Annotated in this window: 45 protein-coding genes and 1 pseudogene (1 of these 46 only partly in view); 20 read left to right on the top strand and 26 right to left on the bottom strand. The window is 65.5% G+C overall.

Going from position 1 to position 45,014, the window contains the following annotated elements; all coding sequences use genetic code 11:
* Positions 1 to 1,496, top strand: partial view of an APC family permease gene (locus tag BME24068_RS15565; protein ID WP_096504377.1) — the 3' portion only. Its footprint begins 103 nt before the window's first position; only the last 1,496 of its 1,599 coding nucleotides appear in the window; the start codon falls outside the window, past its left edge; it ends in the stop codon at positions 1,494 to 1,496.
* Between the two features lie 119 nt (positions 1,497 to 1,615).
* Here BME24068_RS15565 and BME24068_RS15570 read toward each other — a convergent pair whose 3' ends face one another.
* The 7 genes from BME24068_RS15570 to BME24068_RS15600 all read right to left on the bottom strand — a co-directional run bounded on the left by BME24068_RS15570 (position 1,616) and on the right by BME24068_RS15600 (position 7,731).
* The gene (locus tag BME24068_RS15570) at positions 1,616 to 2,407 is read right to left on the bottom strand and encodes a DODA-type extradiol aromatic ring-opening family dioxygenase (RefSeq protein ID WP_174926572.1); all 792 of its coding nucleotides are present in this window, start codon (positions 2,405 to 2,407) and stop codon (positions 1,616 to 1,618) included.
* A 221-nt stretch (positions 2,408 to 2,628) separates the two neighbouring features.
* On the bottom strand, positions 2,629 to 3,225 hold the full coding sequence (locus BME24068_RS15575; RefSeq protein ID WP_096504381.1) for a UbiX family flavin prenyltransferase: 597 nt from the start codon (positions 3,223 to 3,225) through the stop codon (positions 2,629 to 2,631).
* 14 nt (positions 3,226 to 3,239) lie between these two features.
* On the bottom strand, positions 3,240 to 3,551 hold the full coding sequence (gene grxD / locus BME24068_RS15580) for a Grx4 family monothiol glutaredoxin (protein WP_027783412.1): 312 nt from the start codon (positions 3,549 to 3,551) through the stop codon (positions 3,240 to 3,242).
* Between the two features lie 67 nt (positions 3,552 to 3,618).
* Complete coding sequence (gene prmC, locus BME24068_RS15585; RefSeq protein ID WP_096504383.1) at positions 3,619 to 4,461, bottom strand: peptide chain release factor N(5)-glutamine methyltransferase; 843 nt, start codon at positions 4,459 to 4,461, stop codon at positions 3,619 to 3,621.
* Positions 4,462 to 4,468: 7 nt separating this feature from the next.
* Positions 4,469 to 5,551: a peptide chain release factor 1 gene (gene prfA / locus BME24068_RS15590; RefSeq protein ID WP_096504385.1), complete on the bottom strand. Its 1,083-nt coding sequence runs from the start codon at positions 5,549 to 5,551 to the stop codon at positions 4,469 to 4,471.
* Between the two features lie 93 nt (positions 5,552 to 5,644).
* Positions 5,645 to 6,943, bottom strand: a complete 1,299-nt coding sequence (gene hemA, locus BME24068_RS15595; RefSeq protein WP_174926573.1) for a glutamyl-tRNA reductase — start codon at positions 6,941 to 6,943, stop codon at positions 5,645 to 5,647.
* A 26-nt stretch (positions 6,944 to 6,969) separates the two neighbouring features.
* On the bottom strand, positions 6,970 to 7,731 hold the full coding sequence (locus BME24068_RS15600; protein ID WP_096504389.1) for a response regulator transcription factor: 762 nt from the start codon (positions 7,729 to 7,731) through the stop codon (positions 6,970 to 6,972).
* A 171-nt stretch (positions 7,732 to 7,902) separates the two neighbouring features.
* Here BME24068_RS15600 and BME24068_RS15605 point away from each other — a divergent pair, with 171 nt between their 5' ends.
* Genes BME24068_RS15605 through BME24068_RS15620 form a run of 4 tightly spaced genes read left to right on the top strand, consistent with a single transcriptional unit; the run spans position 7,903 to position 11,215 of the window.
* A complete protein-coding gene (locus BME24068_RS15605) occupies positions 7,903 to 8,157 on the top strand; it encodes a hypothetical protein (protein ID WP_096504391.1) in 255 nt (84 codons plus the stop codon).
* 18 nt (positions 8,158 to 8,175) lie between these two features.
* The gene (locus BME24068_RS15610; protein WP_174926574.1) at positions 8,176 to 9,990 is read left to right on the top strand and encodes an aminopeptidase P family protein; all 1,815 of its coding nucleotides are present in this window, start codon (positions 8,176 to 8,178) and stop codon (positions 9,988 to 9,990) included.
* Between the two features lie 53 nt (positions 9,991 to 10,043).
* On the top strand, positions 10,044 to 10,595 hold the full coding sequence (locus BME24068_RS15615) for an isochorismatase family protein (protein ID WP_174926575.1): 552 nt from the start codon (positions 10,044 to 10,046) through the stop codon (positions 10,593 to 10,595).
* The gene (locus BME24068_RS15620) at positions 10,592 to 11,215 is read left to right on the top strand and encodes an HAD family hydrolase (protein WP_174926576.1); all 624 of its coding nucleotides are present in this window, start codon (positions 10,592 to 10,594) and stop codon (positions 11,213 to 11,215) included. Before BME24068_RS15615 ends, BME24068_RS15620 begins: the two co-directional genes overlap by 4 nt.
* Positions 11,216 to 11,348: 133 nt before the next feature.
* On the opposite strand, the gene ettA is transcribed toward BME24068_RS15620, so the two are convergent.
* The 3 genes from ettA to gcvA all read right to left on the bottom strand — a co-directional run bounded on the left by ettA (position 11,349) and on the right by gcvA (position 14,484).
* Positions 11,349 to 13,016, bottom strand: coding sequence for an energy-dependent translational throttle protein EttA (gene ettA, locus BME24068_RS15625; RefSeq protein WP_059236395.1), 1,668 nt, complete (start codon positions 13,014 to 13,016; stop codon positions 11,349 to 11,351).
* 189 nt (positions 13,017 to 13,205) lie between these two features.
* Complete coding sequence (locus BME24068_RS15630) at positions 13,206 to 13,460, bottom strand: DUF3761 domain-containing protein (protein ID WP_420887544.1); 255 nt, start codon at positions 13,458 to 13,460, stop codon at positions 13,206 to 13,208.
* A gap of 106 nt (positions 13,461 to 13,566) precedes the next feature.
* A complete protein-coding gene (gene gcvA / locus BME24068_RS15635) occupies positions 13,567 to 14,484 on the bottom strand; it encodes a transcriptional regulator GcvA (protein WP_174926577.1) in 918 nt (305 codons plus the stop codon).
* 193 nt (positions 14,485 to 14,677) lie between these two features.
* Here gcvA and BME24068_RS15640 point away from each other — a divergent pair, with 193 nt between their 5' ends.
* The 5 genes from BME24068_RS15640 (at position 14,678) to BME24068_RS15660 (ending at position 19,456) form a co-directional block, all read left to right on the top strand.
* Entirely contained in the window at positions 14,678 to 15,940 is a 1,263-nt protein-coding gene (locus BME24068_RS15640; RefSeq protein WP_174926595.1) for an MFS transporter, read from the top strand.
* A gap of 89 nt (positions 15,941 to 16,029) precedes the next feature.
* Entirely contained in the window at positions 16,030 to 16,374 is a 345-nt protein-coding gene (locus BME24068_RS15645; protein ID WP_096504459.1) for an MmcQ/YjbR family DNA-binding protein, read from the top strand.
* Positions 16,375 to 16,834: 460 nt separating this feature from the next.
* Positions 16,835 to 18,226 carry a GABA permease gene (gene gabP, locus BME24068_RS15650; RefSeq protein WP_174926578.1) on the top strand — a complete coding sequence of 464 codons (1,392 nt, stop codon included), beginning with the start codon at positions 16,835 to 16,837 and terminating at the stop codon, positions 18,224 to 18,226.
* 307 nt (positions 18,227 to 18,533) lie between these two features.
* Positions 18,534 to 19,034: a glycoside hydrolase family protein gene (locus tag BME24068_RS15655; RefSeq protein ID WP_057924694.1), complete on the top strand. Its 501-nt coding sequence runs from the start codon at positions 18,534 to 18,536 to the stop codon at positions 19,032 to 19,034.
* Between the two features lie 8 nt (positions 19,035 to 19,042).
* Positions 19,043 to 19,456: a lysozyme inhibitor LprI family protein gene (locus tag BME24068_RS15660; protein WP_096504405.1), complete on the top strand. Its 414-nt coding sequence runs from the start codon at positions 19,043 to 19,045 to the stop codon at positions 19,454 to 19,456.
* A gap of 118 nt (positions 19,457 to 19,574) precedes the next feature.
* On the opposite strand, the pseudogene BME24068_RS35015 reads toward BME24068_RS15660, so the two are convergent.
* Positions 19,575 to 19,744 (bottom strand): annotated as a pseudogene (locus BME24068_RS35015) (IS3 family transposase); the annotation flags it as partial.
* Between the two features lie 283 nt (positions 19,745 to 20,027).
* On the opposite strand from BME24068_RS35015, the gene BME24068_RS15665 reads away from it, so the two are divergent.
* The 3 genes from BME24068_RS15665 (at position 20,028) to BME24068_RS15675 (ending at position 22,515) form a co-directional block, all read left to right on the top strand.
* On the top strand, positions 20,028 to 20,948 hold the full coding sequence (locus BME24068_RS15665; protein ID WP_244110709.1) for an alpha/beta hydrolase family protein: 921 nt from the start codon (positions 20,028 to 20,030) through the stop codon (positions 20,946 to 20,948).
* Positions 20,949 to 20,987: 39 nt separating this feature from the next.
* Complete coding sequence (locus tag BME24068_RS15670; protein WP_096504409.1) at positions 20,988 to 22,049, top strand: radical SAM protein; 1,062 nt, start codon at positions 20,988 to 20,990, stop codon at positions 22,047 to 22,049.
* A gap of 145 nt (positions 22,050 to 22,194) precedes the next feature.
* Positions 22,195 to 22,515, top strand: coding sequence for a lysozyme inhibitor LprI family protein (locus tag BME24068_RS15675; RefSeq protein WP_239007830.1), 321 nt, complete (start codon positions 22,195 to 22,197; stop codon positions 22,513 to 22,515).
* Between the two features lie 87 nt (positions 22,516 to 22,602).
* On the opposite strand, the gene ychF is transcribed toward BME24068_RS15675, so the two are convergent.
* Entirely contained in the window at positions 22,603 to 23,697 is a 1,095-nt protein-coding gene (gene ychF, locus BME24068_RS15680) for a redox-regulated ATPase YchF (protein ID WP_096504411.1), read from the bottom strand.
* A 247-nt stretch (positions 23,698 to 23,944) separates the two neighbouring features.
* On the opposite strand from ychF, the gene BME24068_RS15685 reads away from it, so the two are divergent.
* The 4 genes from BME24068_RS15685 to BME24068_RS15700 all read left to right on the top strand — a co-directional run bounded on the left by BME24068_RS15685 (position 23,945) and on the right by BME24068_RS15700 (position 28,599).
* Positions 23,945 to 25,123 carry a UbiH/UbiF family hydroxylase gene (locus BME24068_RS15685; protein ID WP_096504413.1) on the top strand — a complete coding sequence of 393 codons (1,179 nt, stop codon included), beginning with the start codon at positions 23,945 to 23,947 and terminating at the stop codon, positions 25,121 to 25,123.
* 90 nt (positions 25,124 to 25,213) lie between these two features.
* Positions 25,214 to 25,942, top strand: coding sequence for a DsbC family protein (locus BME24068_RS15690; RefSeq protein ID WP_096504415.1), 729 nt, complete (start codon positions 25,214 to 25,216; stop codon positions 25,940 to 25,942).
* A gap of 114 nt (positions 25,943 to 26,056) precedes the next feature.
* Positions 26,057 to 27,856, top strand: a complete 1,800-nt coding sequence (locus BME24068_RS15695) for a M61 family metallopeptidase (RefSeq protein WP_174926579.1) — start codon at positions 26,057 to 26,059, stop codon at positions 27,854 to 27,856.
* Positions 27,857 to 28,002: 146 nt separating this feature from the next.
* Positions 28,003 to 28,599 (top strand): FMN-dependent NADH-azoreductase, encoded by a 597-nt coding sequence (locus tag BME24068_RS15700; RefSeq protein WP_096504419.1) that lies wholly within the window; start codon positions 28,003 to 28,005, stop codon positions 28,597 to 28,599.
* A 129-nt stretch (positions 28,600 to 28,728) separates the two neighbouring features.
* Here BME24068_RS15700 and BME24068_RS15705 read toward each other — a convergent pair whose 3' ends face one another.
* The 8 genes from BME24068_RS15705 to rpe all read right to left on the bottom strand — a co-directional run bounded on the left by BME24068_RS15705 (position 28,729) and on the right by rpe (position 36,041).
* Complete coding sequence (locus tag BME24068_RS15705) at positions 28,729 to 29,631, bottom strand: uracil-DNA glycosylase (RefSeq protein WP_174926580.1); 903 nt, start codon at positions 29,629 to 29,631, stop codon at positions 28,729 to 28,731.
* A gap of 13 nt (positions 29,632 to 29,644) precedes the next feature.
* Positions 29,645 to 30,271, bottom strand: a complete 627-nt coding sequence (locus tag BME24068_RS15710; protein ID WP_174926581.1) for a CYTH domain-containing protein — start codon at positions 30,269 to 30,271, stop codon at positions 29,645 to 29,647.
* The gene (gene trpC / locus BME24068_RS15715) at positions 30,271 to 31,056 is read right to left on the bottom strand and encodes an indole-3-glycerol phosphate synthase TrpC (protein WP_096504425.1); all 786 of its coding nucleotides are present in this window, start codon (positions 31,054 to 31,056) and stop codon (positions 30,271 to 30,273) included. Before trpC ends, BME24068_RS15710 begins: the two co-directional genes overlap by 1 nt.
* 29 nt (positions 31,057 to 31,085) lie before the next feature.
* Complete coding sequence (gene trpD / locus BME24068_RS15720; RefSeq protein WP_174926582.1) at positions 31,086 to 32,117, bottom strand: anthranilate phosphoribosyltransferase; 1,032 nt, start codon at positions 32,115 to 32,117, stop codon at positions 31,086 to 31,088.
* 13 nt (positions 32,118 to 32,130) lie between these two features.
* Complete coding sequence (locus BME24068_RS15725) at positions 32,131 to 32,730, bottom strand: aminodeoxychorismate/anthranilate synthase component II (protein WP_096504427.1); 600 nt, start codon at positions 32,728 to 32,730, stop codon at positions 32,131 to 32,133.
* A 12-nt stretch (positions 32,731 to 32,742) separates the two neighbouring features.
* Positions 32,743 to 34,236: an anthranilate synthase component I gene (gene trpE / locus BME24068_RS15730; protein ID WP_174926583.1), complete on the bottom strand. Its 1,494-nt coding sequence runs from the start codon at positions 34,234 to 34,236 to the stop codon at positions 32,743 to 32,745.
* A gap of 358 nt (positions 34,237 to 34,594) precedes the next feature.
* The gene (locus tag BME24068_RS15735; protein WP_174926584.1) at positions 34,595 to 35,350 is read right to left on the bottom strand and encodes a phosphoglycolate phosphatase; all 756 of its coding nucleotides are present in this window, start codon (positions 35,348 to 35,350) and stop codon (positions 34,595 to 34,597) included.
* Positions 35,351 to 35,354: 4 nt separating this feature from the next.
* Positions 35,355 to 36,041 carry a ribulose-phosphate 3-epimerase gene (gene rpe / locus BME24068_RS15740; RefSeq protein WP_011883156.1) on the bottom strand — a complete coding sequence of 229 codons (687 nt, stop codon included), beginning with the start codon at positions 36,039 to 36,041 and terminating at the stop codon, positions 35,355 to 35,357.
* Between the two features lie 177 nt (positions 36,042 to 36,218).
* Between rpe and apaG the strand changes: the two genes are divergently transcribed.
* Positions 36,219 to 36,593 (top strand): Co2+/Mg2+ efflux protein ApaG, encoded by a 375-nt coding sequence (gene apaG / locus BME24068_RS15745; RefSeq protein ID WP_014898204.1) that lies wholly within the window; start codon positions 36,219 to 36,221, stop codon positions 36,591 to 36,593.
* A 15-nt stretch (positions 36,594 to 36,608) separates the two neighbouring features.
* Here the strand turns inward: apaG and BME24068_RS35020 are convergent, their stop codons facing one another.
* Positions 36,609 to 36,752, bottom strand: a complete 144-nt coding sequence (locus BME24068_RS35020) for a hypothetical protein (RefSeq protein ID WP_239007829.1) — start codon at positions 36,750 to 36,752, stop codon at positions 36,609 to 36,611.
* 28 nt (positions 36,753 to 36,780) lie between these two features.
* Between BME24068_RS35020 and mltA the strand changes: the two genes are divergently transcribed.
* Positions 36,781 to 37,905 carry a murein transglycosylase A gene (mltA, locus tag BME24068_RS15750; protein WP_239007828.1) on the top strand — a complete coding sequence of 375 codons (1,125 nt, stop codon included), beginning with the start codon at positions 36,781 to 36,783 and terminating at the stop codon, positions 37,903 to 37,905.
* 134 nt (positions 37,906 to 38,039) lie between these two features.
* Here the strand turns inward: mltA and paaK are convergent, their stop codons facing one another.
* The 5 genes from paaK to paaN form a co-directional block, all read right to left on the bottom strand.
* Positions 38,040 to 39,338, bottom strand: a complete 1,299-nt coding sequence (gene paaK / locus BME24068_RS15755; protein WP_174926586.1) for a phenylacetate--CoA ligase PaaK — start codon at positions 39,336 to 39,338, stop codon at positions 38,040 to 38,042.
* Positions 39,339 to 39,376: 38 nt separating this feature from the next.
* Complete coding sequence (gene paaI, locus BME24068_RS15760; RefSeq protein WP_096504435.1) at positions 39,377 to 39,829, bottom strand: hydroxyphenylacetyl-CoA thioesterase PaaI; 453 nt, start codon at positions 39,827 to 39,829, stop codon at positions 39,377 to 39,379.
* 1 nt (position 39,830) lies between these two features.
* Positions 39,831 to 40,622, bottom strand: coding sequence for a 2-(1,2-epoxy-1,2-dihydrophenyl)acetyl-CoA isomerase PaaG (gene paaG, locus BME24068_RS15765; protein ID WP_174926587.1), 792 nt, complete (start codon positions 40,620 to 40,622; stop codon positions 39,831 to 39,833).
* A gap of 45 nt (positions 40,623 to 40,667) precedes the next feature.
* A complete protein-coding gene (pcaF, locus tag BME24068_RS15770) occupies positions 40,668 to 41,870 on the bottom strand; it encodes a 3-oxoadipyl-CoA thiolase (RefSeq protein WP_174926588.1) in 1,203 nt (400 codons plus the stop codon).
* A gap of 87 nt (positions 41,871 to 41,957) precedes the next feature.
* A complete protein-coding gene (gene paaN, locus BME24068_RS15775) occupies positions 41,958 to 43,664 on the bottom strand; it encodes a phenylacetic acid degradation protein PaaN (protein WP_174926589.1) in 1,707 nt (568 codons plus the stop codon).
* A gap of 129 nt (positions 43,665 to 43,793) precedes the next feature.
* Here paaN and BME24068_RS15780 point away from each other — a divergent pair, with 129 nt between their 5' ends.
* Complete coding sequence (locus tag BME24068_RS15780) at positions 43,794 to 44,570, top strand: enoyl-CoA hydratase (protein WP_096504443.1); 777 nt, start codon at positions 43,794 to 43,796, stop codon at positions 44,568 to 44,570.
* Positions 44,571 to 45,014: the final 444 nt, after the last annotated feature.

Raw genomic sequence — 45,014 nt, forward strand, 5'->3', positions numbered from 1 at the left:
CGAAGATTGCCGGTCCGGCGGCGATCTGCGCATGGATCATCGGCGCGGTCGTGATTCTCGCGATTGCACTGACGTACGCCGAACTGGGCGCGATGTTCCCCGAGTCGGGCGGCATGGTGCGCTACGCGCGCTATTCGCACGGCTCGCTGGTGGGGTTCATCAGCGCGTGGGCAAACTGGATTGCGATCGTATCCGTGATCCCGATCGAGGCCGAGGCGTCGATCCAGTACATGAGCACGTGGCCGTATCCATGGGCGCATGCGCTGTTCGTGAACGGCGAATTGACGACACCGGGGCTGCTGCTGTCGGCCGTGCTCGTGGTCATCTACTTCCTGCTCAACTACTGGGGCGTGAAGGCCTTCGCGCGTGCGAACACGACGATCACGATCTTCAAGTTCCTGATCCCCGGCCTCACGATCCTCGGCCTGATGCTGACGAGCTTCCATTCGGAGAACCTCGGCACCGCATCGAATGCGACCTTTGCGCCGTACGGCTGGTCGGCCGTGCTGACCGCGGTCGCGACGAGCGGCATCGTGTTCGCGTTCAACGGCTTCCAGAGCCCGGTGAACCTGGCCGGTGAAGCGCGCAATCCGTCGCGCAGCGTGCCGTTCGCGGTGATCTCGTCGATCCTGATCGCACTCGTGATCTACGTGCTGCTGCAGATGGCGTACATCGGCTCGGTGAATCCTCTCGACGTCGCACAGGGCTGGTCGCACTTCAACTTCAAGTCGCCGTTCGCCGAGCTGGCGATCGCGCTGAACCTGAACTGGCTCGCGATCCTGCTGTACGTCGACGCGTTCGTCAGCCCGAGCGGCACCGGCACGACCTACATGGCGACGACCACCCGGATGATCTACGCAATGGAGCGCAACAACACGATGCCGAAGATGTTCGGCAACGTGCACCCGCTCTACGGCGTGCCGCGTCAGGCGATGTGGTTCAACCTGCTCGTGTCGTTCGTCTTCCTGTTCTTCTTCCGCGGCTGGAGCTCGCTCGCGGCGGTGATCTCGGTTGCAACGGTCATCTCGTACCTGACCGGCCCGATCAGCCTGATGGCGCTGCGCCGTTCGGCAACCGACATCGAGCGTCCGCTGTCGATTCCGCTGATGACGCTGATCGCGCCGTTCGCATTCGTCTGCGCGTCGCTGATCCTGTACTGGGCGAAGTGGCCGCTGACGGGCGAAATCATCCTGCTGATGGTCGTCGCGCTGCCGGTGTATTTCTTCTTCCAGGCGCGGTCGGGCTGGACCGGCTGGGGTGCCGACCTGAAGGCCGCATGGTGGCTGGTCGCCTACCTGCCGACGATGGCCGTGCTGTCGGTGATCGGCAGCAAGGAATTCGGCGGCCTCGGCTATCTGCCGTACGGCTGGGACATGCTGGTCGTCGCGGCGATCGCACTGGTGTTCTACTTCTGGGGCGTGAACACGGGCTACCGGACCAAGTATCTCGACGAGCGCGAGTCGCACGACGAGATCCTCGAAGGGGTCGGTGCCTGACGACGCCTGACCTGCCGCTGGAATCGGCGGCGGCAGGAAGCGCAAAAAAGCCCGCCCGAGCATTGCTCGGGCGGGCTTTTTGTTTGGACGCGCCGGCGGTGCGGCGGGTGCGGCGGGGTTCAGGCGGCCGCGCTGGCGAACACGTAGTTCGTCATCGCGAGCACGCGCTGGTACGTGCCGAGCGACTGGATTCCGAGCTGGTAATCGTCATCGGCCGCGCCGAGTGCGGTGAACACCGGCAGCAGATGCTCGTCGGTCGGGTGCATCAGTGCCGCGTGCGGCGCCTGCCGGCGATAGTCGAGCAGCGCGTCGACATCGCGCGCGGCAAGCTTCGCCTCGAACCAGTCGGTGAATTCGGCGACACGCGGATCCGCATCTTCCGGCGCCGCGCCGAAATCGGCCGCGCGCAGGTTGTGCGTGATCTGGCCGGAGCCGATCACCATCACGCCTTCGTCGCGCAGCGGCCGCAGCGCACGGCCGAGCGCGAAGTGATGGGCCGCGTTCGCACGCGGCTGGATCGACAACTGCGCGACGGGCACGTTGGCTTCCGGGAACATCAGCAGCATCGGCACCCATGCGCCGTGGTCGAGGCCATGCTCGGTCGTCGCCGTCGCGATGCCCGCCGTGTTAAGCAGTGCGGCTGCCCGCTCGGCCACATCGGGTGCGCCCGGCGCCGGATAGCGGATCTCGTACAGCGCCCGCGGAAAGCCGTAGAAGTCGTGGATCGTTTCCGGGTGCGCGGTGACGCTCGCGACCGGCTGCTGCGTGCCCCAGTGCGCGGACAGCATCAGCACCGCGCGCGGGCGCGGCAGCTCGGCGCCGAGGTGCGTGAATGCGCCGGACGGCAGCGTCGGGTCGATCGGCAGCGTGGGGGCGCCGTGAGACAGGTAGAGCGAGGGCAAGCGGTTCATGATGGAAGCCTGCAAAAAGGAGTTGCCAGTGACTATAGGCGCGCACCGGACATTGATAAACGAGTCCGGAAGAATTTGATTGGATCGTATTTGTCGGTAATCGGGGTGATTCCGGGCGTGCGGCACGCCTGCATCGTCTCGCGGTCGCGGGTTCGCGCCGGTAGGCGGTCGAATCGACGAAGATGCGCGCGCGATGGCGCCTGTACGTTGCGTGCGGCGGCTTACTGCGCGGGGCGGATGCCAGCCCACGGCGTCGTCATCGGCGCGTTGAGCGCGAACAGGTCGAGCACGCGCGTGGCGGTCTGGTCGACGAGTTCCTCGATCGTCTTCGGCATTGCGTAGAACGCCGGCAGCGGCGGAAACACGATGCCGCCCATTTCGGTCACGGCCGTCATGTTGCGCAGATGCGCGAGGTTGAACGGCGTTTCGCGCACCATCAGGACGAGACGGCGACGTTCCTTCAGCGTGACGTCGGCCGCGCGCGTGATCAGGTTGTCCGACAGCCCGTGCGCGACGCTCGCGAGCGTCTTCATCGAGCAGGGCGCGATCACCATTCCGTCGGTTGCGAACGAACCGGACGCAATCGTCGCGCCGACATCGCGCACGGAATGCACGACATCCGCACGGCTTTCGACGTCGGACTTCGACAACTTCAGTTCATGCTGGATGTTGAGCCAGCCGGCGTTCGAAACCAGCAGATGCGTTTCGACGCCGCCGGCGGCGCGCAGCAGTTCGAGCAGCCGCACGCCGTAGACCGCGCCGGTGGCGCCGGTGATCGCGACGATCAGCCGACGTGGCGGCGCGCTGGGAGATGCCATCGGAAAGATGGGTGTTACGCGGCGGCGAACAGTTGCTGCAGTTCGCCCGACTGGTACATCTCCATCATGATGTCCGAGCCGCCGACGAATTCACCCTTCACGTACAGCTGCGGGATGGTCGGCCAGTTCGAGAATGCCTTGATGCCCTGGCGGATTTCGTCGTCCTCGAGCACGTTGACCGTCTTGAACTGGTCGACGCCGCAGGCTTTCAGCACCTGCACGGCGCGGCCCGAAAAGCCGCACATCGGGAATTGCGCGTTGCCCTTCATGAAGAGCACGACCTGGTTTTCGTCGACGATTTGCTTGATACGTTGTTGGGTGTCCATGACTGACCTTGCGTTTGCGGGGCGTTAGATCGAAATGATAGCGGATTTCAACCGCTCGGGCCGGCCATCAGCCGGGCAGGCGGCCGCCTGTCGTGCGTTCGATCGCGGCCAGGTCGGCGAGCGATTCGACCGCGACGAAGCCGCGCGACTCGAGCAGCGCGCGGACGGCTTCGGCCTGGTCGTAGCCGTGCTCGATCCAGAGCGTGCCGCCCGGTTTCAGGTAGGCGCCGGCGCCTGCGACGATCGTGCGGATCGCGCTGAGGCCGTCGGCGTCGTCGGTGAGCGCGCCGCGCGGCTCGAAACGCAGGTCGCCCTGCGCGAGATGCGGGTCGTGCCGTGCAATGTAAGGCGGGTTGCTGACGATCGTGTCGAACGCGAGCACCGGGTCGAGCGCTGCGTACCAGTCGCTCTGCAGCCAGTGTAGCGGGCCGCCGGGGCGGTGCGCGTCGAGCAGCTTGTCCGCATTGCGCTGTGCGACGTCGAGCGCGGCCGGCGAACGATCGAGCGCCCACACGCGCGCGTCGGGGCGTTCGGCTGCGATCGACACGGCGATCGCGCCGCTGCCGGTGCCGAGATCGAGTACGGCCGGATGCGGCCGCCCGTCGATCGCATCGAGCGCGGCTTCGACGAGCAGTTCGGTTTCGGGGCGCGGGATCAGCACGTCGGGCGTCACGTCGAACGGCCGGCCGAAGAATTCGCGCATGCCGACGAGTTGTGCGACCGGCTCACCGGCCATGCGGCGTGCTTCGAGCGTGCGATAGCGTTCGATCGCGGCGGGCTCGAGCGGGGCGTCGCCGCGCGTGATCAGCTGCGTGCGCGTCCAGCCGAGCGCGTACGCGAGCAGCACGCGCGCATCGACCGCGTCGAGCGGCGAAGCGCGCAGCAGTTGGTCGGCGGTGAGGTCGGGCATCGCGGCCTCAGTCGGCGTCGCCGAGCGACGCGAGCAGTTCGGCCTGGTGTTCGGTGACGAGCGCGCCGATCAGTTCGTCGAGATCGCCATCCATGAGCGCCTCGAGGCGATACAGCGTCAGGTTGATCCGGTGATCGGTCATCCGGCCCTGCGGGAAGTTGTACGTGCGGATCCGTTCCGAGCGGTCGCCGGAGCCGATCAGGCTCTTGCGCGTCGCGGCTTCCTTCGCGTGCTGCTCGTGATACTGCTTGTCCTTGATCCGCGCGGCGAGCACCTTCAGCGCGCGATCCTTGTTCTTGTGCTGCGAGCGGTCGTCCTGGCATTCGACGACGATGCCGGTCGGGATGTGCGTGACGCGCACCGCCGAATCGGTCTTGTTGATGTGCTGGCCGCCCGCGCCCGACGCGCGGAACGTATCGATGCGCAAGTCGGCCGGATTGATTTCGATCTCGCCGATCTCGTCGGCTTCCGGCATCACCGCGACCGTACATGCGGACGTGTGGATGCGCCCCTGCGTCTCGGTCGCCGGCACACGCTGCACGCGATGGCCGCCCGATTCGAACTTCAGGCGCGAATACGCGCCCTGGCCGGCGATCCGCACGATTACTTCCTTGTAGCCGCCCAGGTCCGATGCGCTTTCCGACATCATCTCGACCTGCCAGCGCTGGCGTTCCGCGAAGCGCAGGTACATGCGCAACAGGTCGCCCGCGAACAGCGCCGATTCGTCGCCGCCGGTGCCCGCGCGGATTTCCAGGAAGATGTTGCGGTCGTCGTTCGGGTCCTTCGGCAGCAGCATCTTCTGCAACTCGCCTTCGAGGTGGACCATGCGCTCGCGCGCGCCGCGAATCTCGTCTTCGGCGAAATCGCGCATCGACGCATCGGTGAGCAGCTCCTGCGCGGCCGCCTCGTCGCTGCGCGACTGGCGCCACAGCGCGTACTGCTCGACGACCGGGCCGAGTTCCGCGTGTTCGCGCGTCAGCTTGCGATACTGGTCGAGGTCGGCCGTGACGTTTTCGCGGCTCAGCAGGTCGTTCAGTTCGGCCAGCCGGGTGGACAGCTGGTCGAGCTTGCGTTGCATGCTCGTCTTCATGGTGTGGAGCGGCGCTCCCGGGCAAAAGGGTATTCGGAAAGGATAGGCCGGAGGCAGGCAACAACTGGCCGGCGGCAGGGCAACCGGGCGGCGCTAGTGGCCGGACTGGTCGTTCGAGCGCGGCGCGTGCTGGTAGAAGCCGCGCATCAGGTCGATCAGCGAATCGCGATCGGCGCCGTTCACGCGATTGAGCGCGCTCGTCGGGCCGTGGATCAGCTTGTTGGTCAGCGCCTGCGACAGCGCTTCGAGGACGGCGGCCGGATCGTCGCCGCGCGCGAGCAGCTTCTGCGCCTTCTCGACTTCCGCGCGGCGCAGCGCGTCGGCCTGCGTATGCATGTGACGGATCACCGGCACGACGCTGCGCGTGTCGAGCCATTGCATGAAATTCTGGACGCGCGTCTCGATGATCGTCTCGGCCTGCGCGACCGCGGCCTGGCGCGATGCGTTGCCTTCACGCACGATCGCGCCGAGATCGTCGACGGTATAGAGGAATACGTCCTTCAACTCGCCGACTTCCGGCTCGATGTCGCGCGGCACCGCGAGGTCGACCATGAAGATCGGCCGGTGGCGGCGCGCCTTCACCGCGCGCTCGACCGCGCCCAGGCCGATGATCGGCAGCGTCGACGCGGTACACGACACGATGATGTCGAATTCGTGCATGCGGGTCGGCAAGTCCGACAGCGGCATCGCACGGCCGTTGAAGCGTTCGGCAAGCCGCTGCCCGCGTTCGGCGGTGCGGTTCGCGACCACGAGTTCGCGCGGGCTTTGCGCGGCGAAGTGCGTGGCGCATAGCTCAATCATCTCGCCGGCGCCGATGAACAGCACGCGCTGATCCGACACCTTTTCGAAAATGCGCTGCGCGAGACGGACCGCGGCGGCGGCCATCGACACCGACTGCGCGCCGATCTCGGTCGTGCCGCGCACTTCCTTCGCGACCGCGAACGTGCGCTGGAACAGCTGGTTCAGATAGGTGCCGAGCGCGCCGGCTTCCGTCGCGGTGCGCACCGCGTCCTTCATCTGGCCCAGAATCTGCGTTTCGCCGAGCACCATCGAATCGAGGCCCGATGCGACGCGGAACGCGTGCCGGACTGCTTCCGACTGCGGCAGCGCATACACGTGCGGCGCGAGCTCGTCGACGGAAATCTGGTGATACTCGGACAACCAGCGAATCGCGCCTTCGCGCGCGGCCCGGTCGCCGGTCGCGCAATAGAGCTCGGTGCGGTTGCAGGTCGACAGGATCGCCGCTTCAGGCGCGTTGGGCGCCTGGGGGCCGAGGAACACGTTCTTGAACGTGACGAGAGCCGGCTTGATTTGCTCGAGCGGAAACGCCACGCGTTCGCGCAGGGCGACAGGCGCAGTGTGGTGATTGATTCCGATCGTGAGGAGTTGCATATCGAGGGCTATCGTTTAGCCCCATATTATAGCGTTTCAGCGATTTCCTCACTCGCGGCATACCGGGCATCAGCGTGGTGTGGCCTCGAATTTGGGGGCTCGATCGGTACGCGGTCGAGCTGATAGCCATAGCCGTAGAGCGGCAGGAGCCGGTAGCCGTGCTCGGGAAGCAGCTGTAGTTTGCTGCGCAACCGGGACGCATGGGTGTCGAGCGTACGCGACTTCATGTCGCGGCGGCGGCCCCAGACCGTCTCGAGGATATGGGCGCGCGACACGGGCCGCGACAGGTTCGCGAACAGCAACTGCGCGAAGCGGAATTCCTTCGGCGTGAGCGCGACGGCTGCGTCGCCGAAGCGCACGATGCCGTGGGTCGCATCGAATGCGTATTCTCCATACATTTCGCGCGAACGGTTCGGCGGCCGCCGGACGCCGGCGCGGCGGCTCAGCGCATTGACCCGCGCGAGCAGCTCGGGCCCGCTCACCGGGCGCACCAGGCAATCGTCGGCACCCGCGTGCAGGCACGACACGATTTCGCTTTCGCGCGGCAGTTGCATCACGGCGATGGCCGGCAGCCCGGGCAGGACCGTCTGCGCCCGCGGAATGACTTCCTCGGCCGGCTGATCGCCGGCCCAACTGCCGGTGATCAGCATGTCGCAGGTATCGTTAGCGAGCCACGCGAAAAACGCCGCGCTGGACGAAAACGCATGACACACGTGACCGCCGGCGAAGAGCAGGCGGTTCAGGAGCGCAGCATGACGTGCCTCGGGATCGATCAGGGCGATTCGCATGTGGATTTCTTCAGTACGGCTGCCGGTGCGTGCTTGCCATAACGTCGGCTCGGCCCCTACACTCGAATGTTCGCGGCGCCCGGCTGGTCCAGGGTTCGATGGATGAATCGATGCTAGCCGCTGGCAACGTTCACGCCTATGGGACGAATCTGAATTTATAGAAGGCGTCGAATGAACTGGTTTGGAATCCTTGTCCTGGGGGCGGCCGTCGGGCTGTTCGGCCGGTGGCTGCATCCGATGCGGCGCACGGGGCGGCCGGCATGGTGGATCGCGGTGCTGGTCGGCATCGCGGGCGCGGTCATCGCGCGCATCGCCGGCAATCTCTCGGGGCTGTTTTACGATGGCGAGACGCTCGAATGGCCGGTCTGCACCGGCGTCGCGTTCCTTGCCGTAGCCGTGACGGTCGCACTGTCGGCCCGTCGCTGAATGCTTTCAGGTGAAATCATGAATGCCCGTCTCCCCGAAGTCTCGTCGGTGCCGGCCCGCATCGCGCTGCTGCGCGGCGCGATGGTCCGCGAGGACCTGGCCGCCTATCTCGTGCCGTCCGCCGATCCTCACCTGTCCGAGTACCTGCCCGAGCGCTGGCAGGCGCGCCGCTGGCTGTCCGGTTTCACGGGCTCGGTCGGCACGCTGGTCGTGACCGCGGATTTCGCGGGCCTGTGGGTCGACAGCCGTTACTGGGTGCAGGCCGACGCGCAACTCGCGGGCACCGGCGTCCAGCTGATGAAGATGATGGGCGGCCAGCAGAGCGCGCCGCACGTCGACTGGCTCGCGCAGAACGTGCCGGCCGGTACGACGGTCGGCGTCGACGGCGCCGTGCTCGGCGTCGCCGCGGCCCGCGCGCTGACGGCCGCGCTGAGCGCGCGCGGCATCGCGTTGCGTACCGATTGCGACCTCCTCGACGCGATCTGGCCCGAGCGGCCGGGGCTGCCCGGCGACGCCGTGTTCGAGCACGTGGCGCCGCAGGCCGATGCGACGCGCGCGAGCAAGCTCGCCGAAGTGCGCCGCGCGATGCACGCGCAGGGGGCGCAATGGCATTTCGTGTCGACGCTCGACGATCTCGCATGGCTGTTCAACCTGCGCGGCGCCGACGTCAACTTCAACCCGGTGTTCGTCGCGCACGCGATGATCGGCCCCGATCGCGCGACGCTGTTCGTCGCCGACGGCAAGGTGTCGCCGGCGCTCGCCGCGTCGCTCGCGCAGGACGGCGTCGAGGTTCGTGCCTACGGCGCGGCTCGCGCGTCGCTCGCGGCGCTGCCCGACGGTGCAACGCTGCTGATCGATCCGCGCCGCGTGACGTTCGGCACGCTCGAGGCGGTGCCGGCCGGCGTGAAGCTGGTCGAGGCCGTGAATCCGTCGACGTTCGCGAAGTCGCGCAAGACATCTGCCGAGATCGAGCACGTGCGCGTGACGATGGAGCACGACGGCGCTGCGCTCGCCGAATTCTTCGCGTGGTTCGAGCAGGCCGTGAACCGCGAGACGATCACCGAGCTGACGATCGACGAGCAACTCACGGCCGCGCGCGCCCGCCGCCCCGGCTACGTGTCGCCGAGCTTTGCGACGATCGCCGGCTTCAATGCGAACGGCGCGATGCCGCACTACCGCGCAACGGCCGAATCGCACGCGACGATCGCCGGCGACGGCCTGCTGCTCGTCGATTCCGGCGGCCAGTACACGAGCGGCACGACCGACATCACGCGCGTGGTGCCGGTCGGCACGGTCAGCGACCTGCAGCGCCGCGATTTCACGATCGTGCTGAAATCGATGATGGCGCTGTCGCGTGCACGGTTCCCGCGCGGCATCCGCTCGCCGATGCTCGACGCGATCGCGCGCGCGCCGATGTGGGCGGCCGGGCTCGACTACGGTCACGGCACCGGGCACGGCGTCGGCTATTTCCTGAACGTGCACGAAGGTCCGCAGGTCATCTCGCATTACGCGCCGGCCGAACCGTACACGGCCATGGAAGAGGGGATGATCACGTCGATCGAGCCGGGCGTGTACCGGCCCGGCAAGTGGGGCATCCGGATCGAGAATCTGGTCGTGAACCGCGCGGGCGGGCAGACCGAGTTCGGCGACTTCCTCGCGTTCGAGACGCTGACGCTGTGCCCGATCGACACGCGCTGCGTGCTGGTCGAGATGCTGCACGAAGAAGAGCGCGCGTGGCTGAACGCGTATCACGCGACGGTGCGCGAGCGTGTCGGCCGGCATGTGAGCGGCGACGCGAAGGCGTGGCTCGACGCACGCACGCAACCGATCTGACGCGACGCGCAACGCCGGCCGGACGACGGCCGGCATGGCAGAGAGGGCAACCGATGGCGGACACCGCGGTGATCGTGGTCGACATGCAGCGCGGGCTGGTGCAGCGGGCGCGGCCCGCGTACCGGCTCGACGACGTCGTGTCGGGTATCAACCGGCTGACGGCGGCGGCGCGTGCGGCGAACGCACCCGTGTGCTTCGTTCAGCACGACGGCGACGCGGACGACGACATCGTGCCCGGCACGCGCGGCTGGGACCTGCACGACGGGCTGATCGTCGACAACGACGACTGGCGCATCCGCAAGCGGGCGAGCGATGCGTTCCACGACACGCCGCTTGCCGCGCAACTCGACGGCCACGGCATCCGGTCGGTACTGATCTGCGGCTATGCGACCGAATTCTGCGTCGACTCGGCCGCACGCCGCGCGGCACTGCTCGGCTACCGGACGATCGTCGTGTCCGATCTGCATACGACGAACGAGCGTGCGCATCTGTCGGCCGCGCAGATCGTCGCGCATCATCACTTCATCTGGGAAAACAACTCGCTGTCGGGCAACGCGGTGACGCCGCGTCCGCTCGCCGACGTGCTCGCCACGGAGTTCGCATGACAATCAAGGCGGTCGTGTTCGATTTCGGCGGCGTGCTGATCGACTGGAGCCCCGAGTACCTGTATCGGCAACTGATTCCGGACGAGGCCGAGCGGCGCTGGTTTCTGACGCACATTTGCGCGATGGACTGGGTCGTCCGTCAGGACGGCGGCCAGACGATCGACGAGGGGACGCGCGAACTCGTCGCGAAGTTTCCCGGGCACGAGGCGCTGATTCGTGCGTTCTACGCGCGCTGGCACGAGATGATCGGCGGGGTGCTCGACGACGGCGCCGCGCTCGTCGAGCGGCTCGACGGGCAGGGGATGCCGCTCTTCGGGCTGACGAACTGGTCCGCGCAGACCTTTCCGTATGCGTGGGACAACTTCCCGATCCTGCGGCGCTTCAAGGACATCGTCGTGTCGGGGCGCGTGAAGCTCGTGAAGCCCTATCCGGCGATCTATCACGCGATGCATGCGCGGATCGCTCCGCATCTGCCGGGCATCGCGCCGCACGAACTCGTGTTCATCGACGACAACGCGAAGAACGCCGCGGCCGCGACGGCGCTCGGCTGGCACGGCATTCATCACACGAGCGCGGCGACGACCGAGGCGCGCTTGCGCGAACTGGGCGCGCTCGCATAGGCGGCGGCTGAAGGATTTTGCCGGATGAAAAAAGCGGGCCAGAAGCCCGCTTGTTGTTGCACCGATCCGGAAGCGGCCGCTTTCAGCATCCGGCTTCGCGTTACCGCGGCGCCGGATGCGCGGGCCGCGCCGTTCAGCGGCTGATCGGCTTGTAGCGCAGACGCTTCGGCTTCGCGGCTTCCTCGCCGAGGCGCGCACGCTTGTCGGCTTCGTATTCCTGGTAGTTGCCGTCGAAGAACGTGACCTGCGAATCGCCTTCGAACGCGAGGATGTGCGTCGCGATCCGGTCGAGGAACCAGCGATCGTGCGAGATCACCATCACCGAGCCCGCGAATTCGAGCAGCGCATCTTCCAGCGCGCGCAGCGTTTCGACGTCGAGATCGTTCGACGGTTCGTCGAGCAGCAGCACGTTGCCGCCGGAGATCAGCGTCTTCGCCAGATGCAGACGGCCGCGTTCGCCGCCGGACAGGTTCCCGACGATCTTCTGCTGGTCGCCGCCCTTGAAGTTGAAGCGGCCGATGTACGCACGCGACGGCGTTTCGTACTTGCCGACCGTCAGCACGTCGGCGCCGCCCGAGATTTCTTCGAACACCGTCTTCGAGCCGTCGAGGGCGTCGCGGCTCTGGTCGACGTACGCGAGCTTCACGGTCGGGCCCATCACGACTTCGCCCGAATCCGGCTGTTCCTTACCGGTCAGCATCCGGAACAGCGTCGACTTGCCGGCGCCGTTCGGGCCGATGATGCCGACGATCGCGCCGGCCGGAATCTTCAGGTTCAGGTTGTCGATCAGCAGACGGTCGCCGAACGCCTTGCTGACGTTCTTGAACTCGATCACTTCATTGCCGAGGCGGTCGCCGACCGGAATGAAGATTTCCTGCGTTTCGTTGCGCTTCTGGTATTCCTGGCTGCTCAGCTCCTCGAAGCGGGCGATACGCGCCTTCGACTTCGCCTGGCGGCCCTTCGGGTTCTGGCGCACCCACTCCAGCTCCTTCTTGATCGCCTTCTGGCGTGCCGATTCCGACGCTTCTTCCTGCTTCAGGCGCTCTTCCTTCTGGTCGAGCCAACTGCTGTAGTTGCCCTTCCACGGAATGCCGTGGCCGCGGTCGAGTTCGAGAATCCACTCGGCTGCGTTGTCGAGGAAGTAGCGATCGTGGGTGACGGCGACGACGGTGCCCGGGAAGCGCACCAGGAACTGCTCGAGCCAGTCGACGGATTCGGCGTCGAGGTGGTTGGTCGGCTCGTCGAGCAGCAGCATGTCAGGCTTCTCGAGCAGCAGCTTGCACAGTGCGACGCGGCGCTTTTCGCCGCCCGACAGATGCTCGATCTTCGCGTCCCACGCCGGCAGGCGCAGTGCGTCGGCCGCCACTTCGAGCTGCTGCTCGGGGCTGCCGCCGTCACTCGACGCGAGGATCGCTTCGTATTTCGCCTGCTCGGCCGCGAGCGCGTCGAAATCGGCGTCCGGTTCCGCATACGCGGCGTAGATCTCTTCGAGCTTCTTGTTGGCCTGGAACAGGTCGCCGAGGCCTTCCTCGACGGCTTCGCGCACCGTCTTCGTCGGATCGAGCTGCGGCTCCTGCGGCAGGTAGCCGATGTTCAGGTTCGGCATCGGCGTCGCTTCGCCTTCGATGTCCTTGTCGACGCCCGCCATGATGCGGATCAGCGTCGACTTGCCCGAGCCGTTCAGGCCGAGCACGCCGATCTTCGCGCCGGGAAAGAACGACAGCGAGATGTCCTTCAGGATCTGGCGCTTGGGCGGCACGATCTTGCCGACCCGGTTCATCGTGAAAACGTATTGGGCCATTTGGATGTGAAAGTCAGAAATGGTTGAGACTGCCGCGCAGCGCGCGCGGGCGTGGCGGTATCGGGTGATTCGGTACGGAGCGTGCCGCGCAGGGCGCGGCGGTGTCGCCGCGTGCGGCGACGCGAGCGCGTATTGTACTTCGCCGCCGGCTGCCGCTGACACCGCACTGGCCATTCGGCCGACCCGCGTTCACAGCCACGCGGCGACGCCGCCGTGCCCCGAGCAGGTGCCGCGCCGATGGCGGCTGAAGCTGTACGCGCCGTCGCGGCAGCGCGCGCTTGCACCGTCGGGCACGCGCCCCGACTTCGAATGGGCCGGCGCATGCACGGTGTCGCCGTCGCGATTGCGGTACGTGTCGTGCCGGTCGAGATCGGCTTCGTTGCCGTAGCCGGGCGATGCGCGATACGCGTGTGCCGGAGTCGGCAGCGCGGCGCAGCAGGGCAGGCAGGGCCTCTCTCCGCATGTTCTTGTCGATTGCGGGCCGGCGGCCCGCGCCGCATGTTAGCCGATCGGCAGCCTGTCGTTGCCGCTGCCGTGCGGTGCAGCGCCGCTACGCCGCGTCCGTCATCGATGCGGCGCCGTCGGCCCGCGCGGCGTCGAGAATCCACCGGCGGAACGCGGCGACCTTCGTGCGTTCCGCGTGGTGCGGCGGATAGACGAGGTAGTAAGCGAAATCGTCGAGCCATGCGATATCGGCAAGCTGCACGAGCCGGCCGCTCGCGAGCGCGTTGCGCACCATCGCCGCCGGTAGTAGCCCGGCGCCCTGGCCGGCGAGGATCGCCTGCAGCAACAGGCCAGAATCGTCGAACGCGGGGCCGCGCGGCGGACCGAAATCGTCGATCCGCTGCGCGTCGAACCAGATGTGCCAGCCCTTGCGCTCGGCGTCGTGCAGGTGCGGCCAGCCGGCCAGGTCGGCGGGCGTCGCCGGCATGCCCAGCCGCGCAACGAGTTCGGGCGCCGCGAGCGCGACGATCTCCACCGTCAGCAGACGTTCGCTGCACAGCCCGAGGTAGCGGCCGAGGCCATGGCGAATCGCGACGTCCACGCCGTCGCGCGAGAAATCCGCGAGTGCGTGGCTCGTGACGATCTGCAGATCGACGTCCGGGCACGCGTCGCGGAACTGCGCGAGGCGCGGCACGAGCCACGCGGACGCGAAAAACGGCGTGACGCTCACCGTCAGCACGCCGCTGTCGGCGGCGCCCGATACGCGCTGCGAGGCGTCGGCGATCTGCCGGAACGCGTTGCGCACGGGCGGCAGGTAATCGCGGCCCGCGGCCGTCAGCAGGATGCCGCGGTTCACGCGCTCGAACAGCTCCACGCCGAGATGCGTCTCGAGCGTGCGGATCAACTGGCTCACAGCGCCGGGCGTGACCGACAACTCCTCGGCCGCGGATTTCACCGACAGATGGCGGGCGGCCGCTTCGAATGCACGCAGCGCATTCAGCGGCGGCAAGCGGGAACGTTTCATTGAGTTTTTCTAAACCGAAAGACCGACGAAATATCGTTTGAGACGACGAGTGGGCGCGAGTACCGTTGCTGCTGAAGATCGTATTGCCATGGCAAGGTTTCGCACAGCCGATGCGATCAACATAGTTCAACTATATCCACGATGCAAATGGACGCCGTCCGGCGGCTGGTGCGTCACAGACAGGAGCAACGTCATGAACCGCCCGCGCGCATCGCGCGTCTTCTACGGCTGGTATGTGGTGGCGGCCGCGTTCGCCGTCACGTTCGTCGGATTTGGCTGCGCGTACTCGTTCAGTGCGTTCGTCGAGTCGCTGCAGCGGGATTTCGCCGCGTCGCGCGGGCAGATCTCGCTCGTGTTTTCGCTGGCGGGCTTCCTGTATTTCGGTTTCGGCATCGTCAGCGGCCCGCTCGCCGATCGCTTCGGCTCGCGGCGGCTCGCCGTCGTCGGGATGTTGCTGACGGCTGCAGGCCTTGCGGCCGCCGGTGCCGCGCATACGCTGCTGCAGGTCTATGTCGCGTACGGGCTGGGTGTCGGCCTCGGCGTCGGCTGCGCGTACGTGCCGGCCGTCGGCGCGGTGCAACGCTGGTTCGTGCGCCGGCGTGGCTTCGCGTCGGGGCTCGCGGTCGCAGGGATCGGCGTCGGTACGCTCGTGATGCCTCCGCTCGCGTCCGCGCTGATTGCGCACGTCGGCTGGCGTGGCGCGTACGTCGCGCTGGCCGTGATCGCCATCGTGGTGGGCGCGGGCATGTCGCTGTTGATCGAGAACGATCCGCGCGGGCGCGGTTTGTCGCCCGATGGCGATGCGGCGCATGCGCCGGCGGGCGAAGATCGGCGCGATGCCGCCGCGGCGGTGCGCGCCGGCGCGACGGTGCGCGAGGCCATCACGTCGCGGCCGTTCGCGAGCCTCTACGCGGCATGCCTCGTCTGCTCGTTCGGCGTTTTCGTGCCGTTCGTGCACCTCGTGCCGTACGCGCTCGATCACGGCGTCGCGCCGTCCACGGCGGTACTGCTGCTGGGTGCGATCGGCGTTGGCAGCACTGCAGGGCGCTTTTTCCTCGGCGGCCTCGCCGATCGCTTCGGTCGCCGCGCGTCGCTGCTCGCGATGTTCGCCGGCATGGCCGTCGCGCTCGTCGCATGGGCGGGCGCCGGCACCGTCGCGACGCTTGCCGCGTTCGCCCTCGTGTTCGGCGTGTTCTACGGCGGCTGGGTTGCCGTGCTGCCCGCCGTCGTGATGGACTACTTCGGCGGGCGCAACGTCAGCGCGATCATCGGCATCCTCTATACGAGCGTCGCGTTCGGCACGCTGATCGGGCCGGCCGCGGCCGGTTTCATCTACGACGCAGGCGGCGGCTACCTCGTGCCGATTCTTGCGAGCGCCGCCGCGAATGCGATTGCGTTCGCGATCGTTGCCACCACCGGGCGCGCATCGATGGCCGCGCGCGCGGCCGGTCGCTAGACGAATCAGGCGCGGCCGTCGGCTAGGCGCTGCCGACGATTTCCGCTACGGTGGCCGGGGCGTCGACCATCGACGCACGGAGGCGCATCGTGACATTCGACGAAGTCCGGCGGATCGCGCTGGCGTGGCGGGGTGTCGAGGAAGGCACGTCGTACGGCACGCCCGCACTCAGGGTGAAGGGCAAGATGCTTGCACGCCTGCGCGAGGACGGCGACACGCTCGTCGTGAAGGGTGTCGGCTCCGATGAGCGTGCGTGGCTGATCGAATCGGAGCCCGACGTGTATTACGTGACCGATCACTACGCGGGTTGGCCGATCGTGCTGGTGCGTCTGTCGGCGGCGCATCCCGACGCCGTGAAAAACCTGCTCCTGCGAGAATGGCGTGCAATCGTGCCGGCCAAATGGCAGGACGAAGGGGCGGGCGGCGCGAACTGAGTACGTGGTGCAGCGCGCTGCGGGACACGCGAACGTCACGGGTGCTGCGCGATCGCGACGATGCCGGCCGACGGTAATCGGTCGCTCCAGCGGCCCGCAATCAGGGGCCCGGCTGGATCAAGCGTTGCATCGTTTCGCATCGATGCAACAAGTGGTTCCATCGAAATTCTTCAATTGGTTCTTAGTGAAGAACCGTTTGATGCTTACACTCCTTCGCTTCGAAGGCGGCTGACCGACACAGCCGACGGAAAGGGTGCACGCGATGCGCCGGCGCCCCGTGCGCCGCATCGTACTTGCAGCTTCGCAGACTGCGTCGCGCACCCACCGGAACAGGCTTGATTCGGCTCCATGCCCGTATGCCGCGCACGCGCGGCGGGCAGCCGGATTCGACAACGATAACTCCCCACGCCGCCTTCAGCGACTACCGGTCGTACCGGAACCGTTTTTTGGAGAGAGACACATGAGTGGAAGCAAGACAGGCCTCGGCACCGGTCTGAAGCAGCGTCACGTGACGATGATGTCGATTGCCGGCGTCATCGGCGCGGGCTTGTTCGTCGGCTCCGGCCACGCGATCGCGGAAGCCGGCCCGGCTTCGATCCTCGCGTATGCGATCGCGGGCGTACTGGTCGTGCTGGTGATGCGCATGCTCGGCGAGATGGCCGTCGCGCATCCGGACAGCGGTTCGTTCTCCACCTATGCCGATCGCGCGATCGGCCACTGGGCCGGCTTTTCGATCGGCTGGCTGTACTGGTGGTTCTGGGTGCTCGTGATCCCGATCGAGGCGACGGCCGCCGCCACCATTCTCAACGCGTGGTTCCCGAGCATCGCGACCTGGCTCTTCGCGCTCGGCATCACGCTGCTGCTGACGATCACCAACCTCTTCTCGGTCAAGAACTACGGCGAATTCGAATTCTGGTTCGCGCTGATCAAGGTCGTCGCGATCGTCGTGTTCCTGTGCATCGGCGGGGCGGCGATCGTTGGCATCGTGCCGGCACCGGCCGTGTCGGGCGTGTCGAACCTCTTTGCGCACCACGGCTTCATGCCGAACGGCGCGAGCGCCGTGCTCGCGGCGATGCTGACGACGATGTTCTCGTTCCTCGGCACCGAGATCGTGACGATCGCGGCCGCCGAATCGGACAACCCGCAACGCCAGATCGTGCGCGCGACGAATTCGGTCATCTGGCGTATCACGCTGTTCTATCTCGGCTCGATTCTCGTCGTCGCGGCCATCGTGCCGTGGAACGATCCGCTGCTGCCGCAGCACGGCTCGTACCAGCGCGCGATGGAGCTGATCGGCATTCCGAACGCGAAGGCGATCATCGACGTGATCGTGCTCGTGTCGGTCGCGAGCTGCCTGAATTCGGCGCTGTACACCGCGTCGCGGATGCTGTTCTCGCTGTCCAAGCGCAAGGACGCGCCCGCCTTCCTGCATCGCACCGATGCGACCGGCACGCCGCGTGCGGCCGTGCTGGCATCGACCGCGTTCGGTTTCCTGACCGTGATCGCGAACTACCTGATGCCGGAGCAGGTGTTCGGCTTCCTGCTGGCGACGTCGGGTGCGATTGCGCTGCTCGTGTATCTCGTGATCGCGATCTCGCAGCTGCGGATGCGCAAGACGCTCGAATCGAGCGGCGCCGACCTGACGCTGCGGATGTGGCTGTTCCCGTGGCTCACGTGGGCGGTAATCCTGTTCATCTGCGGCACGCTGACCGTGATGTTCGTCAGCGAGGAGCACCGGATGGAAGTGGGGGCGACGGCCGTGCTCGCGCTGATCGTGCTGTTTGCTTCGTGGCTGAACAAGCGTGGTCGTGATGCGCAAGCGGGCGCGGGGCGGCGAGTGTCGGCGATGTGATGGGGACGTGATGGAGTGGCGGCTGTGCTGAGCGTTCGCTGCCGGCTGGCGGGGGGATTCCCGTCTTGAAAATGGCCCGATCGGTATGTGCCGATCGGGCCATTTGTCTTTTACGAGTAAGCAGATGCGCTTGCCCTTGGCGATGCAGGCCGTTTCGCAACATGGCGCGTCATCTACATCTGGACTCACAAAATTCGAACTCGTCTGATTTCATAGGCAACGGCAACTTCATACATTGTTCGCTTCGACAACCGAAGTGAATGATGAAGTCGACTCGCGATTAGCGGTCGTGCCGGGAGGGTGACAGATGGCGAATGAGAGCATGCGATTGAGTGAAGCGGGCTGGGCCGAGCTGCGTCGGCGGGAAAGCGCGGTGATGGCCTACTACAACGATCAGGCAAACAACTGCACTTATGGTGTCGGGACGCTTGCTCATACCGGGCCGTGCACCCCGGAAGAATTGCGCAGGCCGGTTACGACGACGCAGGTGAATGCGCAACTCGCAGCCCGTGTCAGACGGGCGGAGGCCGCCGTGCGACGACATGTCTCAACTCGGCAATTGACGCAGGTGCAATTCGATGAACTCGTCAGCTATACATACAATGCCGGTAATACAGGCGCGCTGGCCGCGCTGCATTCGGCGAATCAGAGCGATGATGCTGGCGTGGTGTCACACATGATTCAGCTCGTCTGGATTCATCCGCGAGACGAGAACGGGCGTCGCCTGGCACCGGTCCGTTCGAACGGTCTTGTCAATCGGCGTCGGCTCGAATCGGCGCCGTTTCAGCCACAACAGAGGGCACAGTGAGACGGGCCATGATCGGTTTGTTCGTGCTGGTGTCGATGAATGCATGTGCCGGTCCGACGCCAGCCGACGAGATAGCAGCACGCAGTGGTTTGCCGGCAAGCGAGGTCAATGCGTTGCTCAGCGACTGCTATTCGAATCAGACGAGCATGAATTTCTGCGCTTGGCGCGATCAACTTGTCGCCGAGCGGGAATTGCAGCGCGTCGTCGATAAACAGGCGGGCGAGCAGCCGCGGCGCAAGAAGGCGCTCGACGCGCAGATCGCGAAGTGGAAGAGGGCGCGCGACGCATCATGCGAAAAATCGACGCGTAACGCATGGGGTGACGGGTCGATGCGTCCTGCGGCACGGGCGATCTGTGCAACGGAGGCGACGAAGGAAATGACGAAAAGATTGTCCGCGGGCGCGTCCCGCGAACCTTCATGAACCAATCCGGAATGGAAAAACTACTCGGATTTCAGCGTGCCGAAGAAGCTCTCCATGGCGGTGTTATCCGGGCAATTCCCCGTGCGCGACATGTTTTGCGTGAGCACGCGTTGCTGCAGTAGTGTTCGTACTTCTTCTTCAGACCCGCCGGACCGTGTACCCGATAGGCCACCACGACTTGCGGATCGTCGCCTCGTCGACGCCATGGCGCTTCGCCATGTCAGGGACCCGGTTTGACCGGACTCGTACTCCTCTGGCTACCTTGAACTGCTCCGTGTACTTGCTCATGGAAAACACCCCAAAGGTTGGATCGATATCCAACCTTTGGGGTGCGGTTCAGTTATGTCGGTCAGGCTTTTTTAGCGGATGCGATTGCCGGGAGATGTGCAAACGTCAACGCGAGAGACACGGACCGGGCGCAATTGGCGCGCAATATTCGAACTCGTCTGATTTCATAGGCAACGATTTGCTCCTACATTGATTACTCCGGCTACCGAGGTGAGTCGATGGATAAATCGATTTGGATTCCTTTGTTGATGCTCTGCATTAACAGGAAGTGCCTTTCGTTAGATTGGGCGATCGATACTCCGATGCGTTCATCGACTGTGTTGAAGTCAAAATGATGAGTCAGTGCTCGACAACTCGCGTCTGCATCGACTTTTTTGCCCACGACGGATACCAATTGAGCGGAACGTATTTCCCGGCAGTTGACGGTAATCGTTCCCCCGTACTCATCTGTCCCGCCACCGGGATTCGACAATCTTTTTATTTCCCGTTCGCGGATTGGCTACGTCACGACGGCTATTCGACGTTCGTATTCGACTATCGAGGAATCGGTGAGTCGCTCGATACGCGTCATGTTCGACAGTCATGCGCGCGGAAACAGGACTGGGGGGAGCGCGATATGCCTGCGGCGCTTGATTGGCTCCTCGGAAAAACCGGCGCGAGCGACGCACATTTGATCGGGCATAGCGCAGGTGCGCAACTAGTTGGCTTAATGCCGAATCATGCATCGGTTCGTTCTTTGTGCGCTGTCTCCGCATCGTCCGGATATATCGGCAACATCCGTTGGCCACAGCGTTTCGCGGCATTGGTGCTTGCGAATGCGTATGTGCCGATTTCCGCGCGATTGCTCGGCTACGTTCCGGCCCGGGTGCTTGGCTGGGGCGATGACTTGCCGCCATACGTGGGACTTCAATGGGCCCGGTGGTGTCGTCGACCAGGATATGTGGCAAACGAATTCGGAGCAGGAGTGATGCGTCACTACTACGACGAGTTTGCCGCGCCCGTCACCGTTGTGGTCGCAGCTGACGACCCGCTCGCCACGCCGGCCAATGTCGAAGACTGGCTGCGCCTGTTGCCGAAAACAGAGCGTCGCGTCCACGTGATCCATCCAGAAAACTCCGATGGTCGAGCAGTCGGACACGTCGGCATGTTCCGCCGCGAGCATTCGTCGTTGTGGCCGGAACTCACCAGAGGATTGCTGCGCTGACAGTACGTGTGGCTCGCATCCTTGCATCAGGAGACCACGATGGATGATTCAATCGACATGAAGGCACGTTTCAAGGCGGTCAGAAACGAGGCGAAGGAGACGCGCGCTTCGCTTTACCACCTCACGAATCAATGCAACCTGCGCTGCAAGGGCTGCTGGTTCTTCGAGAACGAGTTCGATACGGCGTCGCGTGAACTGAACGATGCACTTCGTCTCGAGCAGCGTGTGAGGGAAGAGGCGGAGCGTGGGATCAACGCGCCGTTATTGATTGGTGGCGAGCCTGCATTGCATCTCGATCGGATACGGATGTTTCGGAAATACATGCCGAAAGTGTCCGTATCGACGAATGGCCTTCGAAAAATCCCGTATGAAGGCTTCGAAGACATCACCATCGCTATTTCTGTATTTGGTGGTGGGCCGCTCGACGACGAGTTACGCGCGATCGGTCCGAACGGCAAGCGGTTCACGGGCTTATTTGACAAGGCGCTGGCAAACTACCGGGACGACGAGCGGGCGGGTTTCGTCTACGCAGTGACGATGGACGGTCTTGCGTATATCGAGGAAACGGTACGCAAGATTCGGGATAACGGAAATCGGCTGCTGTTCAATTACTACAGCCCATACGACGTCGACGGCCCGCTTCGCCAACATGGCGAGGAGCGGCTGTTGAACGTATTGCTCGATTTGAAGCAGAGATACCCTGAAACCATCGCAAGCCATCCCTATTATCTGGCCGCTCTGATGCGCGGGACGACCTCTTGGGGAGTATTCGATGGTGCGAGTTGCCCGAGCGTAAGTGAGGATCATCCGCGGAACGCGGATCGGCTCGCTTCTGGTTGGCCAGTACTGCCCAAGTTCAACGCGTATCGCGCCGACTTTGTTTCGCTGGCGCGCTGTTGTACATCAGGGGAGTGTGCGAAATGCCGTGACAGCCAGGCGGTGATTTCTTGGTTGCTGGTCAACGCCAGGCATGTGCTGCAGGAGGACGACGGGCTCCGGACATGGACGGAGGTTGCGGAGACCTATTTCAGTCAGTTTGTCTGGTCGAAATACCATCCGCGCAATCGTACCGAGGGCGTATCGATTTACGCAATGGAATGAATTTGGTATCGAACAGATGGCAGTCCACAAGCGCAACTTGATCGCATTCGAGCTTGCGGAATCTGCTGTAGCGAGACGGACACGCTAAAGCCCCGGAGGCGAATGCCGTTCAGTCAAGGTTTTTCCAAAGATATCGAACGGCATAATGAACTGGACAGGATTTGCCGGGCCGATCGCATTGGCGCTTGGACCGTTTGACGTCGATGAGCAGTTTGAGATGCTCAAGAAGCCGGTTGAGAGCGGCGGGAATCATTGGCTGCGTAGCGAGCAGCCACGGCGCAAGAAGGCGCTCGATGCGCAGCTCGCGAATTGGAAAAAAGCGCGTGATGCATCATACGAAAAATCGACGCGTAACGCATGGGATGACGGGTCAATGCGTCCTGCAGCACAGGCGATCTGTGCAACGGAGGCGACGAAGGAAATGACGAAAAGATTGTCCGCGGGCACCTCCCGCAAACCTTCATGAACCAGTGCGGAATGAAAAAAGGCCCGCTACTTCAGCGGGCCTTTCCGGATTGCCGCGACACTGCGAGAAGCAGTGTCTGTCGATGCATCAGACGTTGAACAGGAAGTTCATCACATCCCCGTCGTGCACGATGTATTCCTTCCCTTCGGCGCGCATCTTGCCGGCTTCCTTTGCACCCTGTTCGCCCTTGTACGTGACGAAGTCGTCGAACGCGATCGTCTGCGCGCGAATGAAGCCGCGCTCGAAGTCGGTGTGGATCACGCCTGCGGCTTGCGGTGCGGTGTCGCCGATGTGGATCGTCCATGCGCGCACTTCCTTCACGCCGGCGGTGAAGTAGGTCTGCAGGCCGAGCAGCTTGAAGCCCGCACGGATCACGCGGTCGAGGCCCGGCTCTTCCATGCCCATGTCGGCGAGGAATGCCTCCTTGTCCGCATCGTCGAGATCGGCGATTTCCGCCTCGATGGCCGCGCATACCGCGACGACCGGCGCATTCTCGCTTTCCGCGTACTTGCGCACCACGTCGAGGTGGGGGTTGTTCTCGAAGCCGTCATCCTTCACGTTCGCGACGTACATCGCCGGCTTCGCGGTGATCAGGCAGAACGGCTTGAGCAGCGCCTGCTCGTCGTCCGACAGATCGAGGCCGCGCACGGCCTTACCCTGGTCGAGGTGCGCGCGCACCCTCTCGAGCACCGCGGCGAGCTTCACCGCTTCCTTGTCGTTGCCCGACTTCGCAGCCTTCGAGTAGCGCGTGAGCGCCTTCTCGACGGTGCCGAGGTCGGCGAGCGCGAGTTCGGTGTTGATCACTTCGATGTCGTCGATCGGGCTGACCTTGCCGGCGACGTGGATGACGTTGTCGTCCTCGAAGCAGCGCACGACGTGCGTGATCGCATCGGTTTCACGGATGTTCGCGAGGAACTGGTTGCCGAGGCCCTCACCCTTGCTCGCGCCCGCGACGAGGCCCGCGATGTCGACGAATTCGACGACGGCCGGCAGGACGCGCTCGGGCTTCACGATTTCGGACAGCGCCTTCAGGCGCGTGTCGGGCACCTCGACGATGCCGACGTTCGGCTCGATCGTGCAGAACGGGTAGTTCTCGGCGGCGATGCCGGCCTTGGTCAGCGCATTGAACAGGGTGGACTTGCCGACGTTGGGCAAGCCGACGATGCCGCATTTGAGGCTCATGGAATCCTTCGAACGGATGAGGCGGCGCGGCCGGACAAGGCACGGCGGCGCGGGAAAATAGGGACGGCCAGCGCTTGGGGCGCGGCGGGCCGACGTTCAGAAGCGCTATTGTACCGTGCCGGCGCACCGGTTTCCGGGCTCGATCCGAACGGCCGATGCGACGGGCCGCCGCGTGGCCGGCCGCGCCCGCGATTCTGCTGATTTCCCGCAAAGTCCGGCCGCGTAAGGGATTGGCCCCGCAGCTATAATGCCCGCCATGACTGCCCACCCTATCTTCGACGTCGCCGTGGTCGGCGGCGGGCTCGTCGGCAAGACGGCCGCGCTCGCGTTGACCCAGTCCGGCTACAAGACCGCGTTGCTGGCACAGCCGGCCGCGCCGCGCCCCGCCGATCTCGCGTTCGACACACGCATCTACGCCCTGTCGTCCAGCTCGCAGGCATTGCTGGAACGGCTGCGGGTCTGGCAGGCGCTGGACCACGGCCGGTTCGCGCCGGTGTACGACATGCGCGTGTACGGTGATGCGCATGCGGAACTGCATTTCTCCGCGTATCAGGCGTCCGTGCCGCAACTCGCGTGGATCGCCGAATCATCGCTGATCGAGACGTCGCTCGACGCCGCGCTGCGGTTCCAGCCGAACCTCACGTGGTTCGATGCGCGTGCGCAGGGCTTCGACGTGCGCGACGACTCGGCCATGCTCACGCTGTCGTCGGGGCACGTGCTCGAAGCGGACCTCGTGGTCGGCGCGGACGGTGCGCATTCGTGGGTGCGTTCCCAAATGGGGGCCAGGATCGAGCGGCGCGATTATCGGCAGACGGGCATCGTCGCGAACTTCAAGGCATCGCTGCCGCACCGCGAGACGGCCTACCAGTGGTTTCATGAAGGCGAGATCATCGCGCTGCTGCCGCTGCCGGACGGCCATGTATCGCTCGTGTGGTCCGCGCACACCGCACATGCGGATGAACTGCTCGCGCTCGATCCCGCGCAACTCGCCGCCGAAGTCGAGCGCGTGTCGCACGGCCAGGTCGGCACGCTCGAATGCGTGACGCCGGCCGCCGGCTTCCCGCTCGCGCTGCAGACCGTCGACAAGCTGATCGCCCCGCGCGTCGCGCTCGTCGGCGATGCCGCGCACCTGATCCACCCGCTCGCCGGGCAAGGGATGAACCTGGGGCTGCGCGACGTCGCGGCGCTCGCCGACGCGATCGCGAACAAGGAAAGCTTTCGCAACCTCGGCGATACCGTGCTGCTGCGCCGTTACGAGCGTTCGCGCCGCGAGGACATCCGCGCGCTGATGGTCGCGACCGACGGGCTGCAGCGGCTGTTCGCGGTGCCGGGTTCGTTCGCGAAGGCGGTGCGCAACGCCGGCATGGCGTTCGTCGGCGCGCAACCGCTCGTGAAGCGCTGGCTCGTGTCGGCCGCGCTCGGTTGAGCGAACCTTCGCGCACGTTGCCGGTCGGACAGGGTTCCGTTACGGCGTACACTGTGCCGTGCACTCCGATTGAGCTGAAGGAACAACTGGATGAAAAAAACGATCCGCATCGCGTCGCTGGCGCTGGCCGTCACGATGGCGACGCTTGGCTGCACCGCGCAAGCCGACCAAACCACCGACAAGCTGAAAGCGACGCTGCAAGCGCGTCTGGGCAGCGACGCGCCGATCAAGAGCGTGTCGAAATCGCCGGTCGCGGGGCTGTATGAAGTGAACCTCGGCTCGCAAATCATCTATAGCGACGCAGCCGGCGACTACGTGCTGCTCGGCGATCTCGTCGACACCAAGACGCACAAGAACCTGACCGATGCGCGCCTGTCCGATCTCAACAAGATCGACTTCACGAGCCTGCCGTTCGCGAACGCGATCAAGGTCGTCAAGGGCAACGGCGCGCGCAAGATCGCGGTGTTCTCCGATCCGAACTGCCCGTACTGCAAGCGGCTCGAGACGACGCTGCAGTCGATCGACAACGTGACCGTCTACACGTTCCTGTATCCGGTGCTGTCGCCGGATTCGACCGTGAAGTCGAAGGCGATCTGGTGCGCGACCGATCGCGCGAAAACCTGGCAGAGCTGGATGCTCGACCATCGCACGCCGTCCGGTGCCGGCACCTGCGATACCAGCGCGCTCGACAAGAACCTCGCGCTCGGCCGCGGGATGAACGTCACGGGCACACCGACGATTTTCCTGCCCGACGGCCGCCGCCTGCCGGGCGCGGTGTCGGCCGAGCAGCTCAACCAGGCGCTCGCGTCGAGCAAGTAACCGACCGACAAACCGGGCCGCATGACCCGGCCAGCGAGGGGCGCCCGCGGTACCTGCCGGCGCCTCTTTTCGTTTCCGCCGCCGTATTCCGTTCGATTTTCGACGATTGCCACGATGACCCAGCCGATCCGCTATTCGATTGTCCCGAAAGATCTTGCCGCGCACCTGTTCGAAGTGTCGGTGACGGTCGCCGATCCCGATCCCGAGGGCCAGCGCTTCTCGCTACCGGTGTGGATTCCGGGCAGCTATCTCGTGCGCGAGTTCGCGCGCAACATCGTGACGCTCGCCGCGTTCAACGACGCGGGCCGCAAGGTGCGCATCGCGAAGACCGACAAGAACACGTGGCAGGCCGCGCCGGTGAACGGCGCGCTGACGCTGCGCTACGACGTGTACGCGTGGGATCTGTCGGTGCGCTCCGCCTATCTCGACGAATCGGGCGGCTTCTTCAACGCGACGGCCGTGTTCCTGAGTGTCGCCGGCCGCGAGGATGCGCCGTGCGAAGTCGACATCGCGAAGCCGGCCGGCCCGGCGTTCCGCACGTGGCGCGTCGGCACTTCGTTGCCCGAGGCGCGCAGCACCAAACGCTACGGTTTCGGCGCGTATCGCGCATCGAACTACGACGAACTCACCGACCATCCGGTGACGATCGGCGAATTCGCGCTGGCGACGTTCGATGCACACGGCGTGCCGCACGACATCGTGATCGCCGGGCGCGTGACGCAACTCGACATGGAGCGGCTGCGCACCGACCTGAAGCGCGTGTGCGAAGCGCAGATCGCACTGTTCGAGCCGAAATCGAAGAAAGCGCCGATGGAGCGCTACGTGTTCATGACGCTCGCGGTCAGCGACGGTTACGGCGGCCTCGAGCATCGCGCATCGACCGCGCTGATCTGCAATCGCACCGATCTGCCGGTGAAGGGGCGGCCCGACACGACGGAAGGCTACCGCACGTATCTCGGCCTCTGCAGCCATGAGTACTTCCATACGTGGAACGTGAAGCGCATCAAGCCGGCCGCGTTCGTGCCGTATGACCTCGCACGGGAAAACTACACGTCGCTGCTGTGGCTGTTCGAGGGCTTCACGTCGTATTACGACGACCTGATGCTCGTGCGCAGCGGGCTGATGTCGCAGGACGAATATTTCGCGGCGCTCGGCCGTACGGTCGGCGGCGTGTTGCGTGGTACCGGGCGCCTGAAGCAGAGTGTGGCGGACAGCTCGTTCGACGCGTGGATCAAGTACTACCGCCAGGACGAAAACGCGACCAATGCGATCGTCAGCTACTACACGAAGGGTTCGCTGGTCGCGCTCGCGTTCGATCTCGCGATTCGCGCGCAGACCCGCAACCGCAAGTCGCTCGACGACGTGATGCGTCTGCTGTGGCAACGCTACGGCCGCGATTTCTATCGCGGCAAGCAGGCGGGCGTCGAGGAAAACGAAGTCGAGACGCTGATCGAGGAAGCGACGGGCGTCACGCTCGGCCGCCTGTTCGCCGACGCCGTGCACGGCACGCGCGACCTGCCGCTCGGCGAACTGCTCGCGCCGTTCGGCGTGACGCTCACGCCCGAACTCGCGCACGGTGCAGCCGCGAAGCCGACCATCGGCGCGCGCCTGCGCGGCGGCGCGGACTGCGCGCTGGCGGCCGTCTACGAAAGCGGTGCCGCGCATCGCGCCGGACTGTCGGCGGGCGATACGCTGATCGCGCTCGACGGGCTGCGGGTCACCGGCTCGAACCTCGACATGCTGCTTGCGCGCTACCGGCCAGGCGACAAGGTCGAGGTCCACGCATTCCGCCGCGACGAGCTGCGGACCGCGAAACTGAAACTGGACGGGCCGGAAGTCACGCGCTACCGGCTGACGGCGGCCGCGAAGCCGGCCGCCTCGCACAAGGCCCGGGAAGCCTGGCTGAAGGGCTGAACGCGCAAGAGCGGGTTTGGGGCGCGATCATGGATTGTTCTGCTGCTGCAACAATCCGTCGCCCGTAACCCGCTTTTTCGCGACCATGCGGCCACGCACAATGGCGTCACTCGCGCTACCGAAGCGCAACCTAACTGGAGCCTGACATGACGACCATTCTGCAAATCAATTCCGCCGCACGCTCGCAAGGTGCGCAGTCCACGCTGCTGTCCAACGAACTGACGGCAAAGCTGCAACAATCGAACCCCGGTTCGAAGGTCGTGGTTCGCGACCTGCTGACCGACGCGCTGCCGCACCTCGACGAATCGGTGCTCGGCGCGTTCTTCACGCCGGCCGACCAGCGTAGCGCGGAACAGAATGCGATCGTCGCGAAGAGCGATGCGCTGATCGCCGAACTGCAAGCTGCCGACATCATCGTGATCGGCGCACCGATGTACAACTTCGGCGTGTCGTCGCAGCTGAAGACGTATTTCGACTGGATCGCACGTGCCGGTGTCACGTTCCGCTACACCGAGAACGGTCCGGAAGGCCTGATCAAGGGCAAGAAGGTTCATGTGGTGACGGCTCGCGGCGGCAAGTACCTGGGTACGCCGAACGACAGCCAGACGCCGTACCTGCGCTCGTTCCTCGGCTTCATCGGCCTGACCGACGTGAACTTCATCCACGCAGAAGGTCTGAACCTCGGGCCGGATGCGCAGAGCGCCGCGCTTGCCAGCGCACGCGAAGCCATCGCTGCAGCGTAAGGTCGATGCGGGTGCGTCGCACCCGTTGAGTCGCCCGGTTGAAAAAAACGCCGCGCTCCGAAAGGGGCGCGGCGTTTTTGCGTGGTGCGGCGAAAGCCGAATGCTGAATGCGGAAAAGCGGGGAGGCTGTTACGCGAGCGTTTCGGCCACTTCCGGCAGGCGCCAGTCGATCGGCGGGCGGCCGGCTTCGACGAGATAGTCGTTCGCAAGCGCGAAGTGGCGGCATCCGAGGAAACCGCGGTGCGCGGACAGCGGTGACGGATGCGGCGCCTCGAGCACGCAATGCGCGCTCGCATCGAACAGCGCGCGTTTCGCCTGCGCATGCGCACCCCACAGCATGAACACGAGCCCGCGATGACGGCCGGCGAGTTCGCGGATCAGCGTGTCGGTGCATTGCTCCCAGCCGCGCTTCGCGTGGCTCGCGGCCGCGCCGCGCTCGACCGTCAGCACGGTGTTGAGCAGCAGCACACCTTGGCGCGCCCAGGTGTCGAGACAGCCGTGACGCGGCGTGTCGTGACCGAAATTCGCGGCGATTTCCTTGAAGATGTTGCGCAGTGACGGCGGCGTGCGAACCGCCGGCGGCACCGAGAACGCAAGGCCATGCGCTTGCGGCGTGCCGCGGTCGTCGCCGTGGTACGGGTCCTGGCCGAGGATCACGATCTTTACGTCGTCCGGGCTCGTCAGGCGCAGCGCGCGGAACACGTCGGTCGGGTAGACCGTCTTGCCGGCCGCGCGCTCGTCGTCGACGAAGCGGCACAGCGGCGCGTATGCGTCGCTGTCGGTGAAGGGTTTCAGCACGTCGCGCCAGACGGCCGGCAGCGCGTCGAATTGGGCGGCGAGGTGCGGGACGTCCGCGGCGGCCGGATGCGCAGCGGGAGCCGGGGCGGCTGCCGCGGATTTTTTCGCCGGCTTGCGCGCGGTTGACGGCGGTTCGGACGCCGGAGCGGGAACATCGTCGCGCGCCGTTTCCGGCACGGGATCGTCGAACAGCGACGCCTGCTGCGGCGTGCGGAGAGTCTTGCGGGTTGCCATGCGTGATGCGTGTTTATTGCGCGCGCAGCCGGTAGCCGCGCTGCGCCTTGCTGATGTTTTCGGGGGCGAGGCCCGGCAGCGCTTGCTGCAGTTCGGCGGCGAGCGTCGCGAGCGCCGCTTCCGGGCCGTCGATCAGTTCGAGTTCGATTTCACTGATCGGTTCGCGGCGCGTGTCGTTGCCCGCCTGGACGACGATCTCGCCGACGTCCACCGCGGCTTCGACGGTTGCGCCGGCGATTGCGATACGCCACAGCGTACGCGAAAAATCCGTCCGGAACAGCGCGTGCAGCGCGGTCGCCGCGTCGCGCAGCGCGATGGCGGCCTCCGGCACGTCGCACGCGGCGACGAGCGCGTCGATTTCGAGCGCGTCGCCGGCGACCGGCAGCTCCCATTCATGGCGACGATGCAGACCGGCTTGCGCGCTGCCGACGGTCTTGAACGTCTGCAGCCACCCGTGCGGCGTGCGGCGCACGCGCACCGCGCTCTTCGAACGGGCGAGCGCGAGATCGGGCGTGTCGTAGTAGACGTTCGCGAGTGCGATGACGTCGCCCTGTTCGCCGGTCAGCGTCTCGAAAAAGCGTCGTGCCGCGTCGGCCTGGCCGGCCGGCAGCGCGAGCTTGATTTCCCTTTCGATCGCCATCAGAAGAACATCCGTGCGAGCTCTTCGCCCGGCTGCTCGGCGCGCATGAACGCTTCGCCGACGAGGAACGCATTGACGTTCGCCGCGCGCATCGTGTCGACGTCGATGCGCGACAGGATGCCCGACTCGGTCACGACCATCCGGTCTGCCGGAATCATGTCGAGCATGTCGAGCGTGGTCTGGATCGTCGTCTCGAACGTGCGCAGGTTGCGGTTGTTGATGCCCAGCAGCGGCGTCTTCAGTGTCAGCGCCTGTTCCATTTCGTTGCGATCGTGTACTTCCACGAGCACCGCGAGGCCGAGCGAGTGCGCATACGCCTCGAGTTCCTGCATCAGCGGCGTGTCGAGCGCGGCCGCGATCAGCAGGATCGCGTCGGCGCCCATCGCGCGCGCTTCGAGGATCTGGTATGCATCGACGATGAAGTCCTTGCGCAGCACCGGCAGCGTGCAGGCCGCACGTGCTTCCTGCAGATAGCGGACGCTGCCCTGGAAGAACTGTTCGTCGGTCAGCACCGACAGGCACGCGGCGCCGTGGGCCGCATACGAGCGTGCGATGTCGGCCGGCACGAAATGCTCGCGCAGCACGCCTTTCGACGGGCTCGCCTTCTTGACTTCCGCGATCACCGCCGCGTTGCCGGCCGCGTTCTTCGCGCGCAGGGCGCCGACGAAGTCGCGCAGGTCGCGCGCGGAGGCTTCCAGTTTCAGTGCCTCGAGCGGCGTGCTGCGCATGGCCGCCGCGACTTCTTCGCGCTTGACGGCGATGATTCGGTCGAGAATGTCGCTCATGTGGATTCCTGCTTGATTCGTAAGGGGAGTCAGCGCTTGAACTGCTGCGTGAAGCGCACGAGTTCGTCGACCTTCGCGCGTGCCTTGCCGCTCGCGATCGCTTCGCGGGCGAGCTGGATGCCGTCCGCGATCGATTCCGCGATATTGGCCGCATAGAGCGCGGTGCCCGCGTTCAGCGTGACGATCTCGCGTGCGACGCCCGGCTGGTTGCCCAGCGCGCCGAGCAGCATCGTGCGCGATTCCTCGGCATTTTCGACCTTCAGCGTACGGTTCGACACCATCTGCAGGCCGAAATCCTCCGGATGGATCTCGTATTCGTGCACCTTGCCGTCGCGCAATTCGCCGACGAGCGTCGCGGCGCCGAGCGACACTTCGTCCATCCCGTCCTTGCCGTACACGACGAGCACGTGCTGCGCGCCCAGACGCTGCATCACGCGCACCTGGATGCCGACGAGGTCGGCGTGGAACACGCCCATCAGCTGGTTCGGGGCGCCGGCCGGATTGGTCAGCGGGCCGAGGATGTTGAAGATCGTCCGCACGCCGAGCTCGCGGCGCACGGCCGCGATGTTCTTCATCGCCGGATGATGGTTCGGCGCGAACATGAAGCCCATGCCGGTTTCGGCGATCGACGCGGCCACCTGGTCGGGCTGCAGGTCGATGTTCACGCCGAGCGCTTCGAGCACGTCGGCGCTGCCGGACTTGCTCGACACGCCGCGGTTGCCGTGCTTCGCGACCTTCGCGCCGGCCGCCGCCGCGATGAACATCGACGCGGTCGAGATGTTGAACGTGTGCGCGCCGTCGCCGCCCGTGCCGACGATGTCGACGAAGTTCGAGTTGTCCTGCACTTCGACGTGATTCGCGAATTCGCGCATCACGGTCGCGGCGGCGGCGATCTCGCCGATCGTTTCCTTCTTCACGCGCAGCCCGGTGATGATCGCGGCCGCCATCACGGGCGACATGTCGCCGCGCATGATGAGCCGCATCAGGTGCAGCATCTCGTCGTGGAAGATTTCGCGGTGTTCGATCGTGCGTTGCAGCGCTTCCTGCGGGGTAATCGTCATCGTGCGTCTCCCGTCAGGCGGCCGGCGCGGCAGCACGGGCCGCTGCGCGATGCTGCTTCAGGAAATTCTCGAGCAGCGCATGGCCGTGCTCGGAGAGAATCGATTCCGGGTGGAACTGCACGCCTTCGATCGGCAGCGTCTTGTGACGTACACCCATGATTTCGCCGTCGTCGGTCCACGCGGATACCTCGAGGCAATCGGGCAGCGATTCGCGTTCGATCGCGAGCGAGTGATAGCGCGTGACGTCGAAATGCTTCGGCAGATCCGCGAACACGCCACGGCAATCCGTTTCGATCCGGCTGACCTTGCCGTGCATGATGGTCTTCGCGCGCACGACGCGGCCGCCGAATGCTTCGCCGATCGCCTGATGGCCGAGGCAGACGCCGAGGATCGGCTTCTTGCCCGCGAATTCGCGCAGCACGTCGAGCGTGATGCCCGCGTGCTGCGGGTTGCTCGGGCCAGGCGACAGGCAGAGGGTGTCGGGATTCAGGCGCGCGATGTCGTCGAGCGTGATTTCGTCGTTGCGGTACGTATGCACGTCCTCGCCCAGTTCGCCGAAGTACTGGACCAGGTTGTAGGTGAACGAGTCGTAGTTGTCGATCATGAGCAGCATGGTCAGTCTCCGTCAGAAGTCGCTATCGAGGCCGTCCTGGACCTGTTCGGCCGCACGCAGCACCGCGCGCGCCTTGTTCTCGGTCTCTTGCCATTCGGATTCGGGCACCGAGTCGGCGACGACGCCGGCTGCCGCTTGCACGTACAGGTTGCCGTTGTGGATCAGGCCCGTGCGGATCGCGATCGCGAGATCCATCTCGCCGGAGAACGACAGGTAGCCGACGGCGCCGCCGTACAGCCCGCGCTTGATCGGTTCGAGCTCGTCGATCAGCTCCATCGCGCGCACCTTCGGCGCGCCGGACAGCGTGCCGGCCGGGAACGTCGCGCGCAGCACGTCGTAGTTCGTCATGCCGGGCTTCAGCTTGCCTTCCACCGAGCTGACGATGTGCTGCACGTGCGAGTACTTCTCGATCACCATCTTGTCGGTCACCTGCACCGAACCGATTTCGGCGATGCGGCCGACGTCGTTGCGCGCGAGGTCGATCAGCATCACGTGTTCGGCGATTTCCTTCGGATCGTTGAGCAGCTCGGTCGCGAGTTCCGCATCGCGCTCGGGCGTGTTGCCGCGCGGACGCGTGCCGGCGAGCGGACGGATCGTGACGATCTGGTCGTCGCCGCGTTTTTCCTGGCGCACCAGGATTTCCGGCGATGCGCCGACCACGTGGAAGTCGCCGAAGTTGTAGTAGTACATGTACGGCGACGGGTTCAGCGAACGCAGCGCGCGATACAGCGACAGCGGATTGTCGCGGTACGGTTTCGTCAGTCGCTGGCCGACCTGGATCTGCATCAGCTCGCCGGCCGCGACGTATTCCTTCGCCTGGCGCACGGCGGCCAGATAATCTTCCTTCTTGAACTCGCGGAACGTCTCGGTGCGCACGCTCGCCGACGTCACGGGCGGCTGCACGGTCGTGCGCAGGCGCTGCTTGAGCTCGCGCAGGCGCTGCTTCGCCTTCGTATAGGCTTCAGGCTGGGCCGGGTCTGCGTAGATGATCAGATAGAGCTTGCCGGCGAGGTTGTCGATCACCGCGACTTCCTCGGTCAGCAGCAGCTGGATGTCGGGCAGGCCGAGATCGTCGCGCGGCGCGGTGTTCGCGAGCTTCTTCTCGATGTAGCGCACCGCGTCGTAGCCGAAATAGCCGGCGAGGCCGCCGCAGAAGCGCGGCAGGCCAGGGCGCTGCGCGACCTTGAAGCGCGCCTGGAACGACTCGATGAATTCGAACGGATCGCCGTCGTGGGTTTCCACGACCTGACCGTCGCGCACCACCTCGGACATGCCGTTGCGGGTGCGCAGGAGCGTGCGTGCGGGCAGGCCGATGAACGAATAGCGGCCGAAGCGTTCGCCGCCGACCACCGATTCGAGCAGGAACGAGTTGGCGCCCGCGCGTTCGGGCTGGGCCAGCTTCAGGTAGAGGGACAGCGGCGTTTCGAGGTCGGCGAGCGCTTCCGCGATCAGCGGGATGCGGTTGTAGCCTTCGTTCGCAAGCGATTGGAATTCGAGTTCGGTCATGTTCCGGTCCTGTTCGGGACGAGCGGCGGAGTGCGCCAGGGATCACTTGACGCTGCGCGGGCTGCCGTCGGCGAAAGGGCGGTCGATCGAGAAGTGCCTGTTGCCGGCCGGCACTCCGGGCGTGAACGTCGCGAGCCTGCGGCCGATCCTGAACGCAAGCGTTCGGACGCGGTAGAACTCGAGGTGGTGCGACGGTCGGCGCGCGGATGCGCAGCGAGATAAAAAACGGCGCTAAAGACGTGCTTCAGCGTACCTCATCGAAGAGGTTAGCGCGACCAGCGACGCCAGGGCCAGGCTCCCCGGTCGATGCTGCTCAGACTCCGTTTTTTATTCAGAAACATGCGGATGGAAGAAATAATCAGATGGTTGGCCGGCCGGCGTTGTGCGCGGCGATCGCGCGGGCTGCGACCAGCAACGAATCGACTATACCATCCGAATTTATCGTTTGTATAGCTTTGCCGTGGTTGTAGCCGTACGGCACCGTCAGTGTCGCCATGCCGGCCGCGCGGCCCGCCAGCGCATCGTTTTCCGAGTCGCCGATCGCGACCGCCGCGTCGGGCGCGACGCCGAGTGCATCGCATGCCGTCAGCATCGGCAGCGGATCGGGCTTCTTGCGCGCGACGCTGTCGCCGCCGAGCACGATGCCGAAACGGTCGATTAGCCCGTATTGCTCGAGCAGCTCGACTGCGAAGCGGTGCGGCTTGTTCGTCACGCACGCGAGCCGGATGCCTGCCGCGCGCAACGCGTCGAGGCCGGCTGCAACCTCGGGGTAGAGGCGCGTGTGGCGGCCGTTGATTTTCGCGTATTCGGTCTGGTAGACCGCGAACGCGTCGTCGAAGCGCGCGTGCGCTTCGTCGGGCGTGAAGCGCGGCTTCAGCACGCTCTGGATCAGGTGCTCGGAGCCCTTGCCGATGTAGCCGATCACCTCGTCGCGCGACGTGGCCGGCGCGCCGAGCCGCGCGAGCATCCCGTTCAGCCCGGCCGTGAAATCGTCGACCGTGTCGACCATCGTGCCGTCGAGGTCGATCAGCGCCGCGTCGATGCGCGGCGTCGCGAAACGGATCGGGCCGTCGGCTTCGGCCGGTGCGTGACCGGCCAGCGAGGAATCGGTCACGGCGTCAGCTCCGCTCGACGGTGGCGAGCGCGGCGCGCATCTCGTCGATCACCTTGCGGTAGTCGGGCTTGCCGAAGATCGCCGAACCGGCGACGAACGTGTCCGCGCCGGCCGCTGCGATTTCCGCGATGTTGTCGGTCTTCACGCCACCGTCCACTTCGAGCAGGATCTCGCGGCCGGTGCGCTCGGTGTACGCGTCGATGCGGGCGCGTGCTTCGCGCAGCTTGTTCAGCGTTTCCGGAATGAACGACTGGCCGCCGAAGCCCGGGTTCACCGACATCAGCAGCACGAAGTCAAGGCGGTCCATCACGTGGTCGAGGTAGTTCAGCGGCGTGGCCGGATTGAACACGAGGCCGGCCTTGCAACCGTGATCGCGAATCAGCGACAGCGTACGGTCGATGTGATCGGAGCCTTCCGGGTGGAAGCTGATCAGGTTCGCGCCGGCTTTCGCGAAATCGGGCACGATCCGGTCGACCGGGCGCACCATCAGGTGCACGTCGATCGGCACCTGCACGTGCGGGCGGATCGCCTCGCAGACGAGCGGGCCGATCGTGAGGTTCGGCACATAATGGTTGTCCATCACGTCGAAGTGAATCCAGTCGGCGCCGGCGGCGACCACGTTGCGGACTTCTTCGCCGAGCCGTGCAAAGTCGGCCGACAGGATGCTGGGAGCGATGCGGAATTGAGTCATGACAGGGGAGCGGGGACGCTGCGGCGCAAAACCGCCATTCTACCGTCCGGCGACCCGGTGCGCGGCGACAGGCCGTGCGGTTGCGGCCCGATTCCGCATAGAATGCCGAACCAGTGCGGCGCGCCCGCGGCTCCGCCGCTCGAGTCGGCGCGGGCGGTTACCTACAGCGGAAACACCATGAGTCAGTATCAATTCACCGTTTCGGTGAAAACCAGCTACTTGCCGGAACAATCCGACCCCGATCGACGTCAATACGCATTCGCGTACACGCTGACGATCCGAAACACCGGACAGGTCGCGGCGCAGCTGATCGCGCGTCACTGGATCATCACGGACAGCGACAACCACGTGCAGGAAGTGAAAGGACTCGGCGTCGTCGGGCACCAGCCGCTGCTGCAGCCGGGCGAACAGTTCGAATACACGAGTTGGGCCGTGATCGCGACGCCGGTCGGCACGATGCGTGGCGCGTACTTCTGCGTGGCGGAGGACGGCGAGCGGTTCGACGCGCCGGTCGACGAGTTCGCGCTGCACATGCCGCGCACGCTGCATTGAGCGTGCGGGAGCGGATCAGCGCGGCTGGCGGTCGTTGTTGCGGGCGTGCTTCTTCCTGCCCGACGACGTCCACACGACGATGAAGATCAGCAGGGCAAGCGCTACGACAGCTTCGAGCGCGAAGATGAGCATCGGATATTGGTCGAGAAAATCTGACATGGCGGTTTCCATCAAGAACGGACATTGTATGTGGTTTGGGCCCCGGGTGGCCGGCTGGATGGCGGCAGCCGCAGCGGCGGTACTGCTTGCCGCATGTGGCGGCGCGCCGACGCGGACGTCGGCGCTGAAGCCGCCGACCGGCGCGGCGATCGTGCCGGGGCAGATCGCTGCGAAGCGGCTCACGCCGGTTGCCTGGCAGCAGGTGCCGGGCTGGCAGGACGATTCGCTGATCGGTGCTACGGCCGCGTTGCGGCAGAACTGCGCGCGGCTCGCGCGTCAGCCGGCGTGGCAGCGCGCCTGTGCGGCCGTCGATCGCCTCGACGAGCTCGACGTCGGCAGTGCGCGCGCTTTCTTCGAAACGTATTTCACGCCGTTTCAACTGGCGAATACCGACGGCACGCTCGACGGGCTCGTGACCGGTTATTACGAACCGTTGCTGCACGGTTCCCGCGTGCGTCGCGGTCCGTATCAGTACGCGCTCTATCGCTGGCCTGCCGGTTATCGCGCCGGCGCCGCGCTGCCGCCTCGCGCGCAGCTCGAGCGCGCCGGCATCCTGAACGGCAACGAACTCGTGTGGGTCGACGATCCGATCGAAGCGTTCTTCCTGCAGGTGCAGGGTTCCGGGCGCGTGCTGCTCGACGACGGCTCGGTGATGCGGGTCGGCTTTGGCGGCACCAACAACCAGCCATACCGTTCGATCGGCAGGTGGTTGCTCGATCGCGGCGAGCTGACGCCCGCGCAGGCGACGATGCAGGGCATCAAGGCCTGGGCGAAGGCGAACCCGACCCGCGTCGACGCGTTGCTCGACACCAATCCGCGATTCGTGTTCTTCCGCGACATGCCGACCAAGGAAGATGCGCCGCACGGCGGCGCGGACGGCCCGATCGGCGCGCTCGGCGTGCCGCTCACGCCCGAGCGCTCGATCGCGGTCGATCCGTCGTCGATTCCGCTCGGTACGCCCGTGTTCCTGCAGACCACGCGTCCGCTCACGAATACGCCGATGAACCGGCTCGTGTTCGCGCAGGATACGGGGTCGGCGATCAAGGGCGGCGTACGGGCCGACTATTTCTGGGGGCTCGGCGACGACGCAGGCGATCTGGCCGGGCGGATGAAGCAGATCGGCCGGATGTGGCTGCTGTTCCCGAACTCGTGATGCGCGGTGGTGCTGGCCGATACGACGTATGGCCGGCACGTCAAAATGAAACAGCCCGATCGGCTAGGCCGATCGGGCTGTTTTTCTTGGGGCGCGGGATGTTGCGCCGTGCGATCGGCGTGCTGCGGCGTGCGTCAGACCTTGCGCTTGTCGACGACGCGACGCGCCTTGCCGACCGAGCGCTCGATCCCGTTGACGGGCAGCACGTTGATCACGGCCGTCACGCCGATCAGCGACTTGATGTCGTGCGCGAGCGCCCGCCTGGCCGCGTCGATCGCCCCCGTGTCCGGGGCCGTTTCGGGGCACGGCTCGACGTTGAGCGTCAGCACGTCGAGCGGGCCTTCCTTCGTCAGTACGATCTGATAGTGCGGGGCGAGTGCGCGCTGCTTCAGCAGTTGCTCTTCGATCTGCGTCGGGAAGACGTTGACCCCCCGCACGATCATCATGTCGTCCGAGCGGCCGGTGATCTTTTCCATCCGGCGCATCGTGCGCGCGGTGCCGGGCAGCAGCCGCGTCAGGTCGCGGGTGCGGTAGCGGATGATCGGCAGCGCTTCCTTGGTCAGCGACGTGAAGACCAGTTCGCCGAGTTCGCCGTCCGGAAGCACTTCGCCGGTTTCGGGGTCGATGATTTCCGGGTAGAAGTAGTCTTCCCAGATGGTCGGGCCATCCTTGGTCTCGACGCATTCCGACGCGACGCCGGGGCCCATCACTTCGGACAGCCCATAGATGTCGACCGCGTCGATTCCCATCCGCTGCTCGATCGCGACGCGCATGTCGTTCGTCCACGGCTCCGCACCGAAAATGCCGATGCGCAGCGAGCTTTGCGCGGGATCGAGGCCCTGCCGCTCGATCTCGTCGGCGATCGACAGCATGTAGCTCGGCGTCACCATGATGATGTCGGGGCGGAAATCCTGGATCAGTTGCACCTGCTTCTCGGTCTGACCGCCGCCGAACGGAATGACGGTCAACCCTGCGCGTTCGGCGCCGTAGTGGGCGCCGAGCCCGCCGGTGAACAGCCCATAACCGTAGCTGACGTGGACCTTGTCGCCGGGGCGCGCGCCGGCCGCGCGGATCGAGCGCGCGACGAGATTCGCCCACGTGTCGATGTCGCGCGCCGTATAGCCGACGACGGTCGGCTTGCCGGTCGTGCCCGACGACGCGTGAATGCGCGAGATCTGGTCTTGCGGCACCGCGAACATCCCGAACGGATAGCTGTCGCGCAGGTCGCTCTTGGTCGTGAACGGGAAGCGCGACAGGTCGGAGAGCGTCTTCAGGTCGTCGGGGTGCACGCCCGCTTCGTCGAATTTGCGGCGATAGACGGGGGAATGCTCATACGCATGCCGGAGCGACCACTTCAGGCGCTCGAGCTGCAGCGCGGTCAGCTCGTCGCGTGAGGCGGTCTCGATCGGCTCGAGCGGTAGCGGGGTTGTCATGCGTGTCTCCAGTGTTTGTTATGAGCGAGCCGTGGATGTCAGCGATCTTCCGGAAGGACCGTGCCCTTGATCTGGGCCGATTTGCCGCGAAACATCGCGACGGTTTCGCCGGCCTGGTTCGTGACGCGGATGTCGTAGATCCCGTGCCGGCCGCTGCGCGTTTGCTCGATCGCCTCGGCCGTCAGCAAGTCGTTGCCGTGTACGGGGCGCAGGTATTCGATCGAACAGCCGGCCGCAACCGTATTCAGGTTGTACGAATTGCATGCGAACGCGAACGTCGAATCGGCGAGCGTGAAGATGATGCCGCCGTGGCAGGTCTGATGTCCGTTCAGGAACTCCGGTCGCACTCGCATCTGCAGGCGTGCGTACCCGGCGCGCACTTCGGCGATTTCCATCCCGAAAGCGCGGCTGCAGGCGTCCGCGTTGTACATGGCCTGCGCCGTGGCGCGGGCGAGCGAATCAGGGTCGAGCGTGTCGGTGGTGGTTGTCATGTCAACGCCCCTCGAAGCGCGGTGCACGCTTCTCGATGAACGCCTGGACGCCTTCCGCGTAGTCGTGCGACTGGCCGAGCTTGCGCTGCAGGTCGCGTTCCAGGTCGAGCTGCTGGTCGAGCGTGTTCGTGACACTGTCGCGCATCGACTGCTTGATCGATGCAATCGCGAGCGTCGGCTGCTGCGCGAGCTGAGTCGCGACCTGACGGGCCGACGCGACGAGCGCGTCGTCGTCGACCGCGCGCCAGATCAAGCCCCATTGCTCGGCCTGTTCGGCGCCGAGCTTGTCGCCGGTGAGGGCAAGCCCGAGTGCGCGCGCCATGCCGACGCGTTGCGGCAGGAACCACGTGCCGCCCGAATCGGGCACGAGCCCGATCTTGACGAAGGCCTGGATGAAGCTGCTCGAGCGCGCGGCGAACACGAGATCGCATGCGAGCGCGAGATTCGCGCCGGCGCCGGCCGCCGTGCCGTTGACCGCGGCGATCACCGGAATTGGCATGCGCTGCAGGCGGCGGATCAGCGGATTGAAGTGCTCTTCGATCAACGTACCGAGGTCGGTGGCGGCTCCCGGCGTGAAGTCGAGGTCGGCCAGATCCTGGCCCGCGCAGAAGCCGCGCCCCGCACCTGTCAGGATCAGCGCGCGCGCGCCGGTTGCTTCGACGTCATCGAGTGCCGACTGCAGTTCGCGGTGCATCGCCCGCGTGAAGCTGTTCAGCTTGTCCGGACGGTTGAGCGTGATCGTGGCCACGCGGGCAACCTGATCGATATCCAGCTGGATCGCCTGATATGACATGCAGTGTCTCCTTCATGACTTCGTTATAGGCGTGCGGCGCGACGGTTACACGCGTTCGATCGCGATCGCGATACCCTGGCCGACGCCGATACACATCGTACAGAGCGCAAAACGGCCGCCCGTACGCTCGAGCTGGTGAAGCGCCGTGGTCACGAGCCGGGCGCCCGATGCGCCGAGCGGATGGCCCAGCGCGATCGCACCGCCGTTCGGGTTCACGCGCGGATCGTCGTCGGCGACGCCGAGCATGCGCAGTACTGCGAGACCTTGCGACGCGAATGCTTCGTTCAGCTCGATCACGTCGAACTGGTCGATCGTCATGCCGAGCTGGCGCAGCAGTTTCTGCGTGGCCGGCGCGGGGCCGATGCCCATCACGCGCGGCTCGACACCGGCGGTCGCCATGCCGACGACGCGTGCGCGGCGGCGCAGCCCGTACTGGTCGGCGGCTTCCGCGTTGGCGAGGAGCAGCGCGCACGCACCGTCGTTGACACCCGACGCATTGCCGGCCGTCACCGAGCCGTCCGGGCGCACGACGCCTTTCAGCTTCGCGAGCGCTTCGAGCGACGTTTCGCGCGGATGCTCGTCGACGGACACGACGAGCGCGTCACCTTTCTTCTGCGCAATCGTGACCGGCACGATTTCTGCGGCGAGCGTGCCGTCCTGTTGAGCGCGGGCGGCCTTCTGCTGACTGCGCAGCGCGAACAGATCCTGGTCGGCGCGGCTGATGTTGTAGTCGACCGCGACGTTTTCGGCCGTTTCGGGCATCGAGTCGACGCCGTATTGCTGTTTCATCAGCGGATTGATGAAGCGCCAGCCGATTGTCGTGTCGAAAATGGCGGCCTGGCGCGCGAACGCGCTCGCGGCCTTGCCCATCACGAACGGTGCGCGCGTCATGCTTTCGACACCGCCCGCGATCATCAGGCGTGCCTCGCCCGCCTTGATCGCGCGCGCGGCCGTGCCGACTGCATCCATGCCCGAGCCGCACAGGCGGTTCAGCGTCGTGCCGGGCACGGCAGTCGGCAGGCCCGCGAGCAGTGCGGACATGCGCGCGACGTTGCGGTTGTCCTCGCCGGCCTGGTTCGCGCAGCCGTAGATCACGTCGTCGATCGCCGACCAGTCGACGTTGCTGTTGCGTTCGATCAGCGCCTTGAGCGGCACTGCGCCGAGGTCGTCGGCTCGAACGTCTTTCAGGGCGCCGCCGTAGCGGCCGATGGGGGTGCGAATCGCGTCGCAGATGTAGGCGTCAGTCATGGGCGTATCGATGGGCAACGAACCCGCCGGTTGGCGGATTCGTTCATGGTAGAGAACGTGGCGGCGTTTGCACGTCGGCCATTCGGGTTATGCCGTTTGGCCGGCTTCCGCGGGTGCTGCCTTCGGCGCAACATGGACGCGGCTTTGAACCACGCGGAACCGGTTGGCGACGAAGGCCGGATCGGCTAGCGCCGCGTTGGCGGCCGGGTTCGCGCCGGTGCCGTGGAAGTCGGAGAACGCGGCCGACTGGTTCACGAACACACCGCCCGTCAGGTTGATCGACAGCGCGACGCCGCCGCGCACCGCCGCATCGTGCGCAGCGTCGAGGATCCTGTCGTCGGTGCTGTAGACGGAGAGCGTCAGCGCGCCGTGCTCGGCGGCGATCTCACCGGCGAGATCGAGCGACTGTGCGGTCGAGTCGGTCGCGATCACGAACGAAATCGGGCCGAACCACTCCTGCGTGAATTGTGTGCGGTCGGCCACGTCGAGCTGCAGCACGAGCGGTGTGCGCACGCGGGCGTCAGGGAAGGCGGGGTGCTGAAGCGCCAGGCTGTCGGCGAGCACACGGCCGAGCTTGCGGGCGTCGTCGATGCGCGCGGTCACGCCGTCGTTCTGGATCGCGCCGATCAGTTCGACCGAGCGCGCCGGGTCGCCAGTGAGCTTTTGCACGGAGACGGCGATTGCCTGGGCGACTTCGTCGAAGCTTGCATGACCATCCGCGGTGCGGATGCCGTCGCGCGGTACGTAGATGTTCTGCGGCGCCGTGCACATCTGACCGGAGTACAGCGCGAGCGAGAACGCGATGTTCTTGGCCGCGGCCTTCAGGTCGTCGGTCGAGTCGATCACGATCTGGTTGACGCCTGCCTTCTCCGTATAGACCTGCGCCTGATGGGCATTGCGTTCGAGCCACGTGCCGTTTTGCGTGCTGCCCGTGAAGTCGATCAGTTTGATTTCCGGGCGCAGTGCGAGGTCCTGCACGAGTGCGCCGTCGTTCGGCTCGGTTGCGAGGAGCGTGACGACGTTCGGATCGAAACCGGCTTCGCGCAGTACGTCGCGCGCGATGCGGACCGTGATCGCGAGCGGCAGGATCGCGCCCGGATGCGGTTTGACGATCACAGTGTTGCCGGTCGCCAGGTCGGCGAACAGGCCGGGGTAGCCGTTCCACGTCGGGAACGTGCAGCAGCCGAGCACGAGACCGGTGCCGCGCGGCACGATCGTATAGCGCTTGTGCATCGCGAGCGGCGGGTTCTTGCCTTGCGGCTTTTCCCAGTGTGCGTCGGCCGGGATGCGGCGCAGTTCGTCCCATGCATAGGCCACCGCTTCGAGCGCACGGTCCTGTGCATGCGGGCCGCCGGCCTGGAACGCCATCATGAACGCCTGGCCGGTGGTGTGCATCACGCTATAGGCAATCTCGAAGCTCGCGCGATTCAGGCGTGCGAGGATTTCGAGGCTGACGCCGATCCAGGCCGTAGGGCCGGCTTCGCGCCACGCGCGTTGAGCGGCCGCCGCCGCGGCAATGAGTTCGTCGGGCGTCGATTTCGGATAGCGGATGCCCAGCGCGATCCCGTACGGCGACTGCTCCGCGCCGACCGTCTCGCCGGACGCCGGCTGGTCGAGCGCGAACGTGTTGTCGAGGTGCGCTTTGAATGCGGCCTCACCATCGGCGTTGGCGCTTTCCCCGTACACTTTGGGACTCGGCATTTCGGCGAACGGGCTCCAGTACCCGCGGCTCTCGATGGCGGCGAGGGCGTGTTTCAGCGTGTCTTCGTGCTTCGTGAACAGTGCATGGGTCATGACGGCGGCCTGATGGACGTTGAGAGGAATTGGTTCGATTAATTAACCGACCGGTTGGTCGGAGAATGGTAGCATCAAACTATTCGCATGTGCGAGGCGTTTCTCATTTCATTGATCGAGGAGGAATAGATGTCTTACGAGAACATCCTGGTGGAGACCCGGGGGCGAGTCGGGCTGGTCACGCTGAATCGTCCGAAGGCGTTGAATGCGCTGAACGATGCGCTGATGGATGAGTTGGGCGCCGCGCTGAAGGCGTTCGATGCGGACGAGGGTATCGGTGCGATCGTCGTGACGGGGAGTGAGAAGGCATTCGCAGCCGGCGCCGACATCGGCATGATGGCGACCTATTCCTATATGGATGTTTACCGCGGCGACTACATTACCCGCAACTGGGAGACTGTCCGTGAGATCCGCAAACCGATCATTGCTGCCGTGTCGGGCTTCGCGCTCGGCGGTGGCTGCGAGCTCGCGATGATGTGCGACATCATCTTTGCGGCGGATACCGCCAAGTTCGGTCAGCCCGAGATCAAGCTGGGCGTGATGCCGGGTGCGGGCGGTACACAGCGCCTGCCGCGTGCGGTGTCGAAGGCGAAGGCAATGGACATGTGTCTGACCGCGCGCTTCATGGACGCAGCCGAGGCAGAGCGCGCGGGGCTCGTATCGCGTGTGCTGCCGGCCGACAAGCTGCTCGACGAGGCGATTGCTGCGGCGACGACGATCGCCGAGTTTTCGCTGCCGGCGGTCATGATGGTCAAGGAGTCGGTGAACCGCGCGTACGAAACGACGCTGGCCGAAGGCGTCCATTTCGAGCGGCGGTTGTTCCATTCGCTGTTTGCGACGGAAGATCAGAAGGAAGGGATGGCGGCATTCGTCGAGAAGCGCAAGCCGGCATTCAAGAACCGCTGATCCTGCAGCCGCGGGACGGTGCCCGGTGAGCGGCAGGTAGCCGTCGCCGGTGCAATCCCTCGATGCCGAGATCCCAAAGCCTCCGTGCGCGGCAGCGCACGGAGGCTTTTTCAAAATATTTTCACAAAGGGGCTTGCGGAGATGGGGGCGGGTGCTTAGAATCACGCCTCTTTCGCGCTAACGGAAACGCAGCGCGGGGGAAGAAGGAAGGGAAGCGGTGCGGTCGAGGTTGCTGTCGAGCCTTGGCGCACACGGAGTGGAACCCCCAGCCGTCGCGACGAAGCAGTTAAAAATGTTGTTGACGATCTGAAAAAAGCGGTTCATAATCTCGCTTCTCTGCTGCTGAAAACGCAGCGCTGCTGAGAAAGAAAGATTTCTCGCAGTCACGCTCTTTAAAAATTAACAGCCGATAAGTGTGGGCGCTTGATGGACGCGAACTGATCC

Origin of the sequence: Burkholderia anthina (assembly GCF_902498995.1) — a bacterium.
Taxonomy (GTDB): Bacteria; Pseudomonadota; Gammaproteobacteria; order Burkholderiales; family Burkholderiaceae; genus Burkholderia; species Burkholderia anthina.

Coding starts and splice junctions, on each gene's coding strand:
- mltA (WP_239007828.1), top strand. CDS start 36,781: ATGTGGTTTGGGCCCCGGGTGGCCGGCTGGATGGCGGCAGCCGCAGCG.
- BME24068_RS15675 (WP_239007830.1), top strand. CDS start 22,195: ATGAACTGGACAGGATTTGCCGGGCCGATCGCATTGGCGCTTGGACCG.
- BME24068_RS15660 (WP_096504405.1), top strand. CDS start 19,043: ATGATCGGTTTGTTCGTGCTGGTGTCGATGAATGCATGTGCCGGTCCG.
- paaG (WP_174926587.1), bottom strand. CDS start 40,622: ATGTCATATCAGGCGATCCAGCTGGATATCGATCAGGTTGCCCGCGTG.
- trpE (WP_174926583.1), bottom strand. CDS start 34,236: ATGACCGAACTCGAATTCCAATCGCTTGCGAACGAAGGCTACAACCGC.
- BME24068_RS15710 (WP_174926581.1), bottom strand. CDS start 30,271: ATGGCGATCGAAAGGGAAATCAAGCTCGCGCTGCCGGCCGGCCAGGCC.
- paaI (WP_096504435.1), bottom strand. CDS start 39,829: ATGACAACCACCACCGACACGCTCGACCCTGATTCGCTCGCCCGCGCC.
- trpD (WP_174926582.1), bottom strand. CDS start 32,117: ATGACGATTACCCCGCAGGAAGCGCTGCAACGCACGATCGAACACCGC.
- prfA (WP_096504385.1), bottom strand. CDS start 5,551: ATGAAGACGAGCATGCAACGCAAGCTCGACCAGCTGTCCACCCGGCTG.
- BME24068_RS15575 (WP_096504381.1), bottom strand. CDS start 3,225: ATGGCATCTCCCAGCGCGCCGCCACGTCGGCTGATCGTCGCGATCACC.
- BME24068_RS15640 (WP_174926595.1), top strand. CDS start 14,678: ATGAACCGCCCGCGCGCATCGCGCGTCTTCTACGGCTGGTATGTGGTG.
- BME24068_RS15620 (WP_174926576.1), top strand. CDS start 10,592: ATGACAATCAAGGCGGTCGTGTTCGATTTCGGCGGCGTGCTGATCGAC.
- BME24068_RS35020 (WP_239007829.1), bottom strand. CDS start 36,752: ATGTCAGATTTTCTCGACCAATATCCGATGCTCATCTTCGCGCTCGAA.
- ychF (WP_096504411.1), bottom strand. CDS start 23,697: ATGAGCCTCAAATGCGGCATCGTCGGCTTGCCCAACGTCGGCAAGTCC.
- paaK (WP_174926586.1), bottom strand. CDS start 39,338: ATGACAACCCCGCTACCGCTCGAGCCGATCGAGACCGCCTCACGCGAC.
- BME24068_RS15780 (WP_096504443.1), top strand. CDS start 43,794: ATGTCTTACGAGAACATCCTGGTGGAGACCCGGGGGCGAGTCGGGCTG.
- BME24068_RS15700 (WP_096504419.1), top strand. CDS start 28,003: ATGACGACCATTCTGCAAATCAATTCCGCCGCACGCTCGCAAGGTGCG.
- BME24068_RS15605 (WP_096504391.1), top strand. CDS start 7,903: ATGAACTGGTTTGGAATCCTTGTCCTGGGGGCGGCCGTCGGGCTGTTC.
- hemA (WP_174926573.1), bottom strand. CDS start 6,943: ATGCAACTCCTCACGATCGGAATCAATCACCACACTGCGCCTGTCGCC.
- BME24068_RS15690 (WP_096504415.1), top strand. CDS start 25,214: ATGAAAAAAACGATCCGCATCGCGTCGCTGGCGCTGGCCGTCACGATG.
- ettA (WP_059236395.1), bottom strand. CDS start 13,016: ATGGCCCAATACGTTTTCACGATGAACCGGGTCGGCAAGATCGTGCCG.
- BME24068_RS15615 (WP_174926575.1), top strand. CDS start 10,044: ATGGCGGACACCGCGGTGATCGTGGTCGACATGCAGCGCGGGCTGGTG.
- gabP (WP_174926578.1), top strand. CDS start 16,835: ATGAGTGGAAGCAAGACAGGCCTCGGCACCGGTCTGAAGCAGCGTCAC.
- grxD (WP_027783412.1), bottom strand. CDS start 3,551: ATGGACACCCAACAACGTATCAAGCAAATCGTCGACGAAAACCAGGTC.
- BME24068_RS15600 (WP_096504389.1), bottom strand. CDS start 7,731: ATGCGAATCGCCCTGATCGATCCCGAGGCACGTCATGCTGCGCTCCTG.
- BME24068_RS15570 (WP_174926572.1), bottom strand. CDS start 2,407: ATGAACCGCTTGCCCTCGCTCTACCTGTCTCACGGCGCCCCCACGCTG.
- prmC (WP_096504383.1), bottom strand. CDS start 4,461: ATGCCCGACCTCACCGCCGACCAACTGCTGCGCGCTTCGCCGCTCGAC.
- BME24068_RS15705 (WP_174926580.1), bottom strand. CDS start 29,631: ATGGCAACCCGCAAGACTCTCCGCACGCCGCAGCAGGCGTCGCTGTTC.
- BME24068_RS15610 (WP_174926574.1), top strand. CDS start 8,176: ATGAATGCCCGTCTCCCCGAAGTCTCGTCGGTGCCGGCCCGCATCGCG.
- BME24068_RS15655 (WP_057924694.1), top strand. CDS start 18,534: ATGGCGAATGAGAGCATGCGATTGAGTGAAGCGGGCTGGGCCGAGCTG.
- gcvA (WP_174926577.1), bottom strand. CDS start 14,484: ATGAAACGTTCCCGCTTGCCGCCGCTGAATGCGCTGCGTGCATTCGAA.
- rpe (WP_011883156.1), bottom strand. CDS start 36,041: ATGACTCAATTCCGCATCGCTCCCAGCATCCTGTCGGCCGACTTTGCA.
- paaN (WP_174926589.1), bottom strand. CDS start 43,664: ATGACCCATGCACTGTTCACGAAGCACGAAGACACGCTGAAACACGCC.
- BME24068_RS15695 (WP_174926579.1), top strand. CDS start 26,057: ATGACCCAGCCGATCCGCTATTCGATTGTCCCGAAAGATCTTGCCGCG.
- pcaF (WP_174926588.1), bottom strand. CDS start 41,870: ATGACTGACGCCTACATCTGCGACGCGATTCGCACCCCCATCGGCCGC.
- BME24068_RS15670 (WP_096504409.1), top strand. CDS start 20,988: ATGGATGATTCAATCGACATGAAGGCACGTTTCAAGGCGGTCAGAAAC.
- trpC (WP_096504425.1), bottom strand. CDS start 31,056: ATGAGCGACATTCTCGACCGAATCATCGCCGTCAAGCGCGAAGAAGTC.
- BME24068_RS15685 (WP_096504413.1), top strand. CDS start 23,945: ATGCCCGCCATGACTGCCCACCCTATCTTCGACGTCGCCGTGGTCGGC.
- apaG (WP_014898204.1), top strand. CDS start 36,219: ATGAGTCAGTATCAATTCACCGTTTCGGTGAAAACCAGCTACTTGCCG.
- BME24068_RS15725 (WP_096504427.1), bottom strand. CDS start 32,730: ATGCTGCTCATGATCGACAACTACGACTCGTTCACCTACAACCTGGTC.